A 48050-nucleotide genomic window follows, 5' to 3' on the forward strand; every position below is an offset into this window, starting at 1 on the left:
ATTCCGGGGTCGGCCTCAACCCGCATTACGGCACGCCGTCAAACGTCTTCGAGGACGGCGGCATTCCCGGCGGCTCGACGTCGGGGGGAGCGGTGACCGTCGCGCTCGGCCTCTGCGATCTGGCGCTTGGCACCGATACGGGCGGATCGGTGCGCATCCCGGCGGCGATCAACGGCCTCTACGGCCACAAGCCGAGCCAGGACAAGGTGCCGCTCGACGGTGTCCATCCGCTCGCGATCTCCTTCGACTCCTGCGGACCGCTGGCGCGTGACTTCGCCACCATGCTCGCCGCCTATCAGGTGATGAGCGACGGCGATGCCATGTCGGTCGAGGCGCCGGCCGAGCCGGTGCGCCTGGCTGTTCCGCAAGATGCTTTCACCAACGATCTGGACGACTGGTCGCGAGGGCATTTCCTGGCCGCATGCGCGGACCTTGAAGCCAGCGGCCATGAACTCGTTCCGCTCGATCTCGGATTTCTTCACGCGGCCCTCGGTTTGAACCGGATCCTTGTCTCGGCCGAAGCGCATGCGCTCTATCACGAGGATCTCGACCGTCTCGCGACGATGGGTGATCCGCGCGTTCTGGCGCGCATCCGGTTTCGGGAAACGCTGAGCGACGAAGAGGTCGCCGAAGCAAGGGCTGCGCGCATCGAACTGATCGCACGGGTCGCCGAAGCCCTCTCGGGTTTCGATGCGCTCATCGCGCCGACACTGCAGATCCGTCCGCCGAAGATTGCCGAAGCCGAGGCCGATTTCGACCGGGTCAATGCGGCGATGCTGCGCAACACGTCGTTGCTGAACCTTGCAGATGCCTGCGCAATGACATTGCCGACACGGCGTGCGGGTGACGAGCGCCCCGGCGCGCTGATGATCGGCGGCGCGAAGGGCATGGACGCACGGGTGCTGTCGGTCGGCGCCAGAATTGACCGCGACCTGAACGGCGGCTAGCTGGCCGGGGGGAAGCGCGCGTCGCGCACCGGGTCGACCGGCGTCTGGGTCATTTCCAGGTGCAGGGCGCTGCCGGTCCAGGGGTGGGCGCGTGCAACCTCCTCGTCGAGTTCGACCCCGAGACCGGGGGCATCCGGCACCACCACGTATCCGCCTTCCCAGTGAATCGGCTTCTTCAGCAGGCTGGCGTGGAAACCGTCGAAGCGGCGGATCGATTCCAGGATCAGGAAATTCGGCGTGCAGGCCGACAGCTGGATGTTGGCCGCCGCCACGATCGGCCCGCAATAAAGATGCGGGGCGATCTGGGCGTGGCAGGCCTCTGCCATGCCGGCGATCTTCTTTGCCTCCAGGATGCCGCCGACGCGGCCGAGGTTCATCTGCAGGATCGAAGCGGCGCCGGACTGCAGGACGCGAGCGAACTCCCACTTGGTGCAAAGCCGCTCGCCGGTGGCAACGGGGATTGACGTTGCCGACGCGACACCGGCCATGTGCTCGGGCATGTCCGGGGGCACCGGTTCCTCGAACCAGAGCGGATCGTAGGGCTCCAGACGCTTCGCCAGGCGACGGGCGCCTGACGGCGTGAACTGGCCGTGGGTGCCGAACAGCAGGTCGGCGCGGTTGCCGACCGCTTCGCGGATTCGCGCGCAGAAGCGGACGGAGCGCTCGATGTCGTCCAGCGCCGGCTGGTGTCCGCCAAAGACCGAATAGGGTCCGGCCGGGTCGAATTTGACGGCAGTGAAGCCTTGCTCGACATAGGCGGCAGCGCGCTCGGCGGACAGGTCCGGGTCGGCATAGAAGGCGGCGTGGTCCTCGTCGCCTTCCGGGTAGAGATATGTGTAGCTGCGCAGTCGCTCATGAACCTTGCCGCCGAGCAAGGCATGGACGGGCTTGTCCAGTGCCTTGCCGACGATGTCCCACATCGCCATTTCGAGACCGCTTGTCACGCCCATGACAGTTGGATCGGGGCGCTGCGAGAAACCCGAGCCATGGGCCTTGCGGAAGAAGACCTCGATGGCGAAAGGATCGCTTCCCTCCAGGTATCGGACGAAGAAATCCTCGGCCATGCGCGTGACGGCTGCGGGACCGAAACTGGCATTGTAGATCTCGCCGTAGCCGGCGATGCCGCATTCGGTGACCAGTTTCACGAAGATGAAATAGCGCCCCCCGAAGCCCGGCGGCGGGTTCCCGACAACGAAGGTCTCGAGACTGGCGAGTTGCATCTGCTGAGCTTCCTTCCGGCATCGTCAACGGCGTGGTGCCTTGTCCGTGCCCGCAAGCCTAGCCGAGCCGACAGCCCAGGTCAGCCATTGTCATGCGACGTGAACTGTCGCGATGCCGGCGGCCGTGGTCAGGTCCAGTGAACCCGGGCGCCGAGTTCGGTGAGCTTTTCCACGAAACGCGGGTGGGCGCGGCGGATCGGGTCGGCGTTCTTGATCAGCGACTGCCCCTCGACCTGGATGGCCGCAAGGAAAAGACCGAGCACGACGCGGATGATGTAGGGCGCCTCGACGATTGCCGGACGGAGCTGGTTTCCGCCGAAGACGATCAGCCGGTGCGGGTCCGACAATTGCACGCGGGCGCCGAATTTCGCCAGTTCCGAGCTCCAGCCGAGCGCACCTTCGTAGATCTTGTTCCAGAACATGATCTCGCTGTTGCAGCCAACGGCGACGCCGATCGCCTGCGGCAACAGGTCGGCGGGAAAATAGGGCCAGGGAGCAGCCTCGATCTTGGGCAGCATCTCGCGGGTATAGGGCTTGGAGATCTCGCGGGTCCAGCCGACCACCGTGATCGCGTCGTCGGCGACCTCGAACTGCAGGCCGAGCTTGGCAAGCTGGCGCAGGATCAGCGTCATGTGAGGTGTGATGTCGGTTTTTACCGTCAACCGTCCGCCGGTGACGCCGCCGATGGCAAGGAAGGTTGCCACCTCGTGATGATCATCGGGCACCCGCACGCGGGTTCCGCCGAGCTTCTCGACGCCCGTGATCGAAAGCCGCGAGGTGCCGAGACCGTCGATCCGGGCGCCCATGGCGCGCAGCATCTCGCAAAGCGCCTGGACATGCGGTTCGGAGGCCGCGTTCATCAGGACCGACGTGCCGGCAGCGGTTGCGGCCATCATGGCAAAGGTCTCGGTTGCCGTGACCGAGGCGTAGTCGGCCCAGATCTCCTGGCCTTCGAGCTTTGTCTTGCGGCGGATATCATAGGGATGGGTGGCGACGATGCGGGCCCCGAACTGCTCGAGGATCTCGAGATGCGGGTCGATTTCGCGCAGACCCAGGGCGCAGCCCTTGGCATCGGTGTCGAATGTCAGCGTGCCGGTGCGCACCATGACCGGCGCCAGCAGCAGGACCGCCGAGCGGATGCCGAGCGGCAGGTCGGCGCTTGCCGTGCGGAAGGCGTCGAAATCGTGCCGGATCGTCAGTGTCGCGCCGTCATCGGCACGCGCCACCGTTGAGCCCATGCTTTCGAAATAGGCGATGATCTTGGCGACGTCGCTGATCTCGGGAACGTTTTCCAGCGTCACCGGCTCGTCGGTGAGCAGGGTGGCGCAGAGCATCGGCAAGACGGCATTCTTGTTGCCCGACGGAATGACGGTGCCCGAGATCGGGTGTCCGCCATCGACGAAGAGGTCGGCCATGGGGAATTTGCCTCCGGATGGAAGGGGCGGGATCGTGGTCCGTTACCTACTGGAGAATCCGGCCGACGGCAAACGGCAGTTGCAGGGCGCGGGCGTGGCCGGATCAGGGCGCGATTTCAAGCCCGGTGCCTGCCGCCTGCAGGCGCTCGGCGATCTCGGGCGGTGGGGCTCGGTCCGTGACGAGCCGGTCGACCTCCGAAAATCCGGCGACCCGAACGAGCGCGCGCCGGTTGAACTTGCTGTGGTCGGTGATCACCGTCCGGGTTTCGCCGCAGCCGAGAACCGTTCGGGCGAAGTCGGCTTCGGCAAGATGATAATCCATCAGCCCGCCGACCGGATCGACGGCCGAGATCGAGATCACGACATGGCGGACGCGGAACGACTGGACGAATTCAATGGCTGATCGCCCGAAGGCCGCGCCGTTGTCTCCGTGCAGTTCACCGCCAGCCATGTAGACCCGGTTGCCGTTGACGGTCGCCAGCGTCCTGGCCACGTCGGATGAATTGGTGACGATGGTCAGACCGGACTTGCCGCGCAACTCGCGCGCCAGGACGCTGGTTGTGGTGCCGGTGTCCATCATCACGCTGTCGCCATCTTCGATACCGGAGGCGACATGCCGGGCAATGCGGAGCTTGGCGTCGAAGTTCTCGCGCATGCGACGTTCGAAGGGCGCTTCCATGTCCTGCCGGGCGAGGCCGACCAGCCCGTGCGACTTGACGATCTCTCCAGCTTCCGCAAGCGGGCGGATGTCCCGGCGGATCGTCTCCAGCGAGACGTCAAGCTCCGTGGCAAGGTCCGATATCCGGACGCTGCCGGATTGTCTGGCGCGCTCGAGAATGAGGGTCTGTCGTCTGTTGAGTGCCATGACGTGTCGCTGTTCTGTTTCCGAGTTGTTGGCTTCTTTTGTAGCTTTTGTGGTTTTATCCGACGTTGAGCGCCATAATGCCACACATAATTCTCCAACTACCAAATTTTAGCCTCGTCCGGATTGACAGTGTGAGGAAGCGGGTGCGACGATCCTTCGACGGCGCTGCAAGATCCGGCAAGGACATGCGCTGCCTCCAGAGCGCAATACAGAGGGAACCAGCCATGACACATGCCCGCCCGGCGGCAGCCATTCTGTCCGCCTTGTTGGTCGCCACCACGCTTTCCGTCGCGCCAGCGCGATCGGCGGAGAATGACGACCCGATCCGCCTGACGCTGCACGACTGGACCGGCCAGCTCATCACCACGCGCATCATGGGCGAGGTGCTTCAGAAGGCCGGTTACAACATCGAATATGTCCAGGCCGACTACATCGCCCAGTTCGCGGGGTTGAAGACCGGCGACCTGCATGTCGCGATGGAGATCTGGGAGACCACCGGGCGCGATGCGCTGGACGAGGCGACGGCAACCGGAAATGTCGAGAACCTTGGCGACAGCGGCATGCTGGCAGTCGAGGAGTGGTGGTATCCCGACTACATGAAGGAGCTCTGCCCCGGGCTGCCGAACTGGGAGGCGTTGAAGAGCGATGCCTGCGCCGAGGCCTTCGCCACTGCCGAGACATCTCCCAAAGGGCGATATCTGGGGGCGCCGGTGACCTGGGGCGGCTATGACGACGAGCGTGTCGAGGCCCTGGACCTGCCGTTCGAGGTTGTTCATGCGGGCACGGACGCTGCGCTCTTCGCCGAGCTTGAATCCGCCTACCAGCGCAAGGCGCCGGTGCTCCTGTGGGTCTATGCCCCGCACTGGGCGCCGCAGAAATACAAGGGCGAGTGGGTCGAATTCCCGAAATACGAAAAGGCCTGCTACGAGGATCCCGCCTGGGGCTCCAACCCGGACATGGCCTATGATTGCGGCAAGCCGCGCGGGCCGATCTGGAAGGTCGCGTGGTCGGGCGTGAAGGACAAGTGGCCGGGCGCGCACAAGGCGATTTCGGCCTTCTCCGTCGACAATGACGAGATGGGCGGGATGATCACCGAGGTCGATCTCGAGGGAAAGAGCGTCGAGGACGTTGTCGCGGGCTGGATGGAGCGCAACACCGATCGCTGGTCCGGCTGGATAAAATAATCGCGTTTGCCCGACTGGCTGCCGCCGTTTTCGTCCCCCTTGGCGGCGGCAGCCGTTTTTCCCGGCGATCCTTCATTTGCCTGCCTGCGGCTGCGCCTCCGCCTCCGCGCTGCCGGCCGGCTTTCAGCCCGTGATCCGTATCCGATGACCCAGTCTCCTTCCGCGACCGCGACAAAAATCCCTTCCGCAGGAGAAGCACCGCCCAAACTTGAATGCCGTTCGGTCTGGAAGCTTTTCGGGGCGGGAGGTGAAAAGTACCCGGTCGATACACCCGATGCGGCGGACAACGCGGCCCTGGCCCGTGCCGGCCTTGTCGGGGCGGTGCGCAACGTCAATCTCGGGGTCCGGGAGGGCGAGATCTTCGTCATCATGGGTTTGTCGGGGTCCGGCAAGTCGACGCTGGTGCGATGCCTGTCGCGGCTTGTGGAGCCGACCAGCGGCGAAATCCTGTTCAACGGCGAGAACCTGCTCGCGGCCAGTCCGAAACGGATGATCGAGATCCGCCGGCACCATATGGGCATGGTCTTCCAGCATTTCGCGCTTCTTCCCCACATGAGCGTGCTCGGCAATGTCGCCTTTCCGCTCGAGGTGCAGGGTGTGCCGCGCGCGGAACGCGAGGCGCGGGCCCGCAAGATGATCGAACTCGTCGGGCTGGACGGCCGGGAAGCCTTCTACCCGCGCGAACTTTCAGGCGGACAGCAGCAGCGTGTCGGCATTGCCCGCTCGCTTGCCGTCGAGCCGGAACTCTGGTTTCTCGACGAACCTTTTTCGGCACTCGACCCGCTTATCCGGCGCGAGATGCAGGACGAGTTCATCCGTCTGCAATCGGTGCTGAGAAAGACAATCGTCTTTATTACACATGACTTTGACGAGGCGATCCGTCTCGCCGACCGCATTGCCATCATGAAGGATGGCGCGGTGGTGCAGACCGGCACGCCGGAAGATCTCGTGTTGCGGCCGGCCGATGCCTATGTGGCGGAATTCACCCGCGGTGTCAGTCGGTCCAAGGTGGTGCGGGTCGCCAGTGTGATGCAGCCGGGCGAGCCGTCATCGGCTGCACCCTCGGTGATGGAGAGCGTACCCGTATCTGAGGCCGCGCCGCTCTTTGCCGATGGTGTCGGGGAACTTTGCGTGACCGGACGCGACCAGCGCCCGGTGGGCCGGTTGTCGCGCCAGGCCGTGGCAGACGTCATGATGCTGGGCTGACCATGAGCGACGTCGCATCTCAAGCAGGTCAGGTCAGGGGTGTCGGCACGATCCGTGACGGTCTCTCGGACGCGCCCGGAAAGACCGCCTGGCGTGTTGCCTGGGCCGTCGCCCTGACCGCGTTCCTCATCCTCTGGCTGTTCGGGGAGCCCGTCGCCAAATGGGCGTTCGACGTGCCGCGTGCCTGGCGCATCCCGGCCCAGCGCTGGATCGGCGATGCGATGAAATGGCTGGTGGATGATGCCGGCTTCGGTCTCTTCTCGTTCACCGACCTGACGCGCTTTCTCGCCACTCTTGTCGAGGTGCCCTACCGGTTTGTCCTGGGCCTTCTGTCGACCGGGATCATGGATGGCCGGGGCAGCTCCGCGCAGGAGATCCTGCCGCCGCTTTCCTGGCTGGCCGTCATCGGTGTCGTTGCCTTGATGGGACACTTTGCCGGCGGTCGCCGCCTGGCCCTCATTGTCGGCGGGTGTTTCGCCTTTCTGGCGGTGTTCGGCCAGTGGGACAGCGCGATGGTGACGCTTGCCTCGATCCTGATCGCGGTGCCGATCGGCGTCGTCGGCGGGCTCCTGCTCGGCCTTGCCGCCTTCCGCTGGCGCGCTGTGGACATTGCGCTTCGTCCGTTGCTGGACCTGATGCAGACGGTGCCGGTCTTTGCCTATCTGGTGCCCATCCTGTTCCTGTTCGGCTTCGGTCCGACCTCCGCGATCATCGCCACCATCGTCTATGCCCTGCCGCCGATGACCCGGATCAGTCTGCTGGCGCTGAAGGGCGTGCCGGACGAGGCCCACGAGCTTGGCCGCATGACCGGCTGCTCACGGCGGCAGATGACCTGGCGCATCCTTGTGCCAAGCGCGATGCCCGGCCTGATGATCGGCGTCAACCAGGTGATCATGCTGTCCCTCAACATGGTCATCATCGCATCCATGATCGGTGCCGGCGGTCTCGGCTTCGATGTGCTCGCGGCGTTGCGCCGGCTCGACATCGGCGCGGGCTTCGAGGCAGGGCTCGCCATCGTGGCGCTTGCCATTGCGCTCGACCGGCTGAGCCAGGCCTTTGCCGCGCGGCGTCCGCAGCATGTCGCGGCGGGGGCGGGAGAAAAGAGCCTTGTTGCCCGCCATCCGTATACGGTTGCCGGTGTCGCACTGGTCGTCATATGTGGGCTCGCCGGTCTCGTCGCCGCACCCCTGCAGAGTTATCCCGAGGGGTTGCAGGTTTCCACCGGGACGCTGGGCAGCGACCTGGTCGCCTGGATCAACATCAATTTCTTCGACCAGCTCGAGGCGGTGAAGAACGCGCTGCTGCTCAATGTCCTGATCCCGGTGAAGCGTTTTCTGGCCGGCCTGCCGTGGATCGGCGTGACCGGCCTGCTGGCGCTTGCCGGCTTGCGTCTTGGCGGCTGGCGGCTCGCTCTGCTGGTGGGCGTGCTGGCCTGCCTGATCGCCTTCACCGGCCAATGGGAGAAGGCGATGATCACCGTCTATCTCTGCGGCATCTCGGTGGTGATCGCCAGTCTCATCGGCATTCCCGTCGGCATCCTCGCCGCGGGTCGGGAGCGGCTCTGGAAGTTCGTGGAACTCGTTGTCGACACGCTGCAGACACTGCCGTCCTTCGTCTACCTGATGCCGGCTGTGATGCTGTTCCGTGTCGGCGACTTCACCGCGATGATCGCCGTCGTCGCCTACGCCGTCGCTCCGGCGATCCGCTACACCGCCTACGGTTTGCGCCGGGTCGATCCGCAACTGGTCGAGGCCGGCGTCGTTGCCGGCGCCACGCCCTGGCAACTGCTCACCAAGATCCGGTTGAAGCTGGCCCTGCCGGAGATCCTTCTGGGGGTGAACCAGACGGTCATGCTCGCCCTGTCGATGCTGGTCATCACCGCGCTGGTCGGTACGCGGGACCTTGGCCAGGAAGTCTATATCGCGCTGACAAAGGCGGATACCGGGCGCGGTCTGGTCGCCGGTCTTTCCGTCGCCTTCATCGCGATCATCGCGGACCGGCTGATTTCGGCCAGCGCCAACAGGATCCGGGCGCGGCTTGGCTTGCCTGAAGGGGAAGGGGGGCATTCATGAGCCGGACAACGGAAAGCGCGATCCAGGAGGCACAGGTCGCCGGGCTGCCGGTCTGGTCGGGCAAGCCGACCATCGAGCCGCTTCATGGCGGGTTGTCAAACGCCAGCTTCCTTGTCCGTGACGGGAGCGGGGCCTATGTCGCCCGCCTTGGCCGCGATTTTCCCTTCCATCATGTCGACAGGGCGCGCGAGGCGATGGTGACGCAGGCCGCCGTCGATCTCGGTTTCGCGCCAGAACTCGTCTATAGCGCGCCCGGTGTCATGGTCTCGCGCTTCATCGAGGGGCATACGTTTGCCGCGCAGGACGTGCGCATGCGCCGGGACGACGTCGCCAGCCTGATCCGCCGCTTCCACAACGAAATGGGGCGCCATGTTCATGGGGCCGGTTTCATCTTCTGGGTCTTTCACGTGATCCGCGACTATGCCCGCACGCTGGAGGCGGGCGGGTCACGCCTGTCCGGCCGCCTGCCCGAGTTTCTGGCAATCGCCGCGGAAATGGAGGCGGAGCAGGTGCCGATGCCGATCATCTTCGGTCATCATGACCTGCTGCCCGCCAATTTCATCGATGACGGCAAGCGGCTCTGGCTGATCGATTTCGAGTATGCGGGGTTCGGCACCGCGATGTTCGATCTTGCCGGCATTGCATCCAACGCGGGCTTCGGCGCGGACGAGGCGGAAGCGCTCCTGCTTGCCTATTGCGGTGCGCCGCCCCCGGCCGGACTGATGCGCGCCCATGCCGCGATGCAGGTTGCCTCGTTGTTGCGCGAGACATTGTGGAGCCTCGTCTCCGAACTGCATCTCGATGCTCCCGGTGTCGACTATGTCGCCTACACGAGTGAAACGCTCGCCGCCCTGGAGGCGGCGCTCGCCAGCTATCGCCTCAGCTTCGGAAAGGGTTGATCCCATGACGCTTCCCCAGCATGCCCAGATTGTCGTCATCGGCGGCGGCATCATCGGCTGCTCGACCGCCTATCACCTTGCGCGTGACCACAAGGCCGACGTGCTGCTTCTCGAGCAAGGCAAGCTGACCAGCGGGTCAACCTGGCATGCGGCCGGGCTGGTCGGGCAGCTGCGCTCCTCCGCCTCGATCACCCAGGTGCTCAAGTATTCGGTCGATCTCTACAAGCGGCTCGACGCGGAGACGGGGCTGGAAACCGGCTGGCGCATGACCGGCTGCCTGCGTCTTGCCTGCAACGAGGACCGGTGGACCGAATACCGGCGTCTTGCCACCACGGCGCAGAGTTTCGGCATGGAGATGCATCTTCTGTCGCCGGCCGAGGTGAAGGAGATGTGGCCCCTGATGCGGGTGGACGATCTCGTCGGTGCGAGCTTCCTGCCGACCGACGGTCAGGCAAGCCCCTCCGACATCACCCAGTCGCTCGCCAAGGGTGCCCGCATGCACGGCACGCGGATCGTCGAGGGCGTGCGGGTGACGGGTTTCGCCATGGCTGGCGGGCGCATCACCCATGTGGAGACCGATGCCGGCCGGATCGCCTGCGACATGGTGGTCAATTGCGCGGGCCAGTGGGCGCGGCAGGTTGGGGCCATGGCGGGCGTCAACGTGCCGCTGCAGCCGGTGAAGCACCAGTATGTGATCACGGAGCCGATCGAGGGGATCGTGTCCTCCACACCGACCGTGCGCGATCCGGACAGCCGCACCTATTTCAAGGAGGAGGTCGGGGGACTTGCGATGGGCGGCTACGAGCCGGATCCCATCGCCTGGACGACCGGCGACGTGCCGGACGACTTCCAGTTCCAGCTCTTCGACGACGACTGGGACCATTTCGAGCAGCATCTGGTCAGTGCGGTGCACCGGGTGCCGGCACTGGAGACCACCGGCGTCAAGCAGATGATCAACGGGCCGGAGAGCTTCACCCCGGACGGCAATTTCATCCTGGGTGCAGCGCCCGAATGCGCCAACATGTATGTGGGGGCCGGCTTCAATGCGTTCGGCATCGCATCGGGCGGCGGCGCGGGGTGGGTTCTCGCCGAATGGGTGATGAAGGGCGAGGCGCCGCTCGATCTGTGGAGCGTCGACATTCGCCGCTTCTCAGGCCTGCACCGGGATCGCGACTGGGTCTGCGAGCGCACGCTGGAGGCCTATGGCAAGCACTACACGATCGGTTTTCCTCACGAGGAATACGAAAGCGGCCGGCCGCGCATTGTCTCGCCGCTCTACGAGCGGCTCAAGGCGCGCGGTGCCGTCTTCGGCTCCAAGCTCGGCTGGGAGCGGCCCAACTGGTTTGCCCGTGACAAGGACGAGCCGCGCGACATCTATTCGATGGGCCGGCAGAACTGGTTCGATGCGGTCGGCGAGGAGCACCGCGCGGTGCGAGAGGCGGTCGGGCTGTTCGACCAGTCCTCCTTCGCCAAGTTCGAACTGAGGGGCAAGGACGCGGCCGCGGCGCTCGAACACATCTGCGCCAATCGCATCGGCAAGGCGCCCGGGCGTCTTACCTATACCCAGATGCTGAATTCCCGCGGCGGCATCGAATGCGACCTGACGGTGGCCCGTCTTGCCGAGGATCTCTTCTACATCGTCACCGGCACGGGCTTTCGCACCCATGACGGCCAGTGGATCCGCGAGCATATCGGCGACGGCATGGCGGCCGAGCTCACCGACGTCACCGAGGCCTTCGGCACCTTGTCGCTGATGGGGCCGAAGGCGCGCGACGTGCTGGCGGCGGTCGCCCCGGCGGACGACGTCTCCAACGAGGCATTTCCCTTTGGCCATGTGCGGATCGTCACCATCGCCGGTCATCCCGTGCGGGCCCTGCGCGTCACCTATGTCGGCGAACTGGGCTGGGAGCTGCATGTGCCTATCAGTGCTACCGGTGAGGTGTTCGATGCGCTGATGGCGGCCGGCGCGCCGCATGGCATCCGGCCCGCCGGCTACCGGGCGATCGAGTCCCTGCCTCTGGAAAAGGGCTACCGCGCCTGGGGGGCGGATATTACCCCCAATGACAGCCCCTTCGAGGCGGGTCTGGGCTGGGCGGTAAAGCTGAAATCGGGCCTGCCCTTCATCGGACGCGACGCGGCGGAGCGCACCGCCAACACGCCGCTCCGGAAGACGCTTGCCGCGTTTGTCGTGGAAGACCGCGATATTGTCCTGCTCGGCCGGGAGACGATCCTGCGGGACGGCAAGTTTGCCGGCTATCTTTCGAGTGGCGGCTATGGCTACACGGTCGACAGGCCGATCGGGTATGGCTATGTGCGCAATCCCGAGGGCGTCACCGGCGACTATCTCAAGGCAGGGAGCTATGAGCTTGTCGTCGCCAATGTGAAGGTTCCCGCGACCCTGCATACAGGACCGCTCCATGATCCGGAAAACGCCCGGGTGAAGATGTAGGCGGAAAGCCGGACCCTCCGCTCATCCGCCCGATCAGCAGTTCGCCTCACGTTCCGGCAGGGCTGACGGCGCGGTGCTGCCGCGTGTCCGCGACGATGCGCCCGGCCTCCATGCGGATCAGCCGGTCGCATTTGTCGAAGCAGTGTTCGTCGTGGGTAACCGCGATGACGAGATGGCCATCGCGCGCCATTTGCGGAACCAGCACGTCGTAATAGAGAGCCCGGTGCGCCGGATCCTGATCGGCGGCGAACTCGTCGAGCACGACGATCGGACGGCGCTCGGCCAGTGCGACGGAAAGCGCCAGCCGCCTCTTCTGGCCGCTGGACAGCGCCAGCGTGGAAAAGGCATCGCCCCTGACTTCGACGCGATGGGAGAGGTCGAGCTGGTCGAGGCTCGCAGGAATCCGGCCGCGTTCCTGCTCAGTCAGGCCATAGAGCCGCGAGAACAGGTGGAACTCGCTGAAGACCGCGCTGAACAGGCCGCGATAGGTGTCGAGCCTGCCCGGGGTCACGGGTTCGTCGTCAAGGCAGATGCGCCCGGCATCCGGCTGACGCAGACCGGTGAGCAGCGAGATCAGCGTCGACTTGCCGGCACCGTTGCCGCCGCAGATGAAAACCACTTCTCCCGGTACCAGCGTCAGGTCGAGCGGGCCGACGGTGAAGCGGTCATCGCCGCTGCCAGGGCTGGTCAGTGTCGTGGTGACGCCTTCCAGGCGAATGGAACGGAAACCCGGCCGCAGCGGGGCGGGGGGCGTGTCGACGCGGGCGGCGTCGTCCTCCAGTTCCTTCTCCAACCCTTGTATCAGCCGATGCGACACGGCTGCGCGCGAGAAGGACGAGAGATTGCCCATCACCGTCTCGACCGGGCCGTAGGTGAGGAGAACGACCGTCAGAACCTGCAGCACTGTTGCCGGTTCCGTTCCGACCATCAGCGGCAAGCCGACGACGATCAGGCAAAGCAGCCCCATCATCACGCCCTGGGCCGTTACATGGCCGAGGCTGAACAGCCGCTCCGAGCGGATCTTCAGCTCCCGTTCGCGGGCCGCCAGAACGACGATGTCGTCCTGCAGGTCGTCCTTGCGCGCCGTGCGCAGGCGAAGTTCCTTGAAGCCGCGCAAGACGTCGTTGATCCGGTCGAAGAACTGCCATTCGACCCGTGAGGCCGCTTCTGCGTTCTCCTGTGCCGGGGCCTGGGCAAGGACATAGCCGACACAGCCGAGCAGTACCGCAATGAGCGTTGCCAGACCGCTCGGCCAGGACAGATAGAAGAGATAGGGAATGCAGAAGGCGATCAGCAGCATCGCCTCGAGCGACTCGATGAGGTTCACCGAGGCGGAGGAAATCTGGTTCACCTCGTGCGTGACGATCGAATAGATCTTGCCCTGGTCGTTGCGGGCGAAGAAACCGGCATCGGTGTCGATCAGCTGGCGGCTCAAACGCGTGCGCAACCGGCGTTTTGTCGTCAGCACCAGCCGGAAACTGTTAACCCGTGCCAGATGGGAGAAGGTCAGCGTGGCGGCGATCGAGCCGAAGAGCAGGACGACGTCGCCGGCCGCGATCGCGGCGCTTGCGGCGAGCGCATTGATCGAGAAGATCATCCCGGACCGTGTCAGGCTCGCGAGCACCGCATAGGCGAGAACCGGCGAACGCAGCAGATTGCCGTCGTGCAACAGGAAACGCAGCAGGGCGCCAAGCCCGGTGCGGGCATGTGCCGTTACCCGTTCGGCTCCCGCCTGCCCGTCTGTCCCCTCACTCACGCATTCGCCCCGTTTGCCATCGAAGGCCGCGCCGAGGCCCCGGGTCCTGCTCTAGCCGAAAACCGTCTGCGTGGAAACCGCGATGCCGCCGGGCCGCGAGACCACCATGCGCGGGGCGGGCAACGGATCGCAGCGCGGGGGAGGGCGCATACCAGGGGGTGTGACGAGCGCTGCGCGGGCCGGCTGGGGAGAATGCGCCGGGCTGCTGCGCAGGTCACTTGACATGCGGCTTCGGCGCCGACTATATCCGGCACACATTCGCGCGGGCGGTATGCCTGCTGCCGGATTGGCGGAGTAGCTCAGTTGGTTAGAGCAGCGGAATCATAATCCGCGTGTCGGGGGTTCGAGTCCCTCCTCCGCTACCATCAATCCCCACACTTGGTTGCCCCCGCTCGTTGCTCTGCCGAAAATCAATCGGCGGGCCAGGCCAGCATCGCGGCGTCGATGATCATGCCGAGCTTCTTCGGCGAGGCGCCGTCGCGGGCCTGGATGGACAGTCCCTCGAGAACGGTGGTGTAGAACGCGGCGAGCCGGTCGAGGTCGGCGGCAGGCGAAAGATCCCCTTCCGCGACGCCTCGCGCGAGACGATCCCGGAGTGTCCTTTCTCCGCTCAGCCGGTTGTCGGACAGAAACGCACGCACGTTCCTGTTCTCCGGCGCGCCAAGCAACGAGGACAGCACGATCATGCAGCCGCGCGGGCCGTCTTCGGCGACATAGGCGCGGGCATTGGATCGCAGCATGGCCTCGACGGCCTCGCGGGCCGTGGTGGCTGCGCTGAGACTTTGCGACGTCGCCCGCCCTTCGAGACGGTCGTAGAGCTCGACGGCCTGCCGGAAAATCTCCTCCTTGCATCCAAAGGTGGAGTAGAGGCTCGGCTTGTTGACGCCGGTGGCGTCGACCAGGTCCTGGATCGACGTGCCTTCATAGCCTTGTGCCCAGAAGGTTCGCATGGCCGCAAGCAGTGCCGTGTCCCTGTCAAACCCTCTCGGGCGCCCGATTGTCTGGGCGGGGGTTGAACGAGATCGGCTGCCAGGGCTCATCATTCCGTCATCCGCAGTCCTGCCACGCCGACCACGATCAGCGCCAGAAAGAGGAGCTTCGTCGCGGACATGTGTTCGCCGAGAACGAGTGTCCCGAAAACCGCAACGCCGAAGGCTCCTATACCCACCCAAATAGCATAAGCCGTGCCGACCGGAAGATGTTTAAGCGCCAGACCGAGCAGAACGAGGCTCGCCATGGCAATGCCCACGCCAAGCAGGCTTGGCCACAGCCTCGTGAATCCGTCCGCCTGCTTCAGCGCCAGCGCCCAGACGATCTCCAGCGCCCCGGCCAGAGCCAGCAGTCCCCATGCCATGCGTATCCTCATCTTTCCGGTGTCGGGAGGGCAGCCAGGACCAGGTGGCGCGGGCTCCCGGCAAGGCGCGCAACCCCGGCGCCGTCGCCTTCTCCCCAAAAGGCGCCGGCAATCCTTGGAAAAAGTGCCGGGGGCGGCGATCGCCACCCGGCTTTTGTTCGCTTCACCGCTTTGTCGCTACGCCGTGGCGCCTCCATCGACAGCCAGCGATGCTCCGGAGATGAACCGGCTCCCGGAGCCGGCCAGGAAACCGACCGTGTCGGCGATTTCCTCCGGCCGGGCGTAGCGCTTGACCGCCATCAGGTCCAACTCGGCCTCGGCTGTCGGGCCGTCGGCGGGGTTCATGTCCGTATCGGTCGGTCCCGGATCGACGATGTTGACCGTGATGCCGCGTTCGCCGACCTCGCGTGCGAGACCCTTGGTGAAACCGATGAGCGCGGATTTACTCATCGCATACAGCGTCACGCCGCCGTAAGGCACCCGCTGGGCGAAGCAGGAACCGATGGAGACAATGCTTCCGCCCGAGCCCATATGCGCAAGGGCTGCCTGCGAGGCGACAAAGACGGCCCTTGTGTGGATCGCCAGTGTGTCGTCGATTTCCTCCAGCGTGACATTCTCGACAGGGCCTGCATGGAAGATGCCCGCGCTGTTGACGAGAATGTCCAGCCGGCCCAGTTCGCCGGCGACCCGGTTCACGGCCGCCTGCAAGGCCGCCGGGTCGCGGCTGTCCGCCCTGATCGCCAGCGACCTCGTCCCGGATGCTTCAAGTTCACGCGCCAGACTTTCCGCTGCCTGGCCGGATGCGGAGTAGGTGAAGGCCACATCCGCTCCGTCCCTTGCGAGGCGCCGTACGATGGCGGCCCCGATCCCGCGCGATCCCCCGGTGACCAGGGCTACCTTGCCTTTGAATTCCATGTCGATGCTTCCTTTCTTACCGATCGTTTAAAAACTAGGCGAGCGCACCCGGTCGGTCAATCTATTTTGTACTGATCGGTTAAAAATATGGATCGGGGAAGCAGGTCAGGCTCGCAAGCCTGGCCATCGGCAGCGGATGGTTTCTGCCCGGTACCGGCGAGGGGCCGCCGTCAGCCTTCGTGGGCGATCACCACCTGGCGCCGGGCGCGGAGCTTTCAGGAATTTCAGGAGCGCTGAACAGTCTGCTGCATCTTATCGGAACGCGTGATCTGCCGCGCGGAGATACGCTGATGTCGAAGCCGAGTTCGGCGGAGTCAAAGCTCGGCCGGTGAGGTGATGGTGTGACGGTGCCGGGGTCATCTGTCAGCTGGCCAAGGGGGAATTTCAGCTTCATGCAAGGCGTTCCTCTGAGTTTTCTTCAAGTATCACTCAAATTGACGACATTGAAAGCCCGAAGAAGATCGCCGAATTCCGGAATATATGTGGGTTCTGTAAATTTAGAGATGACAGATTTTTTGGAGAATTCAATTCGGCCAGAGGCCGGTGCTACGTACCCTTCGGATGCTTGCTTGCGCCTGTCCTGCTCAATTTTTTTGATCGGGAAAGTGGGACCGTTGCACTGACCAAAAGGGATCACAGGCTGTTTCGGAAAATACTGTGAAGTCCGCGAGATGCAGAGGCGGGTTAAGCCCTTGTTTACATGAGTCATAAAAAGTCGCACCGTCCCGCCTCGGCGCAGGGCAGGAGATCGAAGCACCGGGCGGTTGTGGCCATGCCTAATGTGTCCATGCGGTCTGCCTGTTTTACGCAGTCCATACGACCTCAATTTCGCCAGACCAGGTGCCCCCGTGATGTCCATTCGCTTGTCCGCTCTTCCGTCCGCTTCGGTCCGGGGGCATTTTTGTGCCGTACCGCTCGCAGCCCTGCTGCTGTCGGGCACATCCCTGACCTCTGCCGAGGCGGGGTGTTCGATTTCCGACAAGGTCGAGACCTGCAGCGGCGCCATGAGCGGTGCGATCGTGCACGATCAGAATGGTGTGCACACGCTGACGTTGAAGAGCCTCACAACGGATCTCGACTCGGCTGACAGTTCGGACCCTGACAAGAAGCTCGGCCCGGCGATCTATCTGCGGGATCCGGGCGGAACCACGCCGGTCCCCGATGATTGGTCCAGCTCCAACCGCAACGGTCAAAGCGGGGTCGACGGAACGCCTGGCAGTTCCATCAGCGCAACCGTGAGCCTCGACAGCGGCTTCGGCATCAAGGGGCCAAGCGGTGTGGTGATTGAATCCAGCGGTTGGTCGGGCAGCCGGGGGCATGAAGCCAAGCATACCGACAAGCACGCGACCGGCGGGCGCGGCGGCGCTGGCGCGGTCGGGGGCGACGTCACGTTCTCGGCCAAAGGAGCGAACGGGGGCAAGGCACCGTCAGCCATCCAGGTGACAGGCACCACGGCCGACTCGCGCGGGATACAGGTGATGACGACCGGCGGCGCCGGCGGTGCGGGAGGCTGGGCGGAGTCCAAGGGCGGACTTCGCGATGCGGAAGGCGGTGTCGGTGGAACCGGCGGCGCTGGCGGCAACGCGGTTGTCAATCTGTTGGATGGCCACTTCCTGGCCTACCAGGGTGGCGGCGTGGGAATTCAGGTTGTCTCGCAGGGTGGCGATGGCGGTGGCGGCAATTATGCCGAGGTCGATGGCTGGGATGCGGACAATGCCTATGGCGGTGTCGGTGGTGCCGGAGGCAACGGCGGGTCTGTCTCCGTCGATGCGGTCTCGGCAAAGAGCACTGTCGTGACCACAGGTCCCGTGGGGATCTTGCTCAGCAGTATCGGGGGGAACGGCGGCGACGGCGGTGACGGCAAAGGTGGTCACGACTATGCCGGTGACGGCGGCGACGCCGGCAATGGCGGCGATGTAACGGCGAAGCTCTCTGTCGATGTCACGATGACGGGAGGGACCTCGGGCTACGGCATCTATCTGAAGAGCGCCGGAGGACAGGCGGGTGACAGCGGCGGGGATCATGGCGGCATCAAGAACCATGCCGGCAACCCGGGCGAGCCCGGCGAGGCCGGCGATGTCGACCTGACCCTCTCCAACTCGGCGGTGACGACAGAGGGCGCGGAAGCCGACGGCATCCTGCTGCAGAGCATCGGGGGCATGGGCGGCAACGGCGGCGACGTGTCGGGTGTCTTTTCCTACGGTTCAAAAGGTGGATCCGGTGGTGCCGGCGGTGCGGTGACTGCAGCGATCACGTCGTCCCGAGTTTCAACGACAGGGGACCACGCCAGCGCGCTCCATGTACAGTCCGTCGGCGGTGGCGGGGGCAAGGCCGGCAAGACCTCCGGGCTTTCGGCGCTTGCCTCGGAGGCTGGTGCCGGAGGTACCGGTGGCACGGTGACAGTGACGCTTTCGGACAGCACGTTCGACACGCAAGGGCTCAACGCGGCAGCGATCAAGGTGCAGAGCATCGGCGGTGGCGGCGGAAGTTCAGGAAGCGCGGACGGGTTCTATTCCGTGGGCGGGAGTGGCGGCCTCGGCGGTCTGGCGGGCACCGCCGATCTCCTGCTCGACAACGTCACGGTCACCACGGAAGGGACCAATTCCGTCGGCATTCTTGTCGAGAGCATCGGTGCGGGCGGCGGTGATGCGCATTCTCCGAGTGGTGCTTTCGCCATCGGTCAGGACGGCGGCGGTGGCGGCAACGGCAACACCGTGACGTTCACGAGCCAGAACGGCGGCTACTCGGTGGCAACCGGAGGCAAACACTCCGATGGCGTGCTGCTGCAGTCCGTCGGAGGCGGCGGCGGCAAGGGGGCGAGTTCGTTCGAGGCGGTTGCGCTTTTGCAGCCGTTGATCGGCACCAGCGGCGGCGGCGGCGGATCGGGCGGGGACGTCACTTTCACCGGGACCGACGCAGATTCCATCAAGACCTCGGGAGCCCATTCCCGCGGCTTTCTGGCCCAGTCCATCGGCGGTGGTGGAGGCGTCGGCGGCAATACTGTCGAGATCAATGTCGGCCTTGTTTTCAATCCGCAGACCGGAGCGCAGTCGAGTTCGAGCAACCATCACGGTGGAACCGTATCGGGTTCCGTCGGTGGCACGATAGCTACCTCCGGCGACAACTCGGCAGGTGTCTTTGTCCAGTCCGTGGGCGGTGGTGGCGGTTCCTCCGGCAACAGCGTGCAGGTCGGGGCCGCGATCGAGTTCAATCACGACATGGGCGCCGATGGCGGCATGGGCGGTGATGGCGGAACGGTGAACCTCGTCAGCAGCGCAGACATCACCACGAGCGGTGATGCGTCGGATGGCATCATCGCCCAGTCGGTTGGCGGGGGCGGTGGTCAATCAGGCAATGTGCTCGATTCGAACGTGGGCGGCCTGAACCTGAGCCAGTACGTCGGCAACCAGGGGGCGTCAGGCGGTGCAGGCGGCAATGCCGGCACCGTGTCGGTCGTCTCGAGCGGGAAGATCACCACAACGGGACACCTGTCCTCAGGCATCTTTGCCCAGTCGGTCGCCGGCGGCGGCGGCATGGCTGGCACCACGATCAATGCCGATGCAAGCATCTCGGCGGGAGCCGTCACACTTGGCCAGTCGGGCGGTGCCGGCGGCAAGAGCGACCAGGTGAAAGTCAGCAACAAGGGCGAGATCCACACGTCAGGCACATCGGCGACGGGGATTTTCGCACAGAGCGTCGCCGGTGGCGGCGGGCAGGCCAACACGACGGTCCATGGCAATCTGACGCTCGATCTCTCCTTCACTCATGGGGGCGATGGCGGCGCAGGCGGCGAGGCCGGCGACGTTATCGTGGACAATGACGGCACGATCCGGACAGACAATGACGGGGCTATTGCCATCTTTGCCCAGAGCCTTGGCGGCGGCGGTGGAAACGGCGCGCTGACGGCGTCTGGTGCGGTCGGAATCGTTGCGGTGAACATAGCGGTCGGGGGCAATGGCGGCGACGGTGGCACAGGTGGCGCGGTCACGGTCGGCAACACCGGTGCGCTCGTCACCCAGGGCAACTACTCCATCGGCATCGCGGCGCAAAGCCAGGGCGGGTCCGGCGGCAATGCCGGCATGCTTGCGCAGGGCACCGGGACCGGCGGCCCGATTTCCGGTTCGATTTCCGTCGGCGTTGGCGGTTCGGGTGGAGCGGGCGGCGTCGCGGACAAGGTAGAAATCACCAACTCGGGTACGATCCAGTCCGCTGGTTACGGGGCATCCGGCATCGCCGCGCAGTCGGTCGGCGGCGATGGCGGCATGGGCGGTGCGGTCTATTCCGGCACGGTGGATATTTCCACCGAGGGTGCGGGGAGTGTGAACGTGACAGTGGGAGGCGCCGGCGGCGGCGGCGGTACTGGCGGGGAGGTGAGCGTCGACAACAGTGGCGCCGTCACCACCACCGGGCACTATGCGGACGCCATCTTCGCCCAGTCGGTCGGCGGCAATGGTGGCGCCGGGGGATTGAGTTACGGAGGAACGCTGTCAGCCGGTACCGGCAGCTCGATCCAGTCGAATGTCGAGGTGGGAGGCAAGGGCGGTTCGGGGGCGGTCGCCGGCAATGTTCATGTTGCCAACACGAGCACGCTTGCGACGACTGGTGGCAACTCGCACGGAATCTTCGCCCAATCCGTCGGCGGCAATGGCGGTGATGGCGGGGCGGGTTATGCCTTCATCGGTGACTTCGCCCGCGAGAAGGAAGAATACCTGAAGGTGACCGCCAACGCCCAGGTCGGCGGCTTTGGCGGCAGCGGCAACCATGCCGGCAAGGTAACCATCAGCAACAGCGGCGACATTTCCACCAGCCAGGACACCTCCTACGGCGTTTTCGCCCAGTCGGTGGGCGGCGGCGGCGGCGACGGCGGCAACGCGGGCGCCTATACCATCGGGTATACGCTCAAGCCCGAGACCGAAGCGGACGAGGAAGCCGAAGCAAAGGGCGTCAGCCTCTCCTACACGATGGGCGGCAACGGCGGTGGCGGCGGACACGGCGACACCGTTTCGGTAACTCATGAGACAGGCCACACGATCAAGACCGAGGGCGTAGCCTCCTATGCGATTTTTGCCCAATCGGTTGGCGGCTCGGGCGGTGTCGGAGGCAACGGCGAGCCGGGCCTCGAAGGGTGGCTTGCAGATGTCTATGACATCTATGAGAAAATAAACACGGCCAGGGAAATCTACGAGCAGTTCAAGGAGTTTCCCAAAAGCCTTCTTGAAGGGTTCTCGGTGGACGTGGGCGGCGGCGGTGACGGCGGGTCCATCTCGGTGACCAATTCCGGCAGTGTGAAAACCAGCGGCGAGGGCGCGATGGGCATCTTCGCGCAATCCGTCGGTGGCGGCGGCGGTGCGGCTGGTGACATCGAGACCACGATTGTACGCGAGCTCGACAATCTCTGGGAGACGGTCGGATCGCTGGTGGTCAAGGCGGATGATGGCGGCGAGGGCGGTGATGGCGGTGACATTTCGATCGTCTCGTCCGGGAGCATCGTAACCACCGGCGATACGGCGCACGGCATCTTTGCGACCTCCGTTGGCGGCGGCGGCGGCGCCGAGGGCGAACTCGAAGTCGAAAACGAGGATGACGACCCCGGCTATATCGGCAGCGAGGGGCGGGACGGGCTGGGTGGACGCGTCGAGGTCACCATCGAAAAAGGCACCGTCGACGTGAGCGGTCAGGGCGCGATCGGCATCTTCGCGCAAAGTGCCTCGGGCGCGGGAACGAGCTATTCCGAAGGTGTTGCCGTCACCGTGAACGGGACCGTTCGCGCCCAAGGAGCGCAGGGCCGCGCCATCATGGCGCAGGCCTCCACCGCTTACGAGAACGATCCCACGGGCGCGGATGCCGATCAGGGGGTGGCCAACATCGTGATCGGCCAGAACGCCCTGGTCGAGACGACATCGGAGGACGCGTACGAGACCATTGCCGTGATGGGAGGAAGGACGGTCCTGGCCAGCGACGGCTCCCAGATCGTCCGTTCCAATTCGATCACAAATCAGGGAACGCTGAGGAGTGCCAGTCTCGATGCCGTCGTCGTGCGCAACGACCAGGCAGCCTCTCTCGTCATCGTCAACGACGGAGGCTCGTTTTCCGGCTCTCTCGATCTCGACGACAACAACGCCCACGTGTTCCAGAACACCGGCAATGGTGTTGTCGAGCTGGGAACCGCGTTCGACATGGGCAGTCATGAGAGCAGTGCGTTCGAGAACCTGGCTGTGATCACTGCCGGCAAGAAGGGCGAGGTGCACACCTCGACGATCACCACCGGCGCCTTCAGCAGCCAGAACGAGATCACGGTGGATGCCATTCAGTCCAGCGGAGGCGCGATCACCAATGACCTGATCGTGGTCGACGTGCATGGGAAGGACGGCAAGATCGACCTTGGCGGTCAGGTTTCCGGCAATTGGGTCGGCGCGGTGGACTTCACCAATGGCACCACGGGCAGTCTGAGGTTCCTCCAGTCGGCCAACGCCGAGACCATTGACTGGTCCGACGCGACGGCCTCGGGCAATGGTGCGATCAGCTATACGCTCCGCAGCGGCAGCAACGACAGCGAGTTGTTCCTGGATTACGAAGTCGATTATACCGGGGCATCCAGCGGGGTTTCGTTCAGTCCCAACGCGCTCAAGTTCGCAACCTATTTCAACAATGCGATGGAAGCCATCAACGCCGCGAACCTGAACGATCCGACCTCTCAAAGCCTGCAGGAGCTGAGCTCCCATCTGTTGAATTCAGGTTCGGCCGCCGAGCTGGAGCGGCGTTACCGTGAGCACTCCGCGGATGCCAGTCTCAACAACGCTGTCAAGGCGGCGGCGGCCTCGCAGGCCCTGCACAGCTTGCTCCAGAGCTGTCCGGTTCTTGACCCGAACGCGGGTGACGATTTTTTCAGGCAGCGCGAATGCGTGTGGACGCAGGCCATCGGGAACCGGCATTTCCAGAGTGCAACCGTAACCAATGGAGCCTTTCGCGAGGACACGACCGGTCTGGCAGGTGCGATCCAGAAGGAGGTTCTGGATGACACGTTCGTCGAGGTCGGCGGGCAGATCGAGTACCTGAACGTGCGCGGAACGGGCTACTCGCAGTCCGGCACCCGGTTCTCGGCCGGTGTGGCCCTGAAGCACGAGACAGGTCCCCTGACGTTTTCGACGACGATCGGCGGCGGCTTCTTTGATCTCGATCAGACCCGGAACTACACGCTCGGTGCAGCTACCCATTCTGCAGCCGCGGACATTCGGGGTGGGTTTCTGACCGTCGAAGGCCGGATCTCGGCCGTGTTTCAAAGACATGGCTTTTATGCCAAGCCGGCTCTTGCCCTGTCTGCGACACAGTTGTGGCAGGATGCCTTCAACGAGACCGGCTCTGGACCCTTGAACTGGAGTGTCGACGGCGTCGAGCATACGTCCGTGGCAGTATCCCCCGTGCTTGAACTGGGGCACGCCTTCGACCTGGCAAAGCGTCCGACCGTTGTTTTTCTGCGGGCCGGGCTGACCGCTCAGCTCACCGACACCAGTATTGCAACGACTGCCGCTCTGGCCGGCGGGGACAGCTCGCTTGGCAGTCTTACAAGTGTGTCCGGCTCGGACAGGGTCCAGGCGCGGTTCGCGGTCGGCCTCGACATGGACGTGAACGATCGCTTCTCGGTTTCGGTGTTGGGCCAAGCCGGCGCCAGCGAGAATACCAGTGACTTCGGCGGATATGCCCGAGCAAAGTTTCGCTTCTGAGGCGCCGGGCCGGCGGTCGACGTCCGTCGACATGTGATGCCTGCGGCCACGTGGCCTGTCGCCAGGACACGTGGCCGTTCGGTGTCACGCCTGGCTGCGGTGGGCGATCACCACCTGGCGCTGGGCGCCGAGCTTTTCCACACAGAGTTCCACCACGTCGCCGGCCCGCAGGAAGCGCGGCGGCGTGAAGCCGAGCCCGACGCCTTCCGGCGTGCCGGTGGCGATGATGTCACCAGGCATCAGGCGCATGAAGTGGGACATGTAGGAGATGATCGTGGCGACGCCGAAGATCATGTCGGAGGTCGAACTGTCCTGCATCGTCTCGCCGTTGACCGAGAGCGTCAGGGCAAGGTCCTGCGGGTCGCCGACTTCGTCGGGCGTCACCAGCCAGGGGCCAATGGGGCCGAAATTGCGGGCGGACTTGCCCTTGATCCATTGCCCGCCGCGCTCGATCTGGAAGGCGCGCTCGCTGACATCGTTGATGGTGCAGTAGCCGGCGACATGGTCGAGCGCGTCCGCCTCCCCGACATGTTCGCATTCGCGCCCGATGACGATGCCGAGCTCGACCTCCCAGTCGGTCTTCACCGAGCCTTTCGGCAGGATGATCGGATCGTCGGGACCGCAGATGCTCGAGGTCGACTTGGAAAAGAGCACCGGCTCGGCGGGCTCGGGATTGTTGGTCTCCCTTGCGTGCCGGGCATAGTTGAGGCCGACCGCGTAGAAATTGCGGGCCGAGCCGACGCAAGGACCGATACGGGTCCCGGCCGGGACGGCCGGAAGGGCGGAAAGATCGGTGTCGGCCAGCCGTGCCAGCGTCTCGCAGGTGATTGTCGCCGGCGTGAAATCTTCGATGAGGCCGGAGAGATCGCGGATCGTGCCGGCGGCATCGAGGCAGCCGGGCCTTTCCGCGCCGGCCGGTCCAAAGCGGAGAAACTTCATTCGTCGTCCTTTCGGTTCGTGAAACGGGCTGGCTGTTCAGGCGGAGCGCAGGATCATGTCCGCCGCTTTCTCGGCGATCATCACCACAGGCGTTGCCGTATTGCCGGAGACGATGCGCGGCATGATCGAGGCATCGACCACCCGAAGGCCCTGAAGCCCGCGCAGGCGAAGCTGGGGATCGACCACGGCCCCCTCGTCCATACCCATCCGGCAGGTGCCAACGGGATGGAAGATCGTGGTGCCGATGTCGCCGGCGGCGCGGATGAGGTCCGCGTCGGAGACGACTTTCGTTCCGGGCAGGGCTTCCTGCGGGGCGTATTTCCGCAAGGCCGGCATGGTCATCAGCTTCCGGGCATGACGCAGCGCGCGCAGGGCAATCTCGCGGTCACCGGGCGTTGTCAGGTAGCGCGGCGAAATTTCCGGCGCGGCGTGCGCACCGCTGCGCGCCAGATGCACGCTTCCCCGGCTCTCCGGCCTGAGGTTGCACACCGAAACGGTGACGGCCGGGTACGGGTGGAGCGGTTCGCCCAGCCGGTCGGTCGACAGCGGCTGGATATGGTATTCGAGATCGGGCGTCGTCCGGTCCGGGCCGCTGCGGGTGAAGATGCCGAGCTGGCTCGGCGCCATGGAAAGCGGCCCCGACCGGCTCCACAGGTATTCGGCCGCCATTGCGATCTTGCCGGTCAGCGAATTGGCGATCTGGTTGAGCGTCAGCGCGTTGTCGACGCGGTACACCATGCGCAGCTGCAGGTGGTCCTGCAGGTTCTCGCCGACCTCGGCCCGCTCGTGCAGCACGTCAATTCCGGCTTCCTTCAGCCGCTTGCCCTGGCCGATGCCGGACATTTCCAGCAGCACCGGCGAATGGATCGCGCCGGCGGCCAACAGGACCTCGCCGCGGGTGCGGGCCTCGCTCACCCTGTTTGCGCGCCTGAAGACCACGCCGGCGGCGCGGCCGTCCTCGATGAGGATGCGGGATACTTCGGCTCCTGTCAGAACGCGCAGGTTGGGGCGCCTCAGGGCGGGCCTCAGGAAGGCGCGGGCCGTACTCCAGCGTCGCCCGTTCTTCTGGTTGACCTCGAAATATCCTGCGCCCTCGTTGTCGCCGGAGTTGAAATCCGTGCTGCGCGGGATGCCCATTTCCTCCGCCGCCGTCTGCACGTCCTCCAGCAGGTCCCACTTCAGCCGCTGGCGCGCCACCTTCCATTCGCCGCCCTCGCGGTGCAGCCGGCTGTTGCCGCCCGGCCGGTCTTCGGAGCGCAGGAAGTATGGCAATACATCCTCCCAGCCCCAGCCGGCATTGCCGAGCGCCGCCCAGCCGTCATAGTCGGCGGCCTGGCCGCGCATGGCGATCATGCCGTTGATGGAGCTGCAACCGCCCAGCACCTTGCCGCGCGGATAGGCGAGCGAGCGCCCGTTGAGCCCGCTTTCCGGCATGGTCGAGAGCATCCAGTCGCTGCGGGGATTGCCCATGCAGTAGAGATAACCGACGGGGATGTGGATCCACGGGTGGTTGTCCTTTCCACCCGCCTCCAGCAACAGGACGCGGGTGTCCGGATTGGCGGTCAGGCGGTTGGCGAGGACGCAACCGGCCGTTCCCGCGCCGATGATGATGTAGTCGTAGTCGCCGTCGATGGTGGACGTCATGAGCTATTCCGAGTGTCTTGCCGGTCGCAGGGAGCGTGTCAGTAGAGGGCGATGGCCGGGAAGGCGATCAGCAGCCCGACCGCGATGACCTGCAGGCAGATGAAGGGCAGGAGCGAGCGGAAAATCTCGCCGAGCGAGATGTCCGGTGGCGTCACGCTCTTGAGGTAGAAGGCGGCGGGGCCGAATGGCGGCGTCAGGAACGACACCTGCATGTTCATGGCGAAGAGAACGCCGAACCAGACGGGATCGTAGCCGAGGCCGATCACGATCGGCACGAAGATCGGCATGGTCAGGAGGGCGATGCCGACCCAATCGAGGAACATGCCGAGCACGAAGAGGATCAGCATCATCAGCAGGATGATGACAGTGGGGGAATCCGAGACACCGGTGATCAGCGAGGAGATGAAGCGGATGCCGCCCATCAGGTTGTAGACGCCGACCAGGGCGCTGGCGCCGATGCCGATCCACATGATCATGCCGACGGTCGCCAGCGTGTGCATTGCCGCGTCGAGCAGCATCGAGAACGAAAACTCCCGTCGCAGGATCGTCGAGACGATGACACCGGCAACGCCGATGGCGGAGGCTTCCGTCACCGAGGCGATGCCGCCATAGATCGAGCCGAGCACGACGGAGACCACCAGTATCGGCAGTATCAGGCCGCGCAGCAGCGGCAGCATCTCGGCGATCGGGGGGCGCTCGTCCGGGGGCGGCGGCGCGACCTTCGGATCGGTGTAGGAACGCAGCAAGATGTAGGCGATATAGAGCCCCGCCAGCATGAAGCCCGGCACGAAAGCGGCGGTGAACAGCTCGCCGACGGAGACATTCGCCGTCAGGCCGTAGATGATCAGCACGATCGACGGCGGCACCATGGTTCCGAGCGAGCCGCCGGCGCAGACCACGCCGATGGCCAGCCGGCGATCGTAGCCGAGCCGGAGCATTTGCGGCAGGGCGACGAGCCCGAGCAACACGATCTCGCCGCCGATGATGCCGCTCATCGCCGCGAGAATGACCGCGACGAAGATGGTCTGGACCGCCACGCCGCCGCGCAGGCGCCCGCCGACCAGTTTCATCGCGTCGAAGAGGTCGCGGGCGATGCCGGACCGGTCGAGGATCGCCGCCATCAGCACGAACATCGGGACGGAGATGAAGACGAAGGAGGAAACGAAGGAATAGACGCGACTGGTGATCAGCGGCACCGCGTTGGGGCCGAACCAGCCGACCGCGAAGACCAGCGCCACCAGCAGCGTGACAAGGGCAAGCGGCATGCCCGTCAGCAACAGCAGCACGAGCAGCGCGAACAGGACCAGCGTGCCGTATTCGATGCCCAGTGTCTTCAGGTTCACTCCGAGGTCGAGAAGCTCAAGCATCGTCGTGCCTTTCCGGTGGCGTCGGGCCGCGCAGGTAGTTGATGGTCAGGATCAGGAACTGGACGCTCATCGTCACGAGGACGAGGAAGAGGAACAGCTTCAGGATTGCGGGCGCGGGCGAGTTCCAGGCACTGCCACTTGTTTCCAGGAAGAAGCTGCCATCGGGACGGAAGGTCGCCTTCATCGCCATCAGCCAGGCCGCCCAGGCGAAGAATGTGCTGGCGCACAGGCAGGCGATCGAGATCAGCACGTCGAGGAGGTTGCGCAGGCGCGCCCCGACGATGTCATAGAGCAGCACGACGCGGATATGGCTGTTGCGCGCCACGCAGTAGAGACCGCCGAAGATGAAGGTGACGGCACTCAGGAACGTGGTCGTCTCGTGCGCCCAGGTGGTCGGGGAGTTGAAGACGTAGCGCAGGAAGATCTCCACGACGAGCACCGCCATGGCAATGACGATGCCGACCGCGAAAAGGCGCGCGATGCGTGTGATGACCCAGCCGAGCCGGCCTGCCTGTGGCAGGTATTCGCGCGGCGGGGCGGCAATGTCGACGGGGTCTGGACGCGGGTCCGGGGCTGGGGGCATGGGGAGCCACTCCGGTCTGGTGCACGGTGCTGTCGGGAGAGATTTTCCGGGAAAGTGTCAGAGCGTACTTCCGGACGCATGTCCGGGCGCACGTAGGCGCCCGGACCGCTCGGGCCGCTCGGGCCGTGTCAGTTCAGCAGGCCCTGGCTCTTCAGGTAGGTGGTCAGCTTGTCATAGACCTTCTGCGCGTTTTCCGAGCGCTCGGCGACCTTGGCCCACTGGTCCATGGCGATCGTGCGGAACCTTGCCCGCTCGTCCGCCGACCAGTCATGGACGGTGATGTTCGGGTCGGCGGTGGCTTCCGCATAGGCCTTCAGGTCGTTCATCGACAGGATGGCGACGGAGTCCTGCGCGAAGTCGCGAACCGAGACCGTCAGGATCGCCTGCAGGTCGGCCGGCAGTGCATTCCACTTGTCCAGGTTCATCGACACTTCGACGAGCGGCATGGAGTGGAAGCCGGGATAGACCGGGTGCGCGGCGACCTTGTGCAGGCCCTGCTGGTGATTGGTCGAGAAGACCGTGGAGTCCGCGGCATCGATCACGCCCTTGTCGAGCGCCGTATAGACCTCGGAATAGGGCAGGTTGACCGGCACCGCGCCTGCCGCGGCGAAGACTTCCTGGATGAGCCCCTCGGGCGCGCGGACCTTCAGGCCCTTGAGGTCGTCGACGCCGTCGAGCGGGCGGGCGGAGACGAAGCCCTCAAGACCGGTCGTGGTCGCGCCGATGAAACGCAGGCCATAGGGGCCTTCCAGCTCGTTCATCAGTTCGTGGCCGCCGCCGTAGTTGATGAAGCGGAACATCTCGTCGGGCGACGACCAGGCGCCGGTCGGGTTGGCGATCAGGCCGAAGGCCGGATCCTTGCCGGAAAAATAGCTGACATCGGTGATGTGGCCGTCGAGAATGCCGGAGCCGACCGCTTCCTGGGTCTCGTTGTATTCGACCACGGCACCGACGGGCAGCAGCTCGATGGTGAGACGGCCACCGGACATCTCCTTCACGCGGTCCGTCCAGGCCTGCTGGATGGCGAAATTGGGGTTGCCGGCCGGGTCGACCGACTGGAACGTGAACTGGAACTCCTGTGCCACCGCGCTGGTGCCGGTCATCAGACAGGCCGCCATGACGGCGCTGATCAGTGTCTTTCTCATGGTTTTCCTCCCTTTGGCGGACATGTTTGGCTGATCCCATGTCCCTGGATCGTGTCGCGGGTGCGTCCCGCGAAGTCGGTTGTTTCTGTCAGGCGGCTTGGCCCGACGGTCTTGCGACCGGTGTGTTCACGAGGTTGCGCAGGCTGCCATCGCGCAGGAACTGCATCGCCGTCTCCACCGACAGGCGGCGGGCGTCCGCAACGCTTTCCGGGCTCGACCAGGCCGCATGCGGGGTGACGAACAGCCGTTCCCCGACGATCGGGTCGGCGCCGTTGGCATAGGCGCGGGCGATGGCGTCTGTCGGAGACGGCGGCTCGACCGGCAGCACATCGATACCGGCGCCGGCGATGGTGCCCTTGCGCAGGGCGTCGAGCAGGGCGTCCATGTCGATGATGGCGCCGCGCGCCGTGTTGATCAGCACCGCATGCGGCTGCATCATCGACAGGCGCTGCGCGTCGAACATCTTCAGCGTCTGCGGCGTCAGCGGGCAATGCAGGCTGACGACGTCGCTTTGTGCGAGCAGTTCCTCCAACCGGTCGCAGCGGTCGACGCCGACAGCAATCTCCGTTCCGCGTGAGACGAGAGGGTCATAGGCGAGAACGCGCATGCCGAAGGCCTTCGCCCTGAGCGCTGCGGCGATGCCGATGCGCCCGAGCCCGACAATCCCGAAGGTCTTGCCCCGGAGCCGGGCGAGAAGCGGCGCGCGGGCATGGTCGAACCCCTCCTGCGGCGAGGCCATGAGGTTGCGGTGGTAGGAGCCGATGCCACGGCGCAGGGTCAGCATCAGGGCAATGGCGTGGTCGGCCACCTCGCTGGTGCCGTAGTCGGGCGTGTTGCAGACCGGGATGCCGGCGGCGGCGGCGGCAGCGAGGTCGATATGGTCGAAGCCGACGCCGGCCCGCACGATGATGCGGCACCGTTCCAGCTTGGCGATCATCTCCCGCGTCACCGGCATTTCGTGCCAGACCACCATCGCATCGCAACCGCGCAATGCCGCATCGGGCAGGTGCTCGAAGCTGCGCTCCCGGTGGATATCCCAGTCCACCTCGTCGCCGGCTGTCGCCCGCTCGATCTCGGCGTCGTCCGGGTATTGGGCGTCGGGGGTGAGCAGGCGAAGGCGGGTCATGGAAACCTCTTGGAGTTCTTGGAGCGCGATTGGCGATTGACGTTTCTATTCTAGAATTCTAGAATTTGAAAAATTGTCAAACGGTTTTTATCGCGCTTGAAAAAGTCCGGAATTCAGGTGATTTCAGGCTTGTCGTCCGCGTTGAAACGCACCCCGGACCGGGAAGGAGAGGGCCTTGTCACTAACTCAGGACGCCTGCGAGCGGCTTCGCGAAGCCATCGTCTCGGGCAAGTTCGAGTTCGGCGAACGGCTGTCGGAGGAGCAGATCGCGCGGGCATTGGGCATGAGCAAGGCACCGGTGCGCGCGGCCTTCATGGACCTGCGCGACATGGGACTTGTCACCATCGTGCCGCAGGCGGGCACCTATGTTGTCACCCCCTCGCGGCAGGACGTTGAGGCGATGAGCCGCTTCCGCGCGATGCTCGAACGCGAGGCGCTGGACATGGCCCTGGCGCGGGATCCGGACGCCCTGGTGCATCGGCTGAACGGGGCGATCTCGCAGATGCAGCACGCCATTGATGTGGGGGAATGGTGGCTCTACAGCAGGGCCGACAGCGCCTATCACAGGGCGATCCTGCAGATGGCCGGCAACCGCTACCTGGAGAAGGCCTACGATCTCACGGCGAACGCGCTGGAGGCGCTGCGGGCCCGGCTGCAGTCGGGCGAGGGCAATTTCTGGAGCCGCTCCTTCGCCGAGCATATCGAACTGCGCGACCTCGTCGCCCGCCGGGAATTCGGGGCGGCGCAAGCCCTGTTGCAGGAGCATATCCTGATCATCAACCGGTCGCTGTCGCTGCCGGAAACCGACCCGCAGGCCCGCCAGAAGGGCAGGCGGCGGTCGGACGAGGAGTGCCTGGCGATCCTCTCCGCTCCGGTCGTGCCGTGAGGCCGGCGGCCGGTTCCGGCCGGCCATGAGCATGCCTTTCCCCGCGCCGCGAGCGGGCACAAGTCCCGGCCCCGCGCGGCGGCCGGAGCGCCGAATGCACGCCTGAAGCGACGAGATCGGCGCGGCAGAATTGTGCAAACGCGACAATCTCGAACAAAAAATGCGCCAAATTGCACGGCGTTTTATCGAGATTGTCGCATTTGTTCAGCCGATCGCCTCCAGCGGAGCTGCGACCGGCCACGGCTGCCGGCCGGCCGCGACCGGCTCCTGCCGGCCCCCGGCCGTTCCGTCCAGATGCAGGACGGTGTCGGCGACCGCCCGGACCATTTCGGCATTGTGGCTGACCAGAACCAGCGACAACCCGCGTTCGGCGACGCAGTCGCGCAACAGCATCATCGTCTCGCGCTGGACGATCGGATCGAGCCGCGAGGTGGGTTCGTCGGCGACGATCAGCCAGGGATCGAGCATCAGCAGGCGGGCCAGCGCCAGTCGCTGCGCCTCGCCGCCCGACACCTCGCCGATGCGGCGGCGCAGCAGGGCCGGGGCAAGGCGCAGGCGCTCGAGAACCGGCCGCAGGGCCTCCATGTCCGGGCGCCCGGCCGAAAGGGCCATGACATCGCGCAATTGCGCGCCGACGCTGCGATGGGGCGCGAAGACCGTGGCGGGGTCCTGGTGGAGTTTCTGGAACCGCCGCCGCAGCCGCCGCAGCCCGCGACGATCGCGGAGGATGTCGCAGCCGCGCCAGGATACCTCACCGTGCAGCGGCGGGAACAAGCCGAGCAGAACGTTTCCGAGCGTGCTCTTGCCGACCCCGCTGGGACCGGTGACGGCCAGCACCTCGCCGCGATGCACGTGCAGGTCGAGATCGCGGAAGAGGGGGCGGGCCGGATCGTGGCCCGCACTGAGGCCGTGCGCTGCAAGCATGACGTCGTTCGAGGCAAGGCAGGTCGGGCAGGCCGGCCAGTTGCGCGGATCGGCGGCGAGCCAGGCCCGCGAATAGGGATGCCGGGGCCGTGTCAGGACCTCGTCCGTCGCGCCGGTCTCGACAATCTCGCCGTCCTTCATGATGGCGACGCGGCCGGCAAGCGCGCGGACCACGGTAAGGTCGTGGGTGATGACGAGAAGCGTCTTTCCCTCGTCGTTGAGCTGCCGGAGAAGGCCGGTGACCCGCCCGATGCGGTCGGTGTCGAGCCCCTTGGTCGGCTCGTCGGCGATCACAAGCCCGGCCGGACTGGCAGCAGCGTTGGCGATCAGCACGCGCTGCGCCATGCCGCCGGAGATCTCGAAAGGGTAGAGGCCGCCGGCCGCGGCCGGAAGGTCGACACGGGCAAGCTGGTCGGCGATCCCCGATCCGCTGGCGGGAACAACGAGCTGCCGGGCGATGCGGGCAAGCGGGTCGAGTGCGGCCGCCGGCTCCTGCGGCACGATGCAGGTCTCGCGGTCCCAAAGTGCGCGCAGGCCGGCTCTATCTCCCGCATCCACGGTCCTGCCGCCGGCAAAGCGAAACGTGCCGCGTGCATCAAGCTCCCCGGGCAAGAGGCCCATGGCCGCCTGGGCAAGCAGGCTCTTGCCGGAACCGGTCTCGCCGATGACGCAAAGCACCTCTCCGGAGCGCAGGACGAGAGGGCCGATGTTCAACAGCAGGGTCCCGGTCCGGTCGACGATTTCGAGACTGTCGAGCGAGAAGGCGTGTGCGGTCATTCCCGTCCTCCGGTGAGGCGCGCGGCGATGCTCTCGCCGACAAGGGTGAAGGCCAGGACACTTGCGACGATGGCAAGGCAGGGCGCCAGGATCTGCACCGGCGCTTCCGGTGCATAGGGGAGCAGTTCGCCGATCATCGCGCCCCATTCGGGCGTGGGCGGCTCGAGACCAAGGCCGAGAAAGCCGAGCGAGGAAATCGTCAGGATCGCGGAGCCGACACCGAGCGCGGCGAGCGAGACGGACTGGCGCAGCACGGGCGGCAACAGGTGGTGACGCAGGATATGGCCGTTCGAGAAGCCGGCAAGCCGGGCAGCCTCGACATGGGTTTCCTGCAAGGCGACGCGTGCATTGGCGCGTGCCATGCGGGCAAAGAGCGGCCAGAGGGCAATCTGGATGCCGATCGCCATGGGCAACAGGCCGCCGCCGGTGAGCCCGGCCAGCAGCAATGCCAGCAACAGGCCGGGGAAGGCGAGGACGAGATCGGCAAGCCGCATGACAAGACTGTCGGCGAGACGGCCGCCAAGGGCGGCCGCAAGGCCGAGCAGCACGCCGACGACCGACGTCGATGCAACACAGGCAAGCGCGATGCCGAGCGAGCGGGGAGTTCCATGAAGAACGCGGGAGAGAATGTCGCGGCCGAGATGGTCCGTGCCGAGAAGATGGGCGGCCCCGGGCGGCGCCAGCACCGCCATCAGGTCCTGGCGGTTCGGGTCCGGCAGGGGAAGCCAGAAAGGGGCAAGGGTCGATGCGGCGAGCAGGCCGGCAAGTGCAAGGCCCACCCGAAGGCCGTATGCCGGCGGCTGGCGGCGCGGGCGGGCGGGGTTGGAGATGTTCATGCGGTGCCCATCCGTCGCAGGCGCGGGTCGAGCCGGTAGCAGGCAAGGTCCGCCGCAAGGTTGGCGAGCGCGTAGACGAGGCCGATCAGCAGGCCGGCGCCCATGATCATCGGAATGTCGCGGGCGAGCAGCGAGCGGATCAACAGGTTGCCGAGACCCGGATAGCCGAACAGTGTCTCGACGACGACGAAACCGTCGATCATGTAGGCCATCTGGAGCGCCATGAAGGTGACGACCGGAATGGCGGCGTTGCGCAGCCCGTGGCGGCGGAAGGCAGCGCCCGGCGGCAGGCCGCGGATCTCCGCATAGGTCATGAAGAAAGCCGAGTGGACATCGACCACGGCATTGCGCACGACCCGCACCGAATAGGCGGCAAGGCCAAGGGCAAGCGTCAGCGCGGGCAGCACCATGTGGGCAGCCGAGCGGTAGCCGGCAGGCGGCAGCCAGCGCAGCCAGAGCGCGAACAGAGAGATGAGTAGCACGCCGACAAGGAAGGCGGGTGTCGAGGCGAGGAGCACGGCCAGCCCCTGGGTCATGCGGTCGAGCCAGCCGCCGGGACGGCGACCGGCGGCAAGGCCGAGGGGGATCGCGATCATGTAGGAGAGCAGCCAGCCGGCCAGCCCGAGCACCAGCGTCAGCCGGGCATGGGTTGCCAGTTCCTCGCTCACCGGCTTGCCGCTGACCATTGAGACGCCGAGATCGCCTCTGGCGAGCCGGCCGATCCAGGTCGCGTACTGTTCGGACAGGGACCGGTCGAGCCCTTCCTCGCGGCGGATGCGCTCCGTCAGTTCCGGCGTCAGCCGGTCCTGACCCGTGCGCGCGGCGGCGATGCTGAGAGCGAGGTCGCCGGGCAGGGCCTGAACGAAGGCGAAGCAGAGCGTCGCAAGCACGAGTGCGACGGCAACGGCCTGTGCGAGGCGGGCGCCGATGATGCGGGCGAGCGGCGTCATCCCGACAACGCGACGTCTTGCAGGTTGAAGCGCAGCTCGAACGGATCGCCCCGGAAGCCGGAGAGGCGCCGGTTCACCGCGATGATCTGGTCGTACCAGACGACCGGGATGAGCGGCAGCTCGTCGTGGATGATGCCGATGATGCCCCGGCGCAGGTCCGCCTGACGCTCCGCATCGCCCTCGCGCAGGTAGTGCTCGACGAGACTGCGCAGCTCCTCGTTCTTCCAGCCGGTGGTTCCCGCCGCACCCGGGGGAATGGTGTCGCTGGCGAAATCGACGGCGACCGTCCCGACCGGGTCGGGGACAATGGCCAGGTTGCGGGACGTCAGGCCCATGTCGAGACTGCCGTCGCGCTGCGCCTCGACGATGGCCGTCCATTCGCCGATGCGGATGGCCAGATCGTATCCGATCTCGCGGAACTGGGCCTGCATCGCCGTGGCGATGACCGGGAGTTCGGGCCGGTTGGCGAAGGTGAGGATCGTCCCGGAGAAGCGGGCACCGTCCTTCCCGCGTATGCCGTCGGCGCCGCGCTCCCAGCCTGCTTCGTCGAGCAGCGCGTTGGCGGCCGCAACGTCCTTGCGGTGCGGGGCGATGTCGTCGAAATGCCAGTTGGCGAGAACCGGCGGCATGTACTGGGTGGCCGCGAGCGCCGGATTGCGCATGATGCCGGTGGCGATCGCCTGCCGGTCGAGAGCCATGTTGATGGCCTGGCGGCAACGCCTGTCGGAAAATTGCGGTTTGGCGCAGTTCAGCATCAGGGTGTGAACGCGCGGGACGACCGGCCGGTCGATCGTCATCAGGCCGGATGCCTCCACCCGGCGGATGCTCGGCGCGGGGATGTTGAAGACGAGGTCGCTGTCGCCGGCGATGGCGATATTGCCGCGCGTCTCGCCATTGGGAACGGCATCGTATTGCACCGTTTCCACGGTGCCCCTACCGCCGCGCCAGGCCTCGTGACGCACCAGCCGCATGGCGTGGGGAAGCTCGAGCTCCGCGATGCGGAAGGGGCCGGTGCCCACGGGCCGCTCGATCGCGCCGGAGGCCGAGAAGGAGGACGGGGCGACAATGGCCGCGGAGTTGTCGACCAGATAGGAGAGGAACGGACCGAAGGGCCTCTCCAGCGAGAAGACGAGGTCATTGCCCTCGACGTCGATCGAGCCGATGCCGGCGCTCTTGAGATAGAGGGATTCGCCGACCAGGCGCTCAAGGCTCGCGGCGACCTCGCGCGCCGTGCAGGGCGTGCCGTCATGAAAGACGAGGTTCTCGCGGATGCCGAGCCGCCATTGCGTCGCCTCCTCGTTGACCGACCAGCTTTCGGCCAGCGCGGCTTCGATGCGGCCTTTCCCGTCCACGGCGAGCAGCGTTTCGACGACACCGGGACGGGTGAAGGAATAGCCGGAATTGGCGAGGTCGGTGGAACGGATCTCCCAGGGCTGGGCGATGCGCAGCTGCGTGGCGCCGGACGCGGCGGCGAGGCGCGAGGGCAGGGCGGCGGCGCCCGCAAGCAGCGCCGTGCCGGCCAGAAAGCGTCGTCGGGAAAGATGTGCAAGGCTCATGGTGTCATCCTTTGCGTGGCGGGGGTCCGGGCGGGGCGCCATCCGGGGGCGAAAGCGATGAGAGCGGCGGCGGCGACCACCACCGCCGCGCCGGCGAGGCCGAGGGGAGAGGGAACAAGGGCAAAGACGGCAAGATCGAAGCCCATGGCCCAGATCATCGCCGTGTATTCGAACGGGGCGAGGGTGGAGACGGGCGCGCGGGCAAGGGCCTCCGTCATGGCGATATGGGCAAGGCCGCCGCAAAGGCCCGCGCCGGCGAGCCACAGAAGCGTCGTTCCGCTGGCATCGCTCCAGCCGAAGGGCGCCGTGGCAAGCCCTGCGAGGGCGCAGACGAGCGCGAAGTAGAAGGCGATTGTTCCTGCCGGCTCGCTCGCCGTCAGCCGCTTGATCTCGACCTTCGCCGAGGCGGTGGTGATGGCGCAGGCAAGCCCGGCGGCAATGCCGACAAGGGTCGTGATGTCGGGGGCCGGTCCGTTGAAGGCCGGCGCGAGCATCAATCCGATGCCGGCGAAACCGAGACCGGCGGCGCCGATCACCAGCGGGGCCGGCCGCTCCTTCAGGAAGATCATGGCAAAGGGAATGGCGACGAGCGGCGCGAGGAAGCCGAGGGCCGTGGCGAGCGCCAGAGGCAGGGAGGCAAGGCAGAGGAAGGAGAAGAACATCGCCGCGCAACCGAAGGCGCTGCGGCGCAGATGCCCGAGCGGGTTTCGCGTTGCCAGCGCGGCAGGGAAGCGGCCGAGGATCATCAGGTAGATGACGATGGGCACCAGGGCGACGGCGCTGCGCCAGAAGACGATCTGTCCGACCGGCGCCTCGAAGGAGGCGAGCCGGACACACAGGGACATGCAGGCGAACAGGCCCGTTGCCGCAAGCCGGAGGGCGATGCCGGCGAGGGGGCCGGCGCTGTCCGGGGCGTGTTCCGCGAGAGGGGGAGTGGTCATGCGGGTGACGGGTCCGGGTGTTGGTGTCAGGCTGCGGGTTTGGTGGCGGACAGCAGGAAGGTGCGGCCGCCATAGGTTGCCGCCAGGCGCAGGCGCTCGCTCCAGGTCGCCGCCCGCCACTGGCGGCGGCGCACGCAGGAGAGCGTGTCGAGCTGCACGCCGGTGAAGCCCGCATCGGCCAGCATCAGGTGAAGCTCGCGGGCCTTCAGGCCCTCACGGAAGTGGACCTTTGCCATGATCCGCTCGTGCGCCGCCTGATCCCACAGGGGGCGGATGCCCCGGAGACGGTCGAGCATGCGCGACACGGTCAGCAGAAAACGGGAGAGGGCCGTGGCCGAGACCCAGTCGCCGTCGGCGATGACGAGCCGCCCGCCGGGCTTCAGCACGCGCCACCAGTCGGCGAAGGCGGCGACGGGGTCGACCAGCGTCCAGACCAGATGCCGGCAGACGACCGCGTCATAGGCGTTGTCGGCCATCATGGTGTTCTCGGCGTCGCCGAGGTGGAAACGGACGCAGGTTTCGGGATGCTTGCGGCGGGCCCGCTCGATCATCGCCTCGCAGAGGTCGATGGCGTCGATGTCGCAGCCGATGCGTGTGAGCACGCGGGTGATTTCGCCGGTAACGGAGGCGAGCTCCAGCACCCGGGAGCCGGCGGCGATCCGCCCGTGCCGGCGGAACAGGGAGACCCAGGCGGAGAGCTCCGCATCGGTGCGGATCCTGTGCCCGAACGAGAGGTCGAAGGTTTCGGCGCGGTTCGTCCAGTAGTCGCGAATCTCGTCCTTGACGGAGAAATTCACCCCGTTGGCCTCAAGGGGCAGCCTTGTCGCAATGGTCATTCGCTCATCCACGCATCCGGTGCATCGGCAGGGCCGGAACGGGGAGCGCAGACACGCGAAGCACACGCGATCGGATCGAACGGCGCACCAGGCGCTCCGGTGCACCCCGCCCGGACCGATAAAGACGCGTGCAGGCAGGTTTCCTGGCTTGCGGGTCGTCACGAAGCGGCCGCCTTCCCGGATGTCTCCAGTGGCTGATGGCCGATCGCTCGCCGCTCACAGTTGCGGGGGCAGCCGCGGATTTGAACCGCGTTCCCTTTTCAGCCCGGACCTGAGATCCGGGCCACCATGCACGTGGGGACAAGGGATAGTTGCCGGCGCGATGCGCGTCAACATAAAGGCGAGGCGGCATGGGGAGGGTCCACCGGTTGTGCCGGCCCCCTCTACGGGCGGCCGGATGACTGCGAAGCGGCGTGATTGTTATAGTATAACAAAACACAGCGCAAGAGGCGTGAATGCGGCTGGAAGGCGGGCATGCGGCGGGGTGAGACGGGACGGGAGAGGCAGGACGCGGAGGAGGGGCGGGGGAGGCAGGACGCGGGGGAGGGCGGGGAGGTTGGGCGCCGCCGGGTGACGCACCGCCGCGTCCGGTGCGATGGATGCCGGCATGCGTAAAAGTGGAGTGCTTCGCTCATCTATAGGAATGTGCAATCGCTCAACGGTACAGCGCTGTTGATGTTTCACCGCGTATTGCAGAGTTTCCGGATACAGGCGCATCGCGGGAGGAAAGAGATGGCTCTGCAATTGTCGCCGCAAGAAATCGTGAAACGGACCAACGCCGTGGTCGGGGAACTTGCGGAGCTCGAAGGGCCGCTTCTGCCGATCCTGCATGCGGTGCAGCGGGAGTTCGGCTTCGTCCCGGCCGATGCCCTGCCGGTGATCGCCGAGGGGCTCAACCTGAGCCGCGCCGAGGTGCATGGCGTGGTGTCGTTCTACCACGATTTCCGCGAGCAGCCCGCCGGCCGGCATGTGGTGAAGCTGTGCCGCGCCGAGGCCTGCCAGTCCATGGGCGGCGATGCCGTTGCCGAACGGATGCGCGACAGGCTCGGCGTCGACTGGCACGAGACGACGGCGGACGGCAACGTGACGCTTGAGCCGGTCTTCTGCCTCGGACTTTGCGCCTGCGCTCCCGCGGCGATGGTCGACGGGCGCCTTGTCGGACGGGTGGACGGGGCACGGGCCGACGCCCTGCTGGCGGAGGTGGGCGCATGAGGATCTTCGTTCCACGGGATGCGGCGGCGAAGGCGCTGGGCGCCGATGCGGTGGCGGCCGAGATCGCGGCTGAGGCCGAACGGCGCGGCGTCGACGTGGAAATCGTGCGCAACGGCAGCCGGGGGATGGTCTGGCTGGAGCCGCTGGTGGAGATCGACGGGCCGGACGGACGGTGTGCCTTCGGCCCGATGGACGTTGCCGGTGTCGCGGGACTGTTCGAGGCGCGGGAGGACCACCCGAAGGCCCTCGGCCCGACGGAAGAGCTCGACTGGATGAAGCGGCAGACGCGGCTGACCTTTGCCCGCTGCGGCGTCATCGATCCGCTGTCGCTGGCCGATTACCAGGCGCATGGCGGGCTGGCGGGCCTGCGCCGGGCGATCGGCATGAGCCCTGCGGAAATTGTCGGGGAAGTGACGGACTCCGGCCTGCGCGGCCGGGGCGGGGCGGGCTTTCCCACCGGCATCAAGTGGAAGACCGTCGCGGCTGCGAGCGCGCCGCAGAAATACATCGTCTGCAACGCGGACGAGGGCGACAGCGGCACCTTCGCCGACCGGATGCTGATGGAGGGCGATCCCTTCACGCTGATCGAGGGAATGGTCATCGCCGGCCTCGCTGTCGGGGCGACGAAGGGCTATGTCTACCTGCGGTCCGAATATCCCGACGCCATCGAGGTGATGAACGAGGCCGTCAGGATCGCCCGGCAGGAGCGGGTGCTCGGCCGTTCGGTGCTGGGCTCGGCCCACGCCTTCGACATGGAGATCCGCGTCGGCGCGGGCGCCTATGTCTGCGGCGAGGAGACCTCGCTCCTGAACAGTCTTGAGGGCAAGCGCGGGGTGGTGCGGGCAAAGCCGCCGCTGCCGGCGCTGGAAGGGTTCCTCGGCCGGCCGACCGTGGTCAACAACGTCATCTCGCTGGCCAGCGTGCCGGTCATCCTGGAGCGCGGGGCCGCCTTCTATCGCGATTTCGGCATGGGCCGCTCGCGTGGTACAATTCCGCTGCAGATCGCCGGCAACGTGGCGCGCGGCGGGCTGTTCGAGGCCGCCTTCGGCCTGAGCCTTGCCGAGATCGTCGACGAGATCGCCGGCGGCACGGCAAGCGGCCGGCCGGTGAAGGCGGTGCAGGTGGGCGGGCCGCTCGGCGCCTACTTTCCGCGCGAATTGTTCGACACGCCCTTCGGTTACGAGGACTACGCGGCGCAGGACGGCCTGATCGGCCATGCCGGCCTCGTCGTCTTCGACGACACGGTCGACATGCTGAGCCAGGCCCGGTTCGCCATGGAGTTCTGCGCCATCGAGAGCTGCGGCAAGTGCACGCCCTGCCGCATCGGCGCGGTGCGCGGGGTCGAGACGGTCGACCGGATCGCCAGGGGCGACCGGCCGGAGGAGCAGATCGTGCTGCTGAAGGACCTCTGCGAGACGATGAAGGCGGGATCGCTCTGCGCGCTGGGCGGCTTCACACCCTATCCGGTGGTCAGCGCACTGACCCATTTCCCGCAGGATTTCAGCCCCCGGCCCCTGGCCGAAGCGGCGGAGTAGAGCCATGACCCTGATCAAGGAAACCGATTTCGGCACACCGGCGGCAACGTCGGAGACGATGGTCACCCTGACGGTCGACGGCTTCGACGTCACGGTGCCGCAAGGTACGTCGGTGATGCGCGCGTCGGTGGAGGCGGGCATCAAGATCCCCAAGCTCTGCGCCACGGACATGGTCGACGCCTTCGGCTCCTGCCGGCTGTGCCTTGTGGAGATCGAGGGCCGGCGCGGCACGCCGGCCTCCTGCACGACGCCGGTGGAGCCGGGCATGGTGGTGCGCACCCAGACAGGCCGGCTGAAGGATCTCCGGCGCGGGGTGATGGAACTCTATATCTCCGACCATCCGCTCGACTGCCTGACCTGTGCGGCCAATGGCGACTGCGAATTGCAGGACATGGCCGGTGCAGTCGGCCTGCGCGAGGTGCGCTACGAGGCCGTCGACACGCATTTCAGGGCGAAGAACACCTCGGGCGAGGCCAATCCGCAATGGATGGCGAAGGACGAGAGCAACCCCTATTTCACCTACGATCCGGCGAAATGCATCGTCTGCTCGCGCTGCGTCAGGGCCTGCGAGGAAGTGCAGGGCACGTTTGCGCTGACCATCGAGGGGCGCGGTTTCGACAGCCGGGTCTCGGCCGGCATGCACGAGGATTTCCTCGCCTCCGAATGCGTTTCCTGCGGCGCCTGCGTGCAGGCCTGCCCGACGGCGACCCTGCAGGAGAAGTCGGTGATCGAGATCGGCACGCCCGACCGGTCGGTGGTAACGACCTGCGCCTATTGCGGCGTCGGCTGCTCGTTCAAGGCGGAGCTGCGCGGCGACGAGCTGGTGCGCATGGTGCCCTACAAGGACGGCAAGGCCAATCGCGGTCATTCCTGCGTCAAGGGCCGCTTCGCCTATGGCTATGCCTCGCACAAGGACCGCATCCTCAACCCGATGATCCGCGAGAAGATCACCGATCCCTGGCGCGAGGTCTCCTGGGAGGAGGCGCTGTCCTTCGCTGCGACGAAGCTGCGCGCCATCCAGTATGAGCTGGGCAAGGATGCCATCGGCGTCATCACCTCGTCGCGTTGCACCAACGAGGAAACCTACCTGGTCCAGAAACTGACCCGCGCCGTGTTCGGCAACAACAACACCGACACCTGCGCCCGGGTCTGCCATTCGCCGACCGGCTACGGCCTTGGCCAGACGTTCGGCACCTCGGCCGGCACACAGGATTTCGACAGTGTCGAGCAGACCGACGTGGTGGTGGTGATCGGCGCCAACCCGACCGACGGGCATCCGGTCTTCGCCTCCAGGCTGAAGAAGCGGCTGCGCCAGGGGGCGAAGCTGATCGTCGTCGATCCGCGCCGCATTGACCTGGTCAAGACGCCGCATGTGGAGGCCGCCCATCACCTGGCGCTGCGGCCGGGCACCAATGTCGCCGTGGTCACGGCGCTGGCCCATGTGATCGTGACGGAAGGGCTGTTCGACGAAGCGTTCATCCGCGAGCGTTGCGATGTGGACGCGTTCGCCGATTATGCGGAATTCGTCTCCGACGAAAAGCACAGCCCGGAAGCGGTGGAAAGCCTGACCGGCGTTCCCGCGCAGGACCTGCGCGCGGCCGCGCGGCTCTACGCGACGGGCGGCAACGGCGCGATCTATTACGGGCTTGGCGTGACGGAGCACAGCCAGGGTTCGACCACGGTCATCGGCATCGCCAACCTTGCCATGCTGACCGGAAACATCGGCCGGCCGGGCGTCGGCGTGAACCCGTTGCGCGGCCAGAACAACGTGCAGGGCTCCTGCGACATGGGCTCGTTCCCGCACGAGCTGCCGGGCTACCGGCATGTCAACGGGCAGGAGGTGCGCGACATCTTCGAGACGCTATGGGGCGTTTCCATCTCCGACGAGCCGGGCCTCAGGATTCCCAACATGCTCGACGCGGCGGTCGACGGCACGTTCAAGGGCCTCTACTGCCAGGGCGAGGACATCCTGCAGTCGGACCCGGACACACGGCATGTGTCGGCCGGTCTTGCGGCGATGGACTGCGTCATCGTGCATGACCTCTTCCTCAACGAGACCGCCAATTACGCCCATGTGTTCCTGCCGGGCTCGACCTTCCTGGAAAAGGACGGAACCTTCACCAACGCGGAACGCCGGATCAACCGGGTGCGCAAGGTGATGGCGCCGAGGAACGGTTACGCCGACTGGGAGGTGACCCAGATGCTCGCCAATGCAATGGGCGGCAACTGGACCTACACCCATCCCTCGCAGATCATGGACGAGATCGCGGCGACGACGCCGAGCTTCGCCAATGTCTCCTACGCGCTGCTGGATCAAAAGGGATCGGTCCAGTGGCCCTGCAACGACGAGACGCCGGACGGCTCGCCGGTGATGCATGTGGACGAGTTCGTGCGCGGCAAGGGGCGGTTCATCCGCACCGACTATATCGCGACGGACGAGAAGACCGGTCCGCGCTTCCCGCTGTTGCTGACCACGGGCCGCATCCTGTCGCAATACAATGTCGGGGCACAGACCCGGCGCACCGGGAACGTTGTCTGGCATGCCGAGGACCTTCTGGAGATCCATCCGCATGACGCGGAGGTGCGCGGTGTCAAGGACGGCGACTGGGTCAAGCTGGCCAGCCGGTCCGGGGAGACCGCCTTGCGGGCGACGCTCACGGACAAGGTGTCGCCGGGTGTCGTCTACACGACCTTCCATCACCCGACGACACAGGCAAATGTCATCACCACCGACTATTCCGACTGGGCGACGAACTGCCCGGAATACAAGGTGACCGCGGTGCAGGTCATGCCCTCGAACGGGCCGACCGACTGGCAGGAGAAGTACGAGGAATTCTCGACGCTGTCGCGGCGGATCGAGGCGGCCGAGTAGCCATGAAGACGCATCGTCCCGTCTCCGGTGTCGCGTGCCGCGATGGCCGCTGCGTTCCCCGTTCCCGCGAACTGGCGGAAGAGGTGGCCGTTGCGCTCAGCTACAACGGATCGACCCAGGCGGTGATGATGGCAACGCCGGCGGATCTGGACGATTTCGCCACGGGGTTCTCGATCACCGAGGGTTTCGCCACACGCGAGGAAATCGTCTCGATCGAAGCCGTCCGGGCGACACGGGGCATCGACCTGAGGATCTGGCTTGCCGAAAAGGCCGGCCGGCGACTGAACGAACGCCGGCGGTCGATGGCCGGCCCGGTCGGCTGCGGGTTGTGCGGCATCGACAGTCTGGAGGAGGCCATGCGGCCGCCGCCGCAGGTCGCGACGCGTCTGGCGCCGCTGGCGGCGAGCGAGGTCCGCGACGCCATCGCGGCGATCTCCGCGCATCAGCCGTTGCACGACGCCACCAGGTCAGCGCATGCGGCCGGCTTCTGGCTGCCGGGAGCGGGCATGCTGGCCGTGCGCGAGGATGTCGGCCGGCACAACGCGCTCGACAAGCTGGTGGGCGGGCTTGCCCGCGAGGGTGTCGCGCCCGCGTCCGGGATCATGCTGATCACCAGCCGGGCGTCCGTCGATCTCGTCCAGAAGACCGCGATGGCCGGTTGCGGCATGCTGGTCGCCGCGTCGGCGCCGACGGCCGCCGCCGTCGAGACGGCCGAGACGGCCGGCATCTGCCTTGTCGGTCTTTGCCGGTCGGACGGTTTCGAAATCTTCTCGAATCCCGCACGCATCCAGTCCCGGAAAGACGCAAATGTCGCCTGAGAAACTCACCTACATGGCCAACCAGATCGCCGGTTTCTTCCGCACGCGGCCTCGCCAGGAGGCGATCGACGGGGTCGCGGACCACATCAGCAAGTTCTGGGAACCCAGAATGCGCGCCCAGCTGTTTTCGATGATCGAGCAGGGCGGCGCAGGCTTCGATCCGCTGGTTCTCGATGCCGCGCCGGGCATCCGCAAGGTCGGCCAGCCGTTCCGGCAATGACGTTTGCCGCCTTTCCGCATCATGAACGGTGTGCGCCGAAACGGGAGCCATGTGACGTCGTATTCGGGCGCGCATGGTCGCCGAAACCGGCTTCGTGCATGGACAAGGCAGGGAGAATCAAAGACTAATCAAGGGAGTGCCGGTATTATTCAAGGACATTGATCATGGCCAAGGCTGCGCGACACAGACATGTGCACGATCAGCTTCGGCTTGGAACTTCCCTCATTGCCATCATGATTTCGGGCGCAGCCCTGGCAGACGGCGCAACACCTCCAGCCTGCGATGCATCCGGTGCGGGGAGCAGGCTGCATATCGTCAGGAACGGCGGCGCGGGTGCCGACGGCCACGGAACGGTGCTGCCGCATGCCGGCGGAACCGGGGGCACGGTGGCATGCAGGGTCGGCACGGGGCCGGACAGCACGGTGCTTTCGACGACTGTCGTCTCGAATGGCGGCCGGGGCGGCAACGGCGATGAATACAATATCGGCATCGCGATTGTCGGCGCGCCCGGGGGCGTGGGCGGAAACGGCGGTACGATCAACCTCCTTGTCGACGGGTCCCTGACCACGGGCGTCACCGGCCATGGCGTCCTGGCTGTTGGCGGTCTGGCCGGGCATGGCGGCGTTTCGAACAGGACGCATGTGCTCAGCGGCGGGGAAGGCGGCAACGGCGGGTCGGGCGGCACGGTGACGCTGACCCACACGGGCACGCTGACGGTGAGCGGTGACGGAAGCTCGGCGCTGGAGGCAACCAGCACGGGGCGGACCGGGGGCCTGGGCGGCGGCACGACGGATGACCTGGTTGCGGGCGCGTTCGCCGGACTTGCCGGCGGCGGAGGCGGCTCCGGGGGGCATGGCGGCGCGGCGACGATCAACAACAGCGGCACGATCTCCGTCGGCAATGGCGCCTATGTGGGTGTGCGGGTGCGCAGCACCGGCGGGGACGGCAACACGGGCGGGTATTCGGAGCGCGGCCTTCTGGGGCACGTGCATACCGGGGCGCGCGGAGGCAATGGCGGCAACGGGGGCCTTGCCACGCTCACCAACAGCGGCAGCATCACGACGAACGAGACCAGCGTCACGGCGGTGCTTGTCCAGACATCCGGCGGACATGGCGGCGCGGGCGGCTCCGGCATCGGCGGGCTCGGCGGCAACGGCGGTGACGGCGGCACGATCAACGTCAGCAATACAGGCTCGATCCTGACCCGGGAGAAGTTCTCCGACGGTGTCTTCACCCAGTCGGTCGCCGGCAATGGCGGCGCGGGCGGCCACGGCGCCGCCGGGGGCTCGGGAGGGGCGGGCGGCGACATCACGGTCACCAACAACGGCACGATCACCACCGAAGGCTATTTCTCCACGGCGATCTACGGCATCAGCGTGGCGGGCGGCGGACAGGATGGCGGGGCGAGCCATGGCCGGATCGCGGTGGGCGGCGATGGCGGCGCCGGCGGGCGGGGCGGCGACGTCACCGTCGAGATGACCGGCACGAGCCTGGCCGCGGGACAGAACAACATCCACACGTCCGGTGCGTTCGCCAACGGCATTCACCTGGTTTCCGTTGGCGGTGGCGGCGGGCGCGGCGGCAATGCGGTGGCCACCGGTGTGTTCTCGGCGGTTGCCATCGGCGGCTCCGGCGGCGCGGCCGGCGATGGCGGCGCCGTCACGGTGAACCTCAACCGGCTGGCGAGCATCCTGACCGAGGGGGACCTTGCCAACGCGGTCATCGTCCAGTCGATCGGCGGCGGCGGGGGATCGGGCGGCAGCGCCCGGGCGCAGGCCTATTTCTCGTCCGTGGCGGTTGGCGGCAGTGGCGGCACCGGGGGCAATGGCGGCACGCTGAACGTCTCGCTCGGCAACCAGGCAAGCATCGCCACGCGTGGCCATCATTCGTCGGCGGTCATCGCGCAGTCCATCGGCGGTGGCGGCGGCTCGGGCGGTCAGGCGCATGCCTCCTCGTCGGCGCCGATCCTGGCAACGTCCGTTTCCATGGGCGGCAATGGCGCCTCCGGCGGCGACGGCGGTGCCATCGATATCAGGCTCGACACGGGATCCCGGGTCACGACAGGAACCGAGAACACGACGAACGCCCATCTCGTCGACGGCGCGGGCACCCATTCCGTCGGCGTGCTGGCCCAGTCGATCGGCGGGGGCGGGGGCAATGGCGGCTCGGCCGGCTCGTCGTCGACCTCCTATGCGGACGGCGTGTCGTTCTCGGCGGCGGTCGCCATCGGCGGGCGCGGCGGTACGGGCGGCGATGGCGGCCGGGTGTCCGGCACGGCCAATGGCATGGTCACGACCCATGACGCCAATTCGGACGCCATCGTGCTGCAATCCATCGGCGGGGGCGGCGGCAATGGCGGCGGCGCGCATGCCTACAGCCTGTCCGTTGGCAGCGACACCGACAGCATTTCGGCCGATGTCGCCGTCGGCGGCGCGGGCGGGCACGGCGGCAATGGCGGGGCGGTGTCGCTCTCCAGCGCCGGGGCAATCCGGACCGAAGGCGAGAATTCCGACGGGATCGTGCTGCAATCCGTCGGCGGGGGCGGGGGCAATGGCGGCTCGGCGCTCGCCTTCAGTGCCGGGGTCAGCATCGGGCCGAGCCTGAGCGCGTCGGTCGCCATCGGCGGTTCGGGCGGAACCGGCGGGCGCGGCCATGCGGTGACCTTTGCCGGCTCCGGCAGCGTGACGACGCTGGGGGCGAACTCGACGGGCGTGCTGGCCCAGTCGATCGGCGGCGGCGGGGGCAATGGCGGTTCGGCCTCGACCGTCAGCGTTTCGGCCTCGACGCAGCAATCCATCACCGTCGGGGCGTCCGTCGGGGGCCATGGCGGCAGGGGGGGGCAGGCGGGCACCGTGACCATCAACGGCGTCGGCGACATCC

General features: G+C 66.3%; 33 protein-coding genes, 1 tRNA gene, 1 pseudogene and 1 riboswitch (1 of these 36 cut by a window edge). Of the genes and pseudogenes, 15 read left to right on the forward strand and 20 right to left on the reverse strand.

Features of this window, described 5'->3' with window-relative positions; all coding sequences use genetic code 11:
- Positions 1 to 947: the 3' portion of an amidase family protein gene (locus tag ACN0T5_RS02125; protein ID WP_417766961.1), read on the forward strand. It extends 337 nt beyond the left edge of the window; 947 of the gene's 1284 nt are visible here — the last part of the coding sequence; its start codon lies off the left edge, out of view; its stop codon occupies positions 945 to 947.
- On the opposite strand, the gene ACN0T5_RS02130 is transcribed toward ACN0T5_RS02125, so the two are convergent.
- From ACN0T5_RS02130 to ACN0T5_RS02140, 3 genes are all read right to left on the reverse strand, one after another.
- Positions 944 to 2167: a mandelate racemase/muconate lactonizing enzyme family protein gene (locus tag ACN0T5_RS02130; RefSeq protein ID WP_417766962.1), complete on the reverse strand. Its 1224-nt coding sequence runs from the start codon at positions 2165 to 2167 to the stop codon at positions 944 to 946. The two genes, ACN0T5_RS02125 and ACN0T5_RS02130, sit on opposite strands and share 4 nt — an antisense overlap.
- A gap of 128 nt (positions 2168 to 2295) precedes the next feature.
- Entirely contained in the window at positions 2296 to 3582 is a 1287-nt protein-coding gene (locus ACN0T5_RS02135; RefSeq protein WP_417766963.1) for a UDP-N-acetylglucosamine 1-carboxyvinyltransferase, read from the reverse strand.
- Between the two features lie 103 nt (positions 3583 to 3685).
- Entirely contained in the window at positions 3686 to 4447 is a 762-nt protein-coding gene (locus ACN0T5_RS02140; RefSeq protein WP_417766964.1) for a DeoR/GlpR family DNA-binding transcription regulator, read from the reverse strand.
- 224 nt (positions 4448 to 4671) lie between these two features.
- On the opposite strand from ACN0T5_RS02140, the gene ACN0T5_RS02145 reads away from it, so the two are divergent.
- The 5 genes from ACN0T5_RS02145 (at position 4672) to ACN0T5_RS02165 (ending at position 12257) form a co-directional block, all read left to right on the forward strand.
- Positions 4672 to 5631 (forward strand): ABC transporter substrate-binding protein, encoded by a 960-nt coding sequence (locus tag ACN0T5_RS02145; protein WP_417766965.1) that lies wholly within the window; start codon positions 4672 to 4674, stop codon positions 5629 to 5631.
- A gap of 144 nt (positions 5632 to 5775) precedes the next feature.
- Positions 5776 to 6837 (forward strand): quaternary amine ABC transporter ATP-binding protein, encoded by a 1062-nt coding sequence (locus ACN0T5_RS02150; RefSeq protein ID WP_417766966.1) that lies wholly within the window; start codon positions 5776 to 5778, stop codon positions 6835 to 6837.
- Between the two features lie 2 nt (positions 6838 to 6839).
- Positions 6840 to 8909 carry an ABC transporter permease gene (locus ACN0T5_RS02155; protein WP_417766967.1) on the forward strand — a complete coding sequence of 690 codons (2070 nt, stop codon included), beginning with the start codon at positions 6840 to 6842 and terminating at the stop codon, positions 8907 to 8909.
- Positions 8906 to 9808 (forward strand): phosphotransferase, encoded by a 903-nt coding sequence (locus tag ACN0T5_RS02160; RefSeq protein ID WP_417766968.1) that lies wholly within the window; start codon positions 8906 to 8908, stop codon positions 9806 to 9808. The genes ACN0T5_RS02155 and ACN0T5_RS02160 overlap by 4 nt, the downstream gene beginning before the upstream one ends.
- A gap of 4 nt (positions 9809 to 9812) precedes the next feature.
- Complete coding sequence (locus tag ACN0T5_RS02165; protein ID WP_417766969.1) at positions 9813 to 12257, forward strand: GcvT family protein; 2445 nt, start codon at positions 9813 to 9815, stop codon at positions 12255 to 12257.
- A gap of 46 nt (positions 12258 to 12303) precedes the next feature.
- Here the strand turns inward: ACN0T5_RS02165 and ACN0T5_RS02170 are convergent, their stop codons facing one another.
- On the reverse strand, positions 12304 to 14013 hold the full coding sequence (locus ACN0T5_RS02170) for a cyclic peptide export ABC transporter (RefSeq protein WP_417766970.1): 1710 nt from the start codon (positions 14011 to 14013) through the stop codon (positions 12304 to 12306).
- A 288-nt stretch (positions 14014 to 14301) separates the two neighbouring features.
- Between ACN0T5_RS02170 and ACN0T5_RS02175 the strand changes: the two genes are divergently transcribed.
- Positions 14302 to 14378, forward strand: a tRNA-Met gene (locus tag ACN0T5_RS02175).
- A 45-nt stretch (positions 14379 to 14423) separates the two neighbouring features.
- Here ACN0T5_RS02175 and ACN0T5_RS02180 read toward each other — a convergent pair.
- The 4 genes from ACN0T5_RS02180 to ACN0T5_RS02195 form a co-directional block, all read right to left on the reverse strand.
- Entirely contained in the window at positions 14424 to 14963 is a 540-nt protein-coding gene (locus ACN0T5_RS02180; RefSeq protein WP_417766971.1) for a TetR/AcrR family transcriptional regulator, read from the reverse strand.
- An 89-nt stretch (positions 14964 to 15052) separates the two neighbouring features.
- A complete protein-coding gene (locus tag ACN0T5_RS02185; protein WP_417766972.1) occupies positions 15053 to 15367 on the reverse strand; it encodes a DMT family transporter in 315 nt (104 codons plus the stop codon).
- Between the two features lie 177 nt (positions 15368 to 15544).
- Positions 15545 to 16282 (reverse strand): SDR family NAD(P)-dependent oxidoreductase, encoded by a 738-nt coding sequence (locus ACN0T5_RS02190; RefSeq protein WP_417766973.1) that lies wholly within the window; start codon positions 16280 to 16282, stop codon positions 15545 to 15547.
- Positions 16283 to 16700: 418 nt separating this feature from the next.
- Positions 16701 to 17141, reverse strand: a complete 441-nt coding sequence (locus ACN0T5_RS02195; RefSeq protein ID WP_417766974.1) for a hypothetical protein — start codon at positions 17139 to 17141, stop codon at positions 16701 to 16703.
- Positions 17142 to 17286: 145 nt separating this feature from the next.
- Between ACN0T5_RS02195 and ACN0T5_RS02200 the strand changes: the two genes are divergently transcribed.
- The gene (locus tag ACN0T5_RS02200; RefSeq protein WP_417766975.1) at positions 17287 to 24003 is read left to right on the forward strand and encodes a hypothetical protein; all 6717 of its coding nucleotides are present in this window, start codon (positions 17287 to 17289) and stop codon (positions 24001 to 24003) included.
- An 84-nt stretch (positions 24004 to 24087) separates the two neighbouring features.
- Here the strand turns inward: ACN0T5_RS02200 and ACN0T5_RS02205 are convergent, their stop codons facing one another.
- The 6 genes from ACN0T5_RS02205 to ACN0T5_RS02230 all read right to left on the reverse strand — a co-directional run bounded on the left by ACN0T5_RS02205 (position 24088) and on the right by ACN0T5_RS02230 (position 30807).
- Positions 24088 to 24942, reverse strand: a complete 855-nt coding sequence (locus ACN0T5_RS02205) for a fumarylacetoacetate hydrolase family protein (protein WP_417766976.1) — start codon at positions 24940 to 24942, stop codon at positions 24088 to 24090.
- A 36-nt stretch (positions 24943 to 24978) separates the two neighbouring features.
- Positions 24979 to 26586, reverse strand: a complete 1608-nt coding sequence (locus ACN0T5_RS02210) for a GMC family oxidoreductase (RefSeq protein WP_417766977.1) — start codon at positions 26584 to 26586, stop codon at positions 24979 to 24981.
- 38 nt (positions 26587 to 26624) lie between these two features.
- Entirely contained in the window at positions 26625 to 27953 is a 1329-nt protein-coding gene (locus ACN0T5_RS02215) for a TRAP transporter large permease (protein ID WP_417766978.1), read from the reverse strand.
- The gene (locus ACN0T5_RS02220; protein WP_417766979.1) at positions 27946 to 28536 is read right to left on the reverse strand and encodes a TRAP transporter small permease subunit; all 591 of its coding nucleotides are present in this window, start codon (positions 28534 to 28536) and stop codon (positions 27946 to 27948) included. The genes ACN0T5_RS02215 and ACN0T5_RS02220 overlap by 8 nt, the downstream gene beginning before the upstream one ends.
- A gap of 128 nt (positions 28537 to 28664) precedes the next feature.
- Positions 28665 to 29681: a TRAP transporter substrate-binding protein gene (locus tag ACN0T5_RS02225; protein ID WP_417766980.1), complete on the reverse strand. Its 1017-nt coding sequence runs from the start codon at positions 29679 to 29681 to the stop codon at positions 28665 to 28667.
- Between the two features lie 88 nt (positions 29682 to 29769).
- On the reverse strand, positions 29770 to 30807 hold the full coding sequence (locus ACN0T5_RS02230; protein ID WP_417766981.1) for a C-terminal binding protein: 1038 nt from the start codon (positions 30805 to 30807) through the stop codon (positions 29770 to 29772).
- Between the two features lie 175 nt (positions 30808 to 30982).
- Here ACN0T5_RS02230 and ACN0T5_RS02235 point away from each other — a divergent pair, with 175 nt between their 5' ends.
- Positions 30983 to 31693, forward strand: a complete 711-nt coding sequence (locus ACN0T5_RS02235; RefSeq protein ID WP_417766982.1) for a GntR family transcriptional regulator — start codon at positions 30983 to 30985, stop codon at positions 31691 to 31693.
- Positions 31694 to 31897: 204 nt separating this feature from the next.
- Here ACN0T5_RS02235 and ACN0T5_RS02240 read toward each other — a convergent pair whose 3' ends face one another.
- The 6 genes from ACN0T5_RS02240 to ACN0T5_RS02265 are packed head-to-tail and all read right to left on the reverse strand — an operon-like array spanning position 31898 to position 38513.
- On the reverse strand, positions 31898 to 33394 hold the full coding sequence (locus ACN0T5_RS02240) for an ABC transporter ATP-binding protein (protein WP_417766983.1): 1497 nt from the start codon (positions 33392 to 33394) through the stop codon (positions 31898 to 31900).
- A complete protein-coding gene (locus ACN0T5_RS02245; protein ID WP_417766984.1) occupies positions 33391 to 34230 on the reverse strand; it encodes an ABC transporter permease in 840 nt (279 codons plus the stop codon). The genes ACN0T5_RS02240 and ACN0T5_RS02245 overlap by 4 nt, the downstream gene beginning before the upstream one ends.
- The gene (locus tag ACN0T5_RS02250; RefSeq protein ID WP_417766985.1) at positions 34227 to 35180 is read right to left on the reverse strand and encodes an ABC transporter permease; all 954 of its coding nucleotides are present in this window, start codon (positions 35178 to 35180) and stop codon (positions 34227 to 34229) included. The genes ACN0T5_RS02245 and ACN0T5_RS02250 overlap by 4 nt, the downstream gene beginning before the upstream one ends.
- The gene (locus ACN0T5_RS02255; protein WP_417766986.1) at positions 35177 to 36736 is read right to left on the reverse strand and encodes an ABC transporter substrate-binding protein; all 1560 of its coding nucleotides are present in this window, start codon (positions 36734 to 36736) and stop codon (positions 35177 to 35179) included. The genes ACN0T5_RS02250 and ACN0T5_RS02255 overlap by 4 nt, the downstream gene beginning before the upstream one ends.
- A complete protein-coding gene (locus ACN0T5_RS02260) occupies positions 36733 to 37677 on the reverse strand; it encodes a DMT family transporter (protein ID WP_417766987.1) in 945 nt (314 codons plus the stop codon). The genes ACN0T5_RS02255 and ACN0T5_RS02260 overlap by 4 nt, the downstream gene beginning before the upstream one ends.
- 26 nt (positions 37678 to 37703) lie before the next feature.
- Complete coding sequence (locus tag ACN0T5_RS02265) at positions 37704 to 38513, reverse strand: methyltransferase domain-containing protein (RefSeq protein ID WP_417766988.1); 810 nt, start codon at positions 38511 to 38513, stop codon at positions 37704 to 37706.
- Positions 38514 to 38628: 115 nt separating this feature from the next.
- Positions 38629 to 38820: riboswitch (cobalamin riboswitch) on the reverse strand.
- 425 nt (positions 38821 to 39245) lie between these two features.
- Between ACN0T5_RS02265 and ACN0T5_RS02270 the strand changes: the two genes are divergently transcribed.
- From ACN0T5_RS02270 to ACN0T5_RS02295, 6 genes and pseudogenes are all read left to right on the forward strand, one after another.
- On the forward strand, positions 39246 to 39725 hold the full coding sequence (locus ACN0T5_RS02270) for a formate dehydrogenase subunit gamma (RefSeq protein ID WP_417766989.1): 480 nt from the start codon (positions 39246 to 39248) through the stop codon (positions 39723 to 39725).
- Positions 39722 to 41260, forward strand: coding sequence for an NADH-ubiquinone oxidoreductase-F iron-sulfur binding region domain-containing protein (locus tag ACN0T5_RS02275; protein WP_417766990.1), 1539 nt, complete (start codon positions 39722 to 39724; stop codon positions 41258 to 41260). The genes ACN0T5_RS02270 and ACN0T5_RS02275 overlap by 4 nt, the downstream gene beginning before the upstream one ends.
- Positions 41261 to 41264: 4 nt before the next feature.
- Positions 41265 to 44132: a formate dehydrogenase subunit alpha gene (gene fdhF / locus ACN0T5_RS02280; RefSeq protein ID WP_417766991.1), complete on the forward strand. Its 2868-nt coding sequence runs from the start codon at positions 41265 to 41267 to the stop codon at positions 44130 to 44132.
- Positions 44133 to 44134: 2 nt separating this feature from the next.
- Positions 44135 to 44950 (forward strand): formate dehydrogenase accessory sulfurtransferase FdhD, encoded by an 816-nt coding sequence (fdhD, locus tag ACN0T5_RS02285; protein ID WP_417766992.1) that lies wholly within the window; start codon positions 44135 to 44137, stop codon positions 44948 to 44950.
- On the forward strand, positions 44940 to 45170 hold the full coding sequence (locus tag ACN0T5_RS02290; protein WP_417766993.1) for a formate dehydrogenase subunit delta: 231 nt from the start codon (positions 44940 to 44942) through the stop codon (positions 45168 to 45170). Before fdhD ends, ACN0T5_RS02290 begins: the two co-directional genes overlap by 11 nt.
- 422 nt (positions 45171 to 45592) lie before the next feature.
- Positions 45593 to 48050: pseudogene (locus ACN0T5_RS02295) on the forward strand (hypothetical protein); the annotation flags it as partial.

Origin of the sequence: Stappia sp., assembly GCF_048261845.1 — a bacterium.
In the GTDB taxonomy this organism is placed as follows: Bacteria; Pseudomonadota; Alphaproteobacteria; order Rhizobiales; family Stappiaceae; genus Stappia.

Excerpts from the sequence above, each read along its gene's own strand:
- ACN0T5_RS02130 (WP_417766962.1), bottom strand. The coding sequence starts at position 2,167 with ATGCAACTCGCCAGTCTCGAGACCTTCGTTGTCGGGAACCCGCCGCCG.
- ACN0T5_RS02135 (WP_417766963.1), bottom strand. The coding sequence starts at position 3,582 with ATGGCCGACCTCTTCGTCGATGGCGGACACCCGATCTCGGGCACCGTC.
- ACN0T5_RS02140 (WP_417766964.1), bottom strand. The coding sequence starts at position 4,447 with ATGGCACTCAACAGACGACAGACCCTCATTCTCGAGCGCGCCAGACAA.
- ACN0T5_RS02145 (WP_417766965.1), top strand. The coding sequence starts at position 4,672 with ATGACACATGCCCGCCCGGCGGCAGCCATTCTGTCCGCCTTGTTGGTC.
- ACN0T5_RS02150 (WP_417766966.1), top strand. The coding sequence starts at position 5,776 with ATGACCCAGTCTCCTTCCGCGACCGCGACAAAAATCCCTTCCGCAGGA.
- ACN0T5_RS02155 (WP_417766967.1), top strand. The coding sequence starts at position 6,840 with ATGAGCGACGTCGCATCTCAAGCAGGTCAGGTCAGGGGTGTCGGCACG.
- ACN0T5_RS02160 (WP_417766968.1), top strand. The coding sequence starts at position 8,906 with ATGAGCCGGACAACGGAAAGCGCGATCCAGGAGGCACAGGTCGCCGGG.
- ACN0T5_RS02165 (WP_417766969.1), top strand. The coding sequence starts at position 9,813 with ATGACGCTTCCCCAGCATGCCCAGATTGTCGTCATCGGCGGCGGCATC.
- ACN0T5_RS02180 (WP_417766971.1), bottom strand. The coding sequence starts at position 14,963 with ATGCGAACCTTCTGGGCACAAGGCTATGAAGGCACGTCGATCCAGGAC.
- ACN0T5_RS02185 (WP_417766972.1), bottom strand. The coding sequence starts at position 15,367 with ATGGCATGGGGACTGCTGGCTCTGGCCGGGGCGCTGGAGATCGTCTGG.
- ACN0T5_RS02190 (WP_417766973.1), bottom strand. The coding sequence starts at position 16,282 with ATGGAATTCAAAGGCAAGGTAGCCCTGGTCACCGGGGGATCGCGCGGG.
- ACN0T5_RS02195 (WP_417766974.1), bottom strand. The coding sequence starts at position 17,141 with ATGGACATCACGGGGGCACCTGGTCTGGCGAAATTGAGGTCGTATGGA.
- ACN0T5_RS02200 (WP_417766975.1), top strand. The coding sequence starts at position 17,287 with ATGAGCGGTGCGATCGTGCACGATCAGAATGGTGTGCACACGCTGACG.
- ACN0T5_RS02205 (WP_417766976.1), bottom strand. The coding sequence starts at position 24,942 with ATGAAGTTTCTCCGCTTTGGACCGGCCGGCGCGGAAAGGCCCGGCTGC.
- ACN0T5_RS02210 (WP_417766977.1), bottom strand. The coding sequence starts at position 26,586 with ATGACGTCCACCATCGACGGCGACTACGACTACATCATCATCGGCGCG.
- ACN0T5_RS02215 (WP_417766978.1), bottom strand. The coding sequence starts at position 27,953 with ATGCTTGAGCTTCTCGACCTCGGAGTGAACCTGAAGACACTGGGCATC.
- ACN0T5_RS02220 (WP_417766979.1), bottom strand. The coding sequence starts at position 28,536 with ATGCCCCCAGCCCCGGACCCGCGTCCAGACCCCGTCGACATTGCCGCC.
- ACN0T5_RS02225 (WP_417766980.1), bottom strand. The coding sequence starts at position 29,681 with ATGAGAAAGACACTGATCAGCGCCGTCATGGCGGCCTGTCTGATGACC.
- ACN0T5_RS02230 (WP_417766981.1), bottom strand. The coding sequence starts at position 30,807 with ATGACCCGCCTTCGCCTGCTCACCCCCGACGCCCAATACCCGGACGAC.
- ACN0T5_RS02240 (WP_417766983.1), bottom strand. The coding sequence starts at position 33,394 with ATGACCGCACACGCCTTCTCGCTCGACAGTCTCGAAATCGTCGACCGG.
- ACN0T5_RS02245 (WP_417766984.1), bottom strand. The coding sequence starts at position 34,230 with ATGAACATCTCCAACCCCGCCCGCCCGCGCCGCCAGCCGCCGGCATAC.
- ACN0T5_RS02250 (WP_417766985.1), bottom strand. The coding sequence starts at position 35,180 with ATGACGCCGCTCGCCCGCATCATCGGCGCCCGCCTCGCACAGGCCGTT.
- ACN0T5_RS02255 (WP_417766986.1), bottom strand. The coding sequence starts at position 36,736 with ATGAGCCTTGCACATCTTTCCCGACGACGCTTTCTGGCCGGCACGGCG.
- ACN0T5_RS02260 (WP_417766987.1), bottom strand. The coding sequence starts at position 37,677 with ATGACCACTCCCCCTCTCGCGGAACACGCCCCGGACAGCGCCGGCCCC.
- ACN0T5_RS02265 (WP_417766988.1), bottom strand. The coding sequence starts at position 38,513 with ATGACCATTGCGACAAGGCTGCCCCTTGAGGCCAACGGGGTGAATTTC.
- ACN0T5_RS02270 (WP_417766989.1), top strand. The coding sequence starts at position 39,246 with ATGGCTCTGCAATTGTCGCCGCAAGAAATCGTGAAACGGACCAACGCC.
- ACN0T5_RS02275 (WP_417766990.1), top strand. The coding sequence starts at position 39,722 with ATGAGGATCTTCGTTCCACGGGATGCGGCGGCGAAGGCGCTGGGCGCC.
- fdhF (WP_417766991.1), top strand. The coding sequence starts at position 41,265 with ATGACCCTGATCAAGGAAACCGATTTCGGCACACCGGCGGCAACGTCG.
- fdhD (WP_417766992.1), top strand. The coding sequence starts at position 44,135 with ATGAAGACGCATCGTCCCGTCTCCGGTGTCGCGTGCCGCGATGGCCGC.
- ACN0T5_RS02290 (WP_417766993.1), top strand. The coding sequence starts at position 44,940 with ATGTCGCCTGAGAAACTCACCTACATGGCCAACCAGATCGCCGGTTTC.